This window comes from Pelorhabdus sp. sgz311001 (assembly GCF_055901755.1).
Map to the genome: position 1 here is coordinate 1 of NZ_JBVXUT010000007.1, position 57,671 is coordinate 57,671.

At 43.4% G+C, this 57,671-nt stretch carries 53 protein-coding genes and 1 other annotated feature (1 of these 54 running past the window's edge); of the genes, 14 read left to right on the forward strand and 39 right to left on the reverse strand.

The genetic code is table 11. The features are described 5' to 3' along the window. The first annotated feature begins 510 nt into the window (after positions 1–510). The 4 genes from AC0MXB_RS16000 to AC0MXB_RS16015 all read left to right on the forward strand — a co-directional run bounded on the left by AC0MXB_RS16000 (position 511) and on the right by AC0MXB_RS16015 (position 4,191). A complete protein-coding gene (locus tag AC0MXB_RS16000) occupies positions 511–1,272 on the forward strand; it encodes a DeoR/GlpR family DNA-binding transcription regulator (protein WP_474040726.1) in 762 nt (253 codons plus the stop codon). 65 nt (positions 1,273–1,337) lie between these two features. Beyond that, positions 1,338–2,291 carry a 1-phosphofructokinase gene (gene pfkB, locus AC0MXB_RS16005; protein ID WP_474040727.1) on the forward strand — a complete coding sequence of 318 codons (954 nt, stop codon included), beginning with the start codon at positions 1,338–1,340 and terminating at the stop codon, positions 2,289–2,291. Beyond that, positions 2,292–2,747 (forward strand): PTS sugar transporter subunit IIA, encoded by a 456-nt coding sequence (locus AC0MXB_RS16010; RefSeq protein WP_474040728.1) that lies wholly within the window; start codon positions 2,292–2,294, stop codon positions 2,745–2,747. A 46-nt stretch (positions 2,748–2,793) separates the two neighbouring features. After that, entirely contained in the window at positions 2,794–4,191 is a 1,398-nt protein-coding gene (locus AC0MXB_RS16015; protein ID WP_474040729.1) for a PTS fructose transporter subunit IIC, read from the forward strand. Positions 4,192–4,300: 109 nt separating this feature from the next. Here AC0MXB_RS16015 and gyrA read toward each other — a convergent pair whose 3' ends face one another. The 3 genes from gyrA to AC0MXB_RS16030 all read right to left on the reverse strand — a co-directional run bounded on the left by gyrA (position 4,301) and on the right by AC0MXB_RS16030 (position 8,354). Continuing rightward, positions 4,301–6,739: a DNA gyrase subunit A gene (gene gyrA / locus AC0MXB_RS16020; protein ID WP_474040730.1), complete on the reverse strand. Its 2,439-nt coding sequence runs from the start codon at positions 6,737–6,739 to the stop codon at positions 4,301–4,303. Positions 6,740–6,828: 89 nt separating this feature from the next. Continuing rightward, on the reverse strand, positions 6,829–7,626 hold the full coding sequence (locus tag AC0MXB_RS16025; RefSeq protein ID WP_474040731.1) for a nuclease-related domain-containing protein: 798 nt from the start codon (positions 7,624–7,626) through the stop codon (positions 6,829–6,831). An 11-nt stretch (positions 7,627–7,637) separates the two neighbouring features. Then, positions 7,638–8,354, reverse strand: a complete 717-nt coding sequence (locus AC0MXB_RS16030) for a uracil-DNA glycosylase (protein ID WP_474040941.1) — start codon at positions 8,352–8,354, stop codon at positions 7,638–7,640. 394 nt (positions 8,355–8,748) lie between these two features. Between AC0MXB_RS16030 and AC0MXB_RS16035 the strand changes: the two genes are divergently transcribed. Together AC0MXB_RS16035 and AC0MXB_RS16040 are read left to right on the forward strand one after the other, a co-directional pair. Continuing rightward, entirely contained in the window at positions 8,749–9,324 is a 576-nt protein-coding gene (locus tag AC0MXB_RS16035) for a hypothetical protein (protein WP_474040732.1), read from the forward strand. A gap of 13 nt (positions 9,325–9,337) precedes the next feature. Next, positions 9,338–10,171 carry a hypothetical protein gene (locus AC0MXB_RS16040; RefSeq protein ID WP_474040733.1) on the forward strand — a complete coding sequence of 278 codons (834 nt, stop codon included), beginning with the start codon at positions 9,338–9,340 and terminating at the stop codon, positions 10,169–10,171. Between the two features lie 88 nt (positions 10,172–10,259). Here the strand turns inward: AC0MXB_RS16040 and AC0MXB_RS16045 are convergent, their stop codons facing one another. Further along, positions 10,260–10,616, reverse strand: a complete 357-nt coding sequence (locus tag AC0MXB_RS16045; protein WP_474040734.1) for a hypothetical protein — start codon at positions 10,614–10,616, stop codon at positions 10,260–10,262. 67 nt (positions 10,617–10,683) lie between these two features. After that, positions 10,684–12,387, reverse strand: coding sequence for a carboxylesterase family protein (locus AC0MXB_RS16050; protein ID WP_474040735.1), 1,704 nt, complete (start codon positions 12,385–12,387; stop codon positions 10,684–10,686). A 174-nt stretch (positions 12,388–12,561) separates the two neighbouring features. On the opposite strand from AC0MXB_RS16050, the gene dapA reads away from it, so the two are divergent. The 4 genes from dapA to AC0MXB_RS16070 all read left to right on the forward strand — a co-directional run bounded on the left by dapA (position 12,562) and on the right by AC0MXB_RS16070 (position 15,569). After that, positions 12,562–13,455, forward strand: a complete 894-nt coding sequence (gene dapA / locus AC0MXB_RS16055) for a 4-hydroxy-tetrahydrodipicolinate synthase (protein WP_474040736.1) — start codon at positions 12,562–12,564, stop codon at positions 13,453–13,455. 18 nt (positions 13,456–13,473) lie between these two features. Next, positions 13,474–13,788, forward strand: a complete 315-nt coding sequence (locus tag AC0MXB_RS16060; RefSeq protein WP_474040737.1) for a UxaA family hydrolase — start codon at positions 13,474–13,476, stop codon at positions 13,786–13,788. After that, entirely contained in the window at positions 13,785–14,942 is a 1,158-nt protein-coding gene (locus AC0MXB_RS16065; RefSeq protein ID WP_474040738.1) for a UxaA family hydrolase, read from the forward strand. The genes AC0MXB_RS16060 and AC0MXB_RS16065 overlap by 4 nt, the downstream gene beginning before the upstream one ends. 147 nt (positions 14,943–15,089) lie before the next feature. Next, complete coding sequence (locus AC0MXB_RS16070; protein WP_474040739.1) at positions 15,090–15,569, forward strand: hypothetical protein; 480 nt, start codon at positions 15,090–15,092, stop codon at positions 15,567–15,569. A 64-nt stretch (positions 15,570–15,633) separates the two neighbouring features. Here AC0MXB_RS16070 and AC0MXB_RS16075 read toward each other — a convergent pair whose 3' ends face one another. Beyond that, the gene (locus AC0MXB_RS16075) at positions 15,634–16,854 is read right to left on the reverse strand and encodes an MFS transporter (protein WP_474040740.1); all 1,221 of its coding nucleotides are present in this window, start codon (positions 16,852–16,854) and stop codon (positions 15,634–15,636) included. Between the two features lie 298 nt (positions 16,855–17,152). Between AC0MXB_RS16075 and AC0MXB_RS16080 the strand changes: the two genes are divergently transcribed. Beyond that, entirely contained in the window at positions 17,153–17,866 is a 714-nt protein-coding gene (locus AC0MXB_RS16080) for an SDR family oxidoreductase (protein WP_474040741.1), read from the forward strand. Between the two features lie 159 nt (positions 17,867–18,025). Here AC0MXB_RS16080 and AC0MXB_RS16085 read toward each other — a convergent pair whose 3' ends face one another. The 21 genes from AC0MXB_RS16085 to iadA all read right to left on the reverse strand — a co-directional run bounded on the left by AC0MXB_RS16085 (position 18,026) and on the right by iadA (position 43,266). Beyond that, positions 18,026–21,079: an autotransporter outer membrane beta-barrel domain-containing protein gene (locus AC0MXB_RS16085; protein WP_474040742.1), complete on the reverse strand. Its 3,054-nt coding sequence runs from the start codon at positions 21,077–21,079 to the stop codon at positions 18,026–18,028. 409 nt (positions 21,080–21,488) lie between these two features. After that, positions 21,489–21,863, reverse strand: coding sequence for a response regulator (locus AC0MXB_RS16090; protein ID WP_474040743.1), 375 nt, complete (start codon positions 21,861–21,863; stop codon positions 21,489–21,491). 103 nt (positions 21,864–21,966) lie between these two features. Then, on the reverse strand, positions 21,967–22,428 hold the full coding sequence (locus AC0MXB_RS16095) for a hypothetical protein (RefSeq protein ID WP_474040744.1): 462 nt from the start codon (positions 22,426–22,428) through the stop codon (positions 21,967–21,969). Positions 22,429–22,489: 61 nt separating this feature from the next. Continuing rightward, positions 22,490–23,668 carry an autotransporter strand-loop-strand O-heptosyltransferase gene (locus AC0MXB_RS16100; protein ID WP_474040745.1) on the reverse strand — a complete coding sequence of 393 codons (1,179 nt, stop codon included), beginning with the start codon at positions 23,666–23,668 and terminating at the stop codon, positions 22,490–22,492. Further along, positions 23,665–24,957 (reverse strand): autotransporter strand-loop-strand O-heptosyltransferase, encoded by a 1,293-nt coding sequence (locus AC0MXB_RS16105; RefSeq protein ID WP_474040746.1) that lies wholly within the window; start codon positions 24,955–24,957, stop codon positions 23,665–23,667. Before AC0MXB_RS16105 ends, AC0MXB_RS16100 begins: the two co-directional genes overlap by 4 nt. A gap of 51 nt (positions 24,958–25,008) precedes the next feature. Further along, the gene (locus AC0MXB_RS16110) at positions 25,009–25,350 is read right to left on the reverse strand and encodes a hypothetical protein (RefSeq protein WP_474040747.1); all 342 of its coding nucleotides are present in this window, start codon (positions 25,348–25,350) and stop codon (positions 25,009–25,011) included. Between the two features lie 178 nt (positions 25,351–25,528). After that, positions 25,529–27,199, reverse strand: coding sequence for a histidine kinase N-terminal 7TM domain-containing protein (locus AC0MXB_RS16115; RefSeq protein WP_474040748.1), 1,671 nt, complete (start codon positions 27,197–27,199; stop codon positions 25,529–25,531). Between the two features lie 89 nt (positions 27,200–27,288). After that, positions 27,289–28,398 carry a YibE/F family protein gene (locus tag AC0MXB_RS16120; protein ID WP_474040749.1) on the reverse strand — a complete coding sequence of 370 codons (1,110 nt, stop codon included), beginning with the start codon at positions 28,396–28,398 and terminating at the stop codon, positions 27,289–27,291. A 31-nt stretch (positions 28,399–28,429) separates the two neighbouring features. Continuing rightward, positions 28,430–28,912 carry a hypothetical protein gene (locus tag AC0MXB_RS16125; protein ID WP_474040750.1) on the reverse strand — a complete coding sequence of 161 codons (483 nt, stop codon included), beginning with the start codon at positions 28,910–28,912 and terminating at the stop codon, positions 28,430–28,432. Between the two features lie 180 nt (positions 28,913–29,092). Then, positions 29,093–30,247, reverse strand: coding sequence for an acyltransferase family protein (locus AC0MXB_RS16130; RefSeq protein ID WP_474040751.1), 1,155 nt, complete (start codon positions 30,245–30,247; stop codon positions 29,093–29,095). A gap of 215 nt (positions 30,248–30,462) precedes the next feature. After that, positions 30,463–30,798: a hypothetical protein gene (locus AC0MXB_RS16135; RefSeq protein ID WP_474040752.1), complete on the reverse strand. Its 336-nt coding sequence runs from the start codon at positions 30,796–30,798 to the stop codon at positions 30,463–30,465. A 118-nt stretch (positions 30,799–30,916) separates the two neighbouring features. Continuing rightward, a complete protein-coding gene (locus AC0MXB_RS16140) occupies positions 30,917–31,831 on the reverse strand; it encodes a hypothetical protein (protein WP_474040753.1) in 915 nt (304 codons plus the stop codon). Next, on the reverse strand, positions 31,824–33,818 hold the full coding sequence (locus AC0MXB_RS16145) for a hypothetical protein (protein WP_474040754.1): 1,995 nt from the start codon (positions 33,816–33,818) through the stop codon (positions 31,824–31,826). Before AC0MXB_RS16145 ends, AC0MXB_RS16140 begins: the two co-directional genes overlap by 8 nt. A gap of 193 nt (positions 33,819–34,011) precedes the next feature. After that, a complete protein-coding gene (locus AC0MXB_RS16150) occupies positions 34,012–35,262 on the reverse strand; it encodes an SEFIR domain-containing protein (RefSeq protein WP_474040755.1) in 1,251 nt (416 codons plus the stop codon). A gap of 1,098 nt (positions 35,263–36,360) precedes the next feature. After that, entirely contained in the window at positions 36,361–37,485 is a 1,125-nt protein-coding gene (locus AC0MXB_RS16155; RefSeq protein WP_474040756.1) for a DUF362 domain-containing protein, read from the reverse strand. Between the two features lie 90 nt (positions 37,486–37,575). Beyond that, positions 37,576–37,995: a MerR family transcriptional regulator gene (locus AC0MXB_RS16160; protein ID WP_474040757.1), complete on the reverse strand. Its 420-nt coding sequence runs from the start codon at positions 37,993–37,995 to the stop codon at positions 37,576–37,578. 96 nt (positions 37,996–38,091) lie between these two features. Further along, a complete protein-coding gene (locus tag AC0MXB_RS16165; RefSeq protein WP_474040758.1) occupies positions 38,092–38,790 on the reverse strand; it encodes a DUF3298 and DUF4163 domain-containing protein in 699 nt (232 codons plus the stop codon). A 95-nt stretch (positions 38,791–38,885) separates the two neighbouring features. Beyond that, on the reverse strand, positions 38,886–40,433 hold the full coding sequence (locus AC0MXB_RS16170) for a DHA2 family efflux MFS transporter permease subunit (RefSeq protein WP_474040759.1): 1,548 nt from the start codon (positions 40,431–40,433) through the stop codon (positions 38,886–38,888). Between the two features lie 27 nt (positions 40,434–40,460). Then, positions 40,461–41,480 carry an HlyD family secretion protein gene (locus AC0MXB_RS16175; RefSeq protein WP_474040760.1) on the reverse strand — a complete coding sequence of 340 codons (1,020 nt, stop codon included), beginning with the start codon at positions 41,478–41,480 and terminating at the stop codon, positions 40,461–40,463. 56 nt (positions 41,481–41,536) lie between these two features. Continuing rightward, positions 41,537–41,902, reverse strand: coding sequence for a PadR family transcriptional regulator (locus AC0MXB_RS16180; RefSeq protein ID WP_474040761.1), 366 nt, complete (start codon positions 41,900–41,902; stop codon positions 41,537–41,539). A gap of 161 nt (positions 41,903–42,063) precedes the next feature. Then, a complete protein-coding gene (iadA, locus tag AC0MXB_RS16185) occupies positions 42,064–43,266 on the reverse strand; it encodes a beta-aspartyl-peptidase (protein ID WP_474040762.1) in 1,203 nt (400 codons plus the stop codon). A gap of 200 nt (positions 43,267–43,466) precedes the next feature. Between iadA and AC0MXB_RS16190 the strand changes: the two genes are divergently transcribed. Then, positions 43,467–43,910 (forward strand): hypothetical protein, encoded by a 444-nt coding sequence (locus AC0MXB_RS16190; protein ID WP_474040763.1) that lies wholly within the window; start codon positions 43,467–43,469, stop codon positions 43,908–43,910. 102 nt (positions 43,911–44,012) lie between these two features. Here the strand turns inward: AC0MXB_RS16190 and murI are convergent, their stop codons facing one another. From murI to AC0MXB_RS16210, 4 genes are all read right to left on the reverse strand, one after another. Beyond that, positions 44,013–44,798, reverse strand: a complete 786-nt coding sequence (gene murI / locus AC0MXB_RS16195) for a glutamate racemase (protein WP_474040764.1) — start codon at positions 44,796–44,798, stop codon at positions 44,013–44,015. A 139-nt stretch (positions 44,799–44,937) separates the two neighbouring features. Continuing rightward, positions 44,938–45,210 (reverse strand): hypothetical protein, encoded by a 273-nt coding sequence (locus tag AC0MXB_RS16200; protein WP_474040765.1) that lies wholly within the window; start codon positions 45,208–45,210, stop codon positions 44,938–44,940. 125 nt (positions 45,211–45,335) lie between these two features. Next, entirely contained in the window at positions 45,336–47,072 is a 1,737-nt protein-coding gene (locus AC0MXB_RS16205) for an ATP-binding protein (protein WP_474040766.1), read from the reverse strand. Further along, entirely contained in the window at positions 47,069–49,120 is a 2,052-nt protein-coding gene (locus AC0MXB_RS16210; RefSeq protein ID WP_474040767.1) for a PAS domain-containing protein, read from the reverse strand. Before AC0MXB_RS16210 ends, AC0MXB_RS16205 begins: the two co-directional genes overlap by 4 nt. A gap of 313 nt (positions 49,121–49,433) precedes the next feature. On the opposite strand from AC0MXB_RS16210, the gene gap reads away from it, so the two are divergent. Continuing rightward, on the forward strand, positions 49,434–50,486 hold the full coding sequence (gap, locus tag AC0MXB_RS16215; protein WP_474040768.1) for a type I glyceraldehyde-3-phosphate dehydrogenase: 1,053 nt from the start codon (positions 49,434–49,436) through the stop codon (positions 50,484–50,486). A gap of 110 nt (positions 50,487–50,596) precedes the next feature. Here the strand turns inward: gap and AC0MXB_RS16220 are convergent, their stop codons facing one another. The 4 genes from AC0MXB_RS16220 to AC0MXB_RS16235 all read right to left on the reverse strand — a co-directional run bounded on the left by AC0MXB_RS16220 (position 50,597) and on the right by AC0MXB_RS16235 (position 53,033). Continuing rightward, the gene (locus AC0MXB_RS16220; protein ID WP_474040769.1) at positions 50,597–51,007 is read right to left on the reverse strand and encodes a DUF2000 domain-containing protein; all 411 of its coding nucleotides are present in this window, start codon (positions 51,005–51,007) and stop codon (positions 50,597–50,599) included. A 96-nt stretch (positions 51,008–51,103) separates the two neighbouring features. Then, a complete protein-coding gene (locus AC0MXB_RS16225; RefSeq protein ID WP_474040770.1) occupies positions 51,104–51,925 on the reverse strand; it encodes an AraC family transcriptional regulator in 822 nt (273 codons plus the stop codon). Then, positions 51,922–52,428 (reverse strand): chromate transporter, encoded by a 507-nt coding sequence (locus AC0MXB_RS16230; protein WP_474040771.1) that lies wholly within the window; start codon positions 52,426–52,428, stop codon positions 51,922–51,924. The genes AC0MXB_RS16225 and AC0MXB_RS16230 overlap by 4 nt, the downstream gene beginning before the upstream one ends. A gap of 2 nt (positions 52,429–52,430) precedes the next feature. Further along, entirely contained in the window at positions 52,431–53,033 is a 603-nt protein-coding gene (locus AC0MXB_RS16235) for a chromate transporter (protein ID WP_474040772.1), read from the reverse strand. Between the two features lie 249 nt (positions 53,034–53,282). Beyond that, positions 53,283–53,474 (forward strand) — a binding site (T-box leader). Positions 53,475–53,518: 44 nt separating this feature from the next. Between AC0MXB_RS16235 and AC0MXB_RS16240 the strand changes: the two genes are divergently transcribed. Then, positions 53,519–54,667 carry a YkvI family membrane protein gene (locus tag AC0MXB_RS16240; protein WP_474040773.1) on the forward strand — a complete coding sequence of 383 codons (1,149 nt, stop codon included), beginning with the start codon at positions 53,519–53,521 and terminating at the stop codon, positions 54,665–54,667. A 111-nt stretch (positions 54,668–54,778) separates the two neighbouring features. Here AC0MXB_RS16240 and AC0MXB_RS16245 read toward each other — a convergent pair whose 3' ends face one another. From AC0MXB_RS16245 to AC0MXB_RS16260, 4 genes are all read right to left on the reverse strand, one after another. Beyond that, entirely contained in the window at positions 54,779–55,384 is a 606-nt protein-coding gene (locus AC0MXB_RS16245) for a YitT family protein (protein ID WP_474040774.1), read from the reverse strand. Positions 55,385–55,472: 88 nt separating this feature from the next. After that, positions 55,473–56,306, reverse strand: a complete 834-nt coding sequence (locus tag AC0MXB_RS16250; protein WP_474040775.1) for a MerR family transcriptional regulator — start codon at positions 56,304–56,306, stop codon at positions 55,473–55,475. A gap of 81 nt (positions 56,307–56,387) precedes the next feature. Beyond that, positions 56,388–57,146, reverse strand: a complete 759-nt coding sequence (locus tag AC0MXB_RS16255; RefSeq protein ID WP_474040776.1) for an amino acid ABC transporter ATP-binding protein — start codon at positions 57,144–57,146, stop codon at positions 56,388–56,390. Between the two features lie 12 nt (positions 57,147–57,158). Beyond that, positions 57,159–57,671: the 3' portion of an amino acid ABC transporter permease gene (locus AC0MXB_RS16260; protein WP_474040777.1), read on the reverse strand. The gene runs 141 nt beyond the window's last position; only the last 513 of its 654 coding nucleotides appear in the window; its start codon lies off the right edge, out of view; the stop codon is at positions 57,159–57,161.

Genomic DNA, 57,671 nt, shown 5'->3' on the forward strand with positions numbered 1-57,671 from the left:
CTCTAATTACAAAATAAAGAAATTATTTAAGTTGGTTTCTTACGAAACCCGCACATCTGGCTTGTTGTTACTTATCCATCGTTTAGTTTTCAGAGAGCCGCTACCGAAGCAGCTTAGATAGTTTATCATCTTTCGAACCAGTTTGTCAAGCACTTTTTTCAAAGTTTCTTTTTTAACCGTTTCGCCTTCTTTTCAGAAGCGATGATTCTTTTCTGTTTTCGTGCCGCCCATCGGCGACTTGTTTATAATAACATAGGGGTAAACTTATGTCAACACTTTTTGTGAAACTTTTTATCTTTATTGACTTTGGAGACTCTTGGCGTATTTACAATAATCGTTCTTATAAAAAAAACATGCTCTACTCTTAGAAAATCAATTGACACTTTTTCTATTTCGCATCTATAATAATCATAAACAATCATATTCAATCATATTCAATCAATTAAACTCATTATTTTGAAATAAATCGACCAAAAACACGCAACTATTCCATTTTTAAGGAGGTATCTTATGTTTGCCGAAGAGCGCAAAGCGGAAATCTTACAACTTATGAAAATTGGACAGACAGTAAAAGTAATTGAACTGTGCCAACACTTTGATGTATCTGAGTCAACGATTCGCCGCGACCTACAGGAGATGGAAGATGAAGGGTTATTGCAAAGAACCCACGGCGGCGCCATATTGGCGCAATCGGGTTACGAGTTCAGTTTCCACGAAAAAGAAGTACGTCATTTAAATGAAAAACAACAGATTGCAAAATATGCTGCATCGCTCGTCAAAGATGGAGAAACAATTTTGCTTGATGCCGGAACAACGACTTTAGAAATTGCTCACTTCTTACAAAATAGATCTATTACGGTTGGTACAAATAGTATGGATATTGCCCAAAAGTTTGCCGATGACGCTACCGTCGAAGTTCTGCTAATCGGCGGAACCTTTCGTAAGTCCCCTAGATCGCTTGTCGGCTATCTCGCCAATGAATCACTGAAACGTCTACACTTCGATAAGGTTTTCTTAGCTGCTAACGGAGTGGACTTACTAAAAGGCGTAACAACTCCTAACGCAACGGAGGCTGAAACAAAACGCTATATGATGCTAGCCGCAGAAGAGCGGATTTTAGCGGTTGACCATAGTAAGCTGAATCAAAAGAGCTTATGCAAGATTTGCGACTTAGCTGAACTCAGCTTTATGATTACAGATCAAACGGTAAAAGCAGAAGTACTAAAACAATATGAAGGAAAAGTCAAAATTCATCTAGCTAAAGAGGCCTAACAGTAAACCCTGCGCAATAAAGGCTCCTCACCCTTATTACTTTCTATAGAAAGGAGGCTTCTCTAATGGTAGAAACAGCGAATATCATCACGGTCACCTTAAACCCAGCCTTAGATCATTCGATTTATCTCCCTTGTTTTCAAATAGGTAAAGTAAACCGTGTTCAGGAAGAACGCCTGGATCCCGGCGGCAAAGGAATTAATGTTGCGAATGTTATTCGTTCACTCGGCGAAAAGGTAACTGTCACTGGCTTTTTAGGACAAGACAACGTCAAAAAGTTTCAAGATTTCTTCTTAATGAAAGATATTGAAGATCATTTTATTACTTTACAAGGCGCCACGCGTAGCAATATGAAGCTCATTGATCAAACAAGCTGCACTGTCACAGAAGTAAATTTTCCTGGCCTAGCTTTTCAAGCAACTGATTATAAGCGCTTAGAAGAAAAAATCGCCTTTCTGGCCTCACCGAATTCGACATTTATCTTATCAGGCAGCCTGCCGCCGAATGCCCCCTCAAATATTTACGCTCAATTGATTGCTCAAATTAAAACAGCTGGGGGTCGCGCTTTCCTTGATACAAGCGGCGAAGCTTTACAACAAGCCCTGACAGCCAAACCGTATGCCATCAAACCGAACGTAGAAGAACTTAGTCAACTCTACGATCTAGACTTAACAAATCCTAGCAACTTACGAAAGATTATTGATGAACTCCTCCATAGTGGAATCGAACTTGTTGTAGTATCGCTCGGCGCTGATGGCGCAATCTTTGCTAAAGGGAAAGAAAAGCTTTTAGTCAAATCACCTACCATTTCGGTAAATTCTACAGTCGGCGCAGGCGATGCCATGGTAGGCGGAATTGCAGTCGCAACGTTACGAAACTTCTCCTTACAAAATCTAGCACGCTTGGCGACAGCCTCTGCGGCTGCCGCAGTTGCCACAGAAGGAACACAGTCTGGTTCCTTGACGGAAGTCCAAAACTTAGAGCCCCTTGTTCAAATCACAAACTGGGAGGAATCATAAATGAAAATCACAGAATTATTGAACGAAAGCTCCATTCTACTGGATATAAACGCTGTCACAAAAGAAGCTGTTTGGGAACAACTAGCCGATACTTTTCATGCAGCAAATGTCATAACAGATAAAACAGCTTACTTACAAGCTGTAGCCAAACGAGAAGAACTTGGTACAACCGGCGTTGGCTTCGGGGTTGCTATCCCTCACGCTAAATCAGACGCTGTCGCCAAACCGGCGATCGGCTTTGCCCGCATAAACGAGGGAATTGACGTAGCTTCCCTTGACGAAACAAAGGCGGATCTGTTCTTTCTCATCGCCGCACCACAGGCTGGTGACGATATTCACTTGCAAGCTCTATCCCGCTTAGCCAGGATGCTAATGCACGAATCCTTCCTTGCCGAACTCCGCTCCGCTCAAAACAAAGCAGACATCTTTGCTGCAATTCGTTCCCGCGAGGCCTGATCATTTTACCGAAATAAAAATTGAACGATAAGAAGGAGGAATTACCATGAGCAAACTGATTGCTGTTACATCCTGCCCGACCGGAATCGCCCATACCTATATGGCTGCTGAATCGCTTAGCAAGGCAGCTGGAGAAATGGGCCACACGATCAAAGTGGAAACACGCGGTTCCGTAGGAATCGAAAATGCGTTAACGCCGGAAGATATTGCCCAGGCTGACGCTGTCATTATTGCTGCTGATACAGCCATTGACACCACGCCTTTCGCTGGCAAACGTCTATATAAAATAGGCGTAGGCGCCGCCATAAAAAGTGGCAAAGATGTTATCAATGCCGCTTTAGCCTTAGAGACTCCTACAGTGGCTGCTACAAAAGATCAAGATTTTCTCAGCAAAGTGGCTGATGGCAAACAAGAAAAGTCTGCTGCTCGCACCGGCCCTTACAAGCATCTCATGACCGGCGTATCTTATATGATTCCGATGGTAGTCGCTGGCGGTCTTCTCATTGCTCTTTCTTTCGTATTCGGTATTGAAGCGTTCAAAGAAAAAGGAACTCTAGCTGCAGCCCTTATGGATATTGGCGGCGGTGCAGCCTTCGCCCTTATGGTGCCCGTCTTAGCTGGCTTCATCGCTTTTTCCATTGCCGACCGTCCCGGCCTGACACCGGGTCTCATTGGCGGTATGCTTGCTGCCAAAATTGGCGCCGGATTTCTCGGCGGAATCATTGCCGGATTTTTGGCAGGCTATACAGCTCATTGGCTCAAAGAATCGATCCGCCTCCCCAAAGCCTTAGAAGGCCTAAAACCCGTTCTTATCATTCCGCTTTTCGCTAGTGCAATTGTCGGCCTTCTCATGGTTTATGTAATCGGCACTCCTGTAAAAACCATTATGGACCTTATGACCGAAACGCTAAAAAGCATGTCTTCAGCCAACGCCGGAGTCCTGGGACTTCTACTTGGCGCCATGATGGCCTTTGATATGGGCGGCCCCGTTAACAAAGCCGCTTATGCTTTCAGTGTAGGCCTTTTAAGCAGTAACATTTTTGAACCAATGGCTGCAGTCATGGCTGCTGGTATGACGCCGCCCTTAGGCATTGCCTTAGCCACCTACCTTAGCAAGAATAAATTTACGCCCGACGAACGGGAAGCAGGTAAAGCCGCCGCTGTCCTCGGAATCTCCTTCATTACAGAAGGTGCCATTCCCTTTGCCGCCGCTGACCCCTTCCGTGTCATACCCTCCATCATGGCTGGCTCTGCCGTTACAGGCGCTCTCTCCATGATCTTCGGCTGCACGCTTCGCGCCCCCCACGGCGGCATCTTCGTCCTTCCCATTCCCCATGCGGTTGGCAATCTGGGCATGTATATTGCAGCCATTCTTGCCGGAACAATTATCACCGCTCTCTTGCTTCACATTACCAAACCGGACCTCAGCAAAAAAACGAGCTAAATAGCTGCCTAAATAGTAAAGCCGCTAAGAAAAAAAGCCTGCAATGACTAAGCAGAAATTGCTCAGTCTTGCAGGCTTAAATTTTATCGATTCAATTCACCTATTTACTTTAGCTATCTGATTCGGTTTTCTTCTCGACAGCTGCTAAGGCAATCACTTTATCGTCTTCGCCAGTCTTCATCAGTTTCACGCCTTGCGTGTTGCGACTGATTAAAGAAATGTCTTCAATATCGATTCGAATGACAACGCCATCAATCGTAATGAGCATTAATTCCTGGCCAGGACGAACCACTTTAAGACCCACAACTTCACCAGTCTTATCAGTTACTTTAAAGTTAATGATCCCTTTGCCGCCACGAGTCTGCAAGCGGTAATCTTCAATATCAGTACGCTTGCCATAGCCGTCGGCTGTAACAGTAAGAACTTCACCATTTTTATGCGCCGTATCCATACCGACTACTTCATCATCGGTATTGAGCGAAATGCCTTTTACACCGTGAGCAGTCCGGCCCATCATGCGCACATTGCTTTCAGAAAAATGAATGGCCATGCCGCTACGTGTACCCATAATCATATTTTGCTCACCATTTGTCAGCTTCACGCCGATCAGATCATCGTCTTCATCAAGATTAATGGCGATGAGTCCACCCTTACGGGTTGTATCAAATTCAGTAAGCTCCGTCTTTTTCACGATACCATGCTTCGTTGCCATAAACAAAAAGCGATTTGGCGAGAATTCTCTGAGCGGAATAACTGCCGTAATCTTTTCATTTTGCTCAAGCTGCAGCAAATTAATAATCGCTGTACCTTTCGCCTGACGCGAAGCTTCGGGAATTTCGTAGCCTTTCAGGCGATACACCTTCCCGCGCGAAGTAAAGAACAATAGATTATGATGAGTTGACGTCACGAATAGATGTTCTACGAAATCGGATTCTTTCGTATTCATACCATTCACACCGCGGCCGCCGCGTTTTTGACTGCGGTAGGTGTCAACTGGAAGCCGTTTGATATAGCCGAAATGCGTCAAGGTGATCACAATATCTTCTTCAGCGATCAAGTCGGCAATATCGAGTTTCGACACATCGCTCGTAATCACGGTGCGGCGGTCATCGCCAAAACGACGTTTTACTTCCGTCAGCTCTTCTTTTACGATCTGGTAAACTTTCGCTTCATCAGCCAGTACACTTTCTAAGTAAGCAATCGTTTCCAAAATATCTTTGTATTCCTGTTCGATTTTCTCACGTTCTAAGCCTGTTAAGCGTTGAAGGCGCATTTCCAAGATAGCCTGCGCTTGCTTTTCGCTTAGGGAGAAACCTTCCATCAATGCTTTTTTGGCAATATCGACAGTCTGCGATTGACGAATTGTAGTAATAACAGCATCTAAATGATCTAAGGCTATTTTCAAGCCTTCCAAAATATGAGCCCGCGCCTTCGCTTTCTTCAGTTCAAACTGCGTCCGGCGAATAATGACTTCCTTCTGATGCTCTAAATAATGCCATAAGGCCTGTTGCAAATTAAGCACTCGCGGCCGCCCATTCACAAGAGCCAGCATATTGACACCGAAGGTTTCCTGCATCTGCGTATGTTTATAAAGCTGATTTAAAATAACGTCAGGATTCACGTCACGGCGCAGTTCAATAACAATCCGCATACCGCTGCGATCACTTTCGTCTCGTAAATCGGTAATACCCTCAATGGCTTTATCGCGCACTAAGTTGGCAATGTTTTCAATCAATCGCGCCTTATTTACCTGATAAGGAATTTCCGTAACTAAAATACGTTGTTTGCCGTTGGCCATATTTTCAACACGAGCCTGCGCTCGCATTTTCACACTGCCTCGGCCAGTGAAATAAGCCTGACGAATTCCTTCACGGCCTAAAATTAAGCCCGCCGTAGGAAAATCAGGGCCTTTTATGGCTGTCATGAGTTCTTCAATCGTCACATTCGGATTCTCAATCATCATGACAAGACCGTCAACGACTTCCCGTAAATTATGAGGCGGAATATTCGTTGCCATACCTACAGCAATCCCGGAAGACCCATTAACCAACAGATTAGGAATCTTAGCAGGAAGCACCGTAGGCTCTTGCAAGGACTCATCATAGTTCGGCGTATAGTCGACTGTATCTTTTTCGATATCTGCCAGCATTTCTTCGGCTATGCGCGACATTCTTACTTCTGTATAACGCATAGCTGCCGCCGAATCGCCGTCAACCGATCCGAAGTTACCATGACCGTCTACCAAAAGATAGCGTGTGGAGAAATCCTGCGCCAAACGAACCGTTGCATCATAAACGGAACTATCACCATGCGGATGATACTTACCGAGCACTTCGCCGACGATACGAGCCGATTTCTTGTATGGCTTGTTCGGCGTCATCCCCGCTTCATGCATTGCGTACAAAATCCGCCGATGCACTGGTTTAAGACCATCTCTAACATCTGGCAAGGCGCGCATGACAATAACGCTCATTGCATAGTCAATATAGGAGTTCTTCATTTCCTCTTCGAGACGAACAGGCAATACCTTACCTATACCTAAATCCACATTCTCACCTCAAAAAACATAAAATCTCGAATTATATACTTTCCCGATCCATGCAAAAAATTCCTGCTTGTCTTTCAAAGAAAAGCAATTTATATGCCAAAACGTCCCGTATGATGGAACGTGCAGACATTTTCCTGCCCCTCTTCAATCGGCTCACCATGAATTCCTAATAAAATCCGACTAATATAATCTACCTCTTGCTTACTAAATACAGGTTCCTTGCCGCCAGTAAAATCAAGGGCTGCCAAAGTTTCTAGTTTTTTCACCGGAACCCCATCGACAAAGAGTGGTAGCTTCAGTTCAATGCCTTCATCCGAAAAAAGCACTACCGAACGAATCGGAATGTATTTATCAAGATGAAAAAGACTAATGACTGATTTAATCGCCGCCTCATGCCCTCTAGCCTGCAGCGTTGGACTATAAAACTGTTTTGTATCATAGCGTTTTTCTTGCGCCCAATATTGTTTATTATCGGTTAGGGAAATACGGCCCTTCACATTTTTCGTTTCAATTAACACAATGCCATAAGGTCCCACAAGCAAATGATCAATCTGGGCTGTCTTTTGATTTGATTGAACTTCCAAGTCATTTAAAATAACCCAATCATTCGATAACTCTTTTACTAAAAAGGCGGAAACGCGCCGTTCTCCCTCGGCTCCCGACATACAGGCGCCATAATGCTGCAGAGCCAACCGATTTAAGAGAATACCAATACCAATACCGACTAAGGAGCCATATTTGAGGATAGCAGGAAGATCCCCGTGCATTAGAGTGATGAAATGACAAATTACAAATACTAAGGAAAGCGCAATCCCGCCATTCATTAGGCGCTTTCCTTTCATAGCCTCTTTTTCCAAGAGAGAGTCTGCTTTTAATAAATACGCCATATATTACTCCTTTACTTTACAGCAAGCTTACGTTCTGACCGTTCATTGCGACGCTGTTCATAGAGTTCTAACAATTTTGCTGTATTCTCTGAAGCAAACATGTAAGAGGTATACTCCGGCGCCTCACGGCATTTTTCTATAGCTGCCTTTAAATCATAAAATACGTTCCATTTTGCTGTCACCAAGGGCTTCCCGGACAATCGCAGTAAATAAGCGGGATGAAACGTGGGAATCGCCCAAATTCCTGCTTCTGTTTGAAACCATTTTCCCCGTTCTTTCGTAATCTTTTTATCAGCTCCGTAAAGATATCGCAAAGCCACGCTCCCTAAAGCCACGATCGCCTGCGGCTTTACTAAAGCGATCTCTTTGGCGAGCCACAAGTCCGCACAAAAACAGCCCTCTTCTATCGTCGGCGTTCGATTTCCCTGAGGTCGGCATTTGACTACATTGGTCGTGTATACCCGGTCCCTAGTCACGCCCACACTCCATAAAGCTTTATCAAGCAATTGACCTGACGGCCCCACCAGCGGCACGCCATACTCATCCTCGACGCCGCCTGGCCCCTCGCCGATAATCATTAAGGGGCTTTTAGCCGTACCAGTATAACTTGTCGGTCCACGATTCGTCGTATTGCACAAGTCACAGCTGCGACATGTTAATAAGCCCGCTTCTAATTCTTCTATTGTTGCATAGTTTTCCACTGTAGCCACCTGCCACAACTTAAGCATTCGCACTTAAGCTTTTCCTTTTATTGTGACATAATTTAAAATAAATGTACAGATTCTTTCATAGCGACACGACTTGTGGATAAACCTTGTGTTTTTTGTGGATAATAGCGCTTTTTCGTGGATAAGTTGTGGAAAATTGCAATAGTCTATTTCCTTATATTGCAGTTTTGTGCACAGCTCTGTGTATAAACTGTTGATAACTCTGTTTATAACTGCGTTTTTTTGTGTATAACACTGTAGATAAGAGAAACTTCGGACATCAGAACTTTTGACTTCCTTGGAATAGTTGTGGACTGGCCCATTAATAAATCTACTGCTAGGAGTTGACAGGGCAAAGAGAGTATGGTTTTATGTACAAAAGACACTTTCTAAAATGACTGAAAGGAGCTTTCTTATGCCAAAACGCTTGCTATTGCTCTTTTTCGCAGCCTTCTTACTCCTAGGAACCCATCCGGTCTTTGCCGCCATCTATATAGATAAGGACAATGCGTTTCAAATGACAACACCGCCGAACTGGACTGTCATGGAGCAATATACAGTAACAGGTAAAACGATCGTGCTCACGCCTTCTGGTTTTGGCACAACGGCAATCATTGCCAGTGTTGCTCCCGTTGACCCGTTGGATGATTCCCATAAAAGCTTTGCCGACTATAACGAGGCTGAACTCACGGAGCTTATTGATGGAATCAAGCAAGAAATTTTTCATACGATTCCCTCTGTCACTTTTGAAAAATCGCAAATCCGCCTGTTTGGAAACAACAAAGCTCTACTGCTGAATTACCGCGATAAAGAAAAAAAATATTGTTTAGCCGAATTTTTGCAACAAGATCGACTCTATATGTTCATTTTTTCGGCACCGCCGCAGGAATACCAAGAAACAGTGCCGCCTTTCTTCCAAATGCTTACAAGTATCCAATTTCTTGCCGAAGCTGGGCTTAACCAGCCTTCCCAAGACATTCCGTTAATTTAAAAGAAGCCTCATAATGCGTTGCGTTTTCCTACTGTTTCTTGTTTTCTTTCTTGCCTCGCCCCCCGTCTTTGCCAACTCTTTAACTGGTACAACAAGCTACGAGTATACCAAGCAAGCCGGTCAATCAAAGCAGCTGACCCAGGATATTACAGCAAGTATGACGATCAATGCCACCCCCTCACTTTGGCTTGGCACTACCGTAGAGTCAAATCATACTAATGGACAAAATCCCGTGAATACAGTAAACGATTTTTATCTCCGCTTTCATCCCGCTGACAATGAATATACAATTGGTAAACAAAGCTGTATTTTAGGCAATGGCCTAATCGCCAGCATCAGTGGCGCTACTGGAATTCAAACTTATATTAAAACTGCCGACCACCAAACAATTTCTCTCTTCTATGGTAAAAAAAGTCGACCGTTTACAGCAATTGAAATTTCCCCTGACATAGCGCAATCTTTAACCGTAGAGTTAAGCTACTTTCGTGAACAAAACAGCTATGTGGGGCTTACGGCACAACAACAACTCTCTCCCCGACTATCCCTTACTGTAGATGTAGCCACAAATCTTACGCAAGGCTCCAAAGGCTATCTTATTACTCTTGCCCAAGGCGATTTACAAGTTCCTGGCAGCACCCTCTTGTCTGTGGAGTATCATAACATTGCCGCAGGCGCCGTATCAGCCTACTGTACTGATTCCACTTATGATAATTCTACTGGCCTGCATCTAGAATTAAATCGTAAAATAGGAGCAAACAGCATCCTAACAATATATCGCGATTTTTCTCGCTCCTTTACAGCTAGCCGCAACGCTAAAACCTATCTTGCTTTATCGAATGTCTTCTAGTTATAAAACGCCGTTGAATCACGCTAAGACAAAAATCCTCTAGAGATTTTGCCATTTGGCAGTATCTCTAGAGGATTTTTATTTTAGATTAATTTCCCGAAGAGGCAATGACAGCACCAATCAAAACAGCAGCTATAATCCGCATTTCTCGTTCATGCCGTTCTCTTTCCTGCTCCTGCCGCCTATGCCATTCTCGTTCGCTTTCATGAGGATGACGCCGCATTTCATGCTCATGTCGTTTCTGCTCTTCCCGCATTCTGCGATCATGTTCACGCTGTCTTTCTTCATGCTCGCGCTCTCGTTCCATGTGATGCCGATCGTCTAATTGAATCACTGAGCGATTCTCCTGAGTGAGCGGCGATGCCTCAAGTACTGAAACGCCCCAGCCGATCTGCATCATGCCAACAAGCGAATAAATCATTATTTTTTTCCCCACTCTTTTCATAAAGTAGCCTCCCCTAAAAATTCCTTGCTTATAAGATAACAGGAACGTATGACAAATTAATGACACCTTAATAGTCCCAAAAGAACCGTCCTTTCAGTAATTTTTCGCTTAAAAGATTCCATTCATCAGCAGGCAAAGTGGTTTTCATTTCAGTAAGCAGCGCCTGTTTATCAAAACGATCATGAACCATTGCAATATGAGCCCCAGATGCATCGGCGTCAAGTTCCAAGAAAGCGCCTTGCTGTTTATTTTTCGGCCACATTTCCCATTGTACGAATCCCGAACTATTAGGGTTGCCTGTATAAAGAAAATTCTTCACATACGCAGCCAAGGCTACACTTAGTTCATCTCTCCCTGGTTTATTGGCCTTGGTATAGTAGATACTCGGAAACAGCTTTTGAAAAGGAAACTCTTCATGCCCTGTATAAAAATCAATGTCAGCAGCATGGGCTGCGCCAAGCAGTTGATTCCACGGCGCAGCAATGGCAGCTTCATTTCTTCCCCAAGCAAAACGATAGACATATATAGGCGGTTGTTTAGCATTCCCCCTTAATAGATCGGCTGCTCGTTCCGACACAAACCCAGAGAACATTTTACCGCCAAATTCGACGCTAGCTTGATACAATTTAAACTTAGCTTCGTCCTGCAAAATACTGCGATCTTTTAGCGCTGCCGCAAAATAAGGCTCAACGACAGTATAGTAGGCAAACTCACGAGCCATGCTACCTAGCACTAGCGGAACTTGATTATAGTTGCCGCTTGTAATAACGGCGGCGCCGTCTTTAGGAATGACATAGCCATCGGCAAACAGATGGGGAAAAGGCGCCATGCGAATATTATCAGGCCTTGGTGGCGTTACTGACGCCATATCAAGACTACGCAGGTAGTTCGCAGTTTCCGTCGCCGAATGTGCAACAAGCCACTTTTCAGCCGCAGCTTCGTCAGCGGCTTCGCCTGTTTTCACTAGAATCTTTTTCACATAAGCCTGACTAAATGCCTCTCCCTGCTCCGGTTTAGCAAAGGTAAAGCCGCCGCTCAAGGCCATGGCTTTTTGAAATAACCCCTTCCCTAAAGGAGAAATCAGAGCCGCCATCACATCGCGCGCACCGGCAGACTGACCGGAAAGAGTTACATTATGGGGATTACCGCCGAAACTTTCAATCGATCCTTGTACCCATTCCAAGGACTTCAAGATATCTAGCAAACCGTAATTCCCCGAGTCATCTAGCGGATCTCCCGTCTTTAGGGCGCTGTAATTTAACCAGCCCAAAGCTCCCAACCGATAATTCACGGAAACAATAATACTATTTGTACGCGTCGCTAAAAGATCGCCTTTAAAGGTCTCACCTGATCCATTGAAATTCCCACCACCATGCACAAAAACAAGGACAGGTAGATTTTGCTCGTTCGTAGCTGGACGCCATATATTGAGATACAAACAATCTTCGCTACCAAGCAATTTTGCTCCCGCAAGCTGCGCACTAGCCTTTGAAAATTTCTTAGTCGACAAAACGCCGCTCCAAGCGTCCACAGTCTGCGGCGCCCGCCAGCGAAGCTCGTCAATTGGCGGTTTCGCATAGGGAACCCCCAGCCAGGCAAAGGTTTTCGTTGTTTGATCTTCGACGCCTTCCACGCTGCCATATTTCGTTGCTTGCAAAACTTTTCCCTGATAGGCCAAAGTACTAGGGCTTGTCTGACCCGCGCCGTAGGCAACCGTACCAAATAGAGCAATGGAAACCATGGTCATCAGCAAAGTGCGGATTTTTTTCATAAGGACCTCCTATTATCACCGAATCAGCAATCTTTTTTTCAGTATAAAATAAGGCTAGGAAATAAGCCACTATTTTTACCTTTTCCCGCCCCCATAAAGGAATTGACTAAAAAAAGCGGAAATAGTAGCAAGAAAGCAAATGGAACCCGTAAGGGAAAAGGAGATGGTGAAAGTATGTTTCGTGGAATTATTACACCAGTCATTACCCCATTAAAAGAAAATCGAGAGCTTGACTTTGCCGGCATGGAAGCCGTCATTGAACATCTAATTGGCGGCGGCATGAACGGCTTGTTATTTTTAGGAAGCCTTGGCGAATTCTTTGCTTTGACAAGCGCCGAGAAAAAAGAACTCATTCGCTTTGTTGTAGCGAAGGTGAATAACCGAATTCCCGTTCTTATCGGCACAGGCGGCACTGTTGTATCGGAAGTAATTGAACTCACCCAATTTGCTAAAGAAGCAGGCGCTGACGGCGCCGTGCTGATTTCTCCTTACTATTTCAGCCTCAACGAAGCAACGATTGCCGCTTATTATGAAGAAATTGCGAAAAACACGAGTTTACCTTTACTTATCTATAATTTTCCTGACCGAACCAGCGTGAATCTCAGCCCGCAGTTAATTGCTAATCTGGCCAAAAACTATCCTCAAATTGTGGGAATGAAGGACACGGTAGATAATATCAGCCATACGCGTGAACTAATTCAAACGGTTAAAACAGTTGCACCGGACTTCTCCATCTTGTCAGGCTTCGACGAATATTTACTTCCTAATCTTATGGCAGGCGGCGACGGTGTCATCTGCGGTCTGACTAATATCGTCCCTGAGCTGTTCAGCGCTCTGTTAATTAACTACCAGCAGGGGAACTTCGCCGCCATCGGCCATGGTCAAGAAAAAATCAATATTCTGATGAATCTTTATAAAGTTTCGCAGCCCTTCATCTCAGGAATCAAAGCAGCAACCGCCCTACGCGGAGTTCCCGTGACTTCTCTCTGCAAGGCGCCATCCTTGCCACTTACGACTGAGCAGGAAACAGAGGTCAAATTGTTGCTGAACAAAGCGCAAATTCTCTAAAGTGGAGGAAGTCTGTTTATGGAGACCACTATAAATGCCTTAATTGTCGATCCGAAAGACAGCGTAGCTGTGGCAGTGACACCCCTTATGGTCGGCGATCAAGCCTGTTTTCTCGTAAATAATAGCAAACAAGAGTTGCCGCTAGTAACGGCGGTTCCCATCTATCACAAATTCAGCCTCATATCCATTGCGAAAGGCGAAAAAATCTATAAATACGGCCAAGTCATTGGCCGAGCTACTTGCGATATTGCGCCAGGCACGCACGTCCACAGTCATAATCTGATGAGTATCAGAGAAACGCTTGCCTCTCAAGAAGGAGGGCAAACCAATTGAACTTTTTAGGTTATAAACGGCCCGATGGAAAAGTAGGCATCCGCAATCTCGTTTTACTTTTGCCTACCTCAGCCTGCTCCAGTGAGACTTGCCGCATGGCCGCCAGTCAAGTTCAGGGAGCGATCAGTATTGTCAACCAAAACGGTTGCGCACAGGTAGAAGGCGATCTAGCAATTACCAAAGAAGTCCTGTCAGGCCTTGCCGCCAATCCAAATGTATATGGAACCATCCTCATCGGCCTCGGCTGTGAAAATGCCCAACCTGATGATATGGAAAAACTGATTCAAAGTAAAACGAACAAACCCTTGCACAAACTTGTGATTCAGCAGGAAGGCGGCACAATTGCTACCATAAAAAAAGCAGTAGAACTTGCTCGGCAGCTTGCCACGGAAGCATCCTGCCTGCAGCGGGAGTCTTTCCCTTTATCAGAATTAATTGTCGGCACAAACTGCGGCGGCTCTGATCCAACGTCAGGGCTGGCAGCAAATCCGGTTGTGGGAAATTTAAGTGACCGCCTTGTTGACCTTGGCTCAACTTCGATTCTCTGTGAGACAACCGAGTTTATCGGCGCCGAACACATTTTAGCGAAACAGGCCGCTACGCCGGAAATCGCCGAGCAAATATATACCATTATCAAACGCTATGAACAACATTTAGCCAACGTAGGAGAAAGCTTGCACAATGGCAACCCTTCCCCAGGCAATAAGGCCGGAGGGATTACTACGTTAGAAGAAAAATCACTTGGCTGTATTCATAAGGGCGGACACCGCCCGATCAGAGAAGTTTTCGACTACGCCCAGCGCCCTACTAAAAAGGGCCTTGTCATTATGGACACGCCGGGCTATGACATCGCTTCAGTAACAGGCGTAGCGGCAGGCGGAGCACAAGTTATGGTCTTTACGACAGGCCGCGGCACGCCAACAGGCAATCCGATTATGCCAGTATTAAAACTCACAGGAAACAAGGATACCTATGAATGTATGAAAGACAACATAGACTTTGACGCCAGTCCAGTTTTTCAAGGCGTAGCAATTGAATCCCTGGGTGAAAAACTTTTGCACGAAGTACTAGCCGTCGCCAATGGAAAAATAGTAAAAGCAGAAGCCTTAGGATTTAATGATATTGCCATCAGCCGCCTCTGTAACTACGTGTAAAAAAAGAGCAAGAGCCGATTGGATTCGTTCCAGTTGACTCTTGCTTTTTCACCATTCCCGAGAAAAAACGACTCAGCTATTAAGAAATCCCTGAAAATAGTCGATATTTACTATATAAATATTATTTTAATTGGAGATGACGAATGAATGGACTTATCAGGAATTTCTTCGTTGACCGGATCTCAGTCGCTAGAAAATCAAATACAAAACAACTCATCGCAAGATGACAGCAGCAACGCTTCCGGCTGGAGATATGTAACGATTCAGGAAGGCAATAAGATTTGTACATATATTATGATTGGCAAAAACATGAAGATTCTCGTCGGCGAAACTGCTGCTAAAGACAAAGACGATGATCCACAGAAAGCAGCAAAAGATAAGCAACAGACCGAAAAAACGGCCGATCAGTCAAAATCCACAGAACAAGCAACTGCCACAAACCAGGCCAAAAGCAAAACAAAAAAAGCAGAAGAAGTAGTGCCTTTTCTTGCTGATACGAGAATGCTTGGCTTAACAGCGTTGCATCAACAACGAATGTGGGAAATAATGGCTAACCTGGGAAACCAGACCGACACTGACAAAGTAGCAAAAACAAGTGAGTCTGATACGAACAGTACCCTTAAATAATCAAGAACAGCCAGATAACGGGTGGAATTATCTTTTCCATCAGCCCCTATAAAGGGGCTTTTTTTTATGCTTTACGCGAACAAGGATCCAGTGTCGTTGCATGATCTTTCACTGTAGTTTTTCGGTCAAAAGACCAGCTTACTAAGGTGATCATTAGTCCCGCAAAAGTAACGGATGCTGCCGCCATTGGAATAGCATTTAGACCCAGGCTGCTATTGATAACAAGCCCACCGAGAAATGCCCCGCCGGCATTGCCAAGATTAAAAGAACTAATATTCAATGCTGCCGCAATACTTGGAGCTGTCTTTGCCACTGCTAATACTCGCATTTGCAATGCTGGCACGATAGCAAAGGCTGCAATTCCCCATAAGAATATGGTAAGAAGCGCCGCCCATTTTTCATGACTAGTAAAGGTGAACCCAGCTAATATGGCAGCTAGTAGTAGTAGCATCCCCGCCAGGGACGGCATCAATTTCCAATCCGATAATTTACCGCCAATCAGATTTCCGATTGTCATTCCCAATCCGAATAAAAGCAAAATGGGAGTAATAGCCGCTTCGCTAAAGCCAGTAATGTCGGTCAATAGGGGAGCGATATAGGTGAATGCGGTAAAGACTCCGCCAAAACCTAGCACGGTCATTAATAAAGCCAGGATTACCTGTTTATTATATAGAACCTGTAGTTCCTGACTCAGACTCGCTGGTTTATCCGGCTCTAAGTGGGGAATGAGCAGGGCAATGCCTCCTAACGAAATACCGCCTAACAAGCTCACAAAACCAAAGGTCATCCGCCAGCCCCAGTTGTGGCCAATATAAGTACCCAGTGGAACGCCTAAAATATTGGCTAACGTGAGGCCAGCAAACATCATTGCTACTGCCCGGGATTGCTGTTCTTGTTTGACTAACCGTGTGGCGACAACAGAACCTACACCGAAAAAGGTGCCGTGAGTAAAAGAAGCGACAATTCGAGCCGCCATAAGTACAGTATAGTTAGGAGCGACTACAGCTAATAAGTTTCCTGCAACAAAGACTAGCATCAATCGGAAAAGCAATTTTTTGCGTGGTAATTGCCTTGTTAAGGACGTAATCACCGGCCCGCCCAGCGCTACTCCAATGGCATAACCGCTAATTAAAAGACCCGCAGCACTAATAGATACTTGTAAATCGGTTGCAACATCTAACAATATCCCCATAATGACGAATTCAGTGGTTCCAATGGAAAAAGCACTGATAAGCAGAGCAACAATTGCCAACGGGATTTTGGGTCCACTTTTATTTTCAATCATAAGAATCTCTCCTTTATTGATGTATTGTTCGTTTGCCGCTATTATAAATCGATTTATTCTTTTTAGGAAGAAGTGATATTTTTTTCATATAATTTCCCGAAGGAAAGTTTAGCAATATTGTTAATAGAGAAACAACAATTTGATGAATTGAAAGGACCGCAGCAAAATAAATAAGCAAGGTCCTTATAACTATCTTTTCGGAAATCATGTGAATTTAAATACACTACTTCACAAAATGAAGTTAAACCATTACAATAACCTCAACAACCCTCAAGGGTATTTAAAGGAGGTTTTTCTAATGTTACAAAGTAAACGAGTTGTTATAATTGGCGGAAGTTCAGGAATTGGTTTAGCAGCAACAAAACTGACTCTAGAACAAGGCGCGGAAGTGGTTATAGCAAGCCGCTCTGCGGAAAAACTGGAAAAGGCAAAAGCAGAACTTGGCGGACAAATCAAAACTTATCGTCTAGATATTAGCAATGAAGATCAGGTGAAATCATTTTTTGAAATTGTCGGTACTATAGATCATCTAGTAGTTACGGCTGCCGAAACATCCGGTGGACCCTTTCTTTCTGCAGACACAACAAAGGATCATACGATGTTTGAAAACAAATTTTGGGGACAGTATTATGCAGCAAAGTATGGGGCCTCAGCAATTTCTCCCGGTGGGTCGATTACTTTGTTTTCAGGTATTGTAGCCTATAAAGCCATGGTTGGCTCAGCTACTCTTAGTGCAATTAATGCAGCGGTGACTGCGTTAGGAAAAACTCTTGCGTTGGAACTGGCCCCCATTCGCGTCAATGTGATTTCACCGGGCATTATTGATACTCCGTCTCGAAGCAAAATGCCGGAAGCAGCACGTAACCAGTTCTATACAGACCTAGCCGGTAAGCTGCCGCTAAAAAGAGTCGGATCAGCAGAAGATGTTGCAAAAGCAATTGTTTATTTGCTGAATAACGACTTTGTTACTGGCACGGTATTGCATGTAGATGGTGGCCATAGACTGATTTAAGATAGTGATCGGTCTACTATCTCAAGTGGTATTCACTGAAATATTGGCTATAAAAAAACGTTGGCGTGCTGCCAACGTTTTTTACTATTCCTCTAGTTATCTCGTTATTAAAGTTTGCACAAAATTTGAGATAGTTCCTGCACGTTCTTTGTTTTCAGCTTAAAAGCTATGACGAATTCCCATATTAATAAGCCATGGCGTTTTCGTTTTGTCGCCGGTAGCCTTCTCTATTTGGATATAGCTACTTGTTTCGCGATTGAATCGATTAGTAAATCCTATAATAAATTCTAACCAAGTTCCCTTAAGATTTTGTTCCAAAGTGACAGGCCTCAGTATCCCATTAGACATCGTAATTCTACTTCCCGCCTGAAACTCTCGCAACACCGATACCTTCCCATAAAAGCTGCTTTGCGCTGTTTGCCGCCCCAGGGCTAGCCCCAACCGACCTACTAAAGAATGCAGAACGCCATTTTGCACATTTGTCTGATCACTTGTCACATAACTCGCTCGGCCAATCCGTCCCAAAGTCCACTCTGTCTGCGGCTCTATATACCATTGATTCGGCAGTTTTTTGCGATAACCATATTCTACAGACAGACTGCTCGTCCAAGCTGCGCTACTGCCGCTTACCTTCGTATTTGCAAGGTTCTGTAAATAGCTATCATAGTTATTCCGCTCTTTCCCGCCCTTGACTATAATGTCGAGATAATGCCCTTTCCGTCCCAGCCAACTGCCATAAAGACTAAGGCTGCTATTGCTAGCCTTGCCGTTTCCTCGCGCCAGCGTTATATCGGAAGAAAGATATCCGACGGCATAACCGCTATACCAAGCGCCAGCTTTGACCGTACGCTTTGCATCATATCCCCCTTGAATGGCTGTGTAAGTTTGCGTCAAGGACCGTGCTTCATTATCTTTAAGTTCTTGCGCCCCGCGATAGATTCGAGTCCAAATCCCCTGCTTGCCCTGGCTACCGCGTAGTTCTCCCAGGCGTTTTTCCAAGCTGTTCGTTGCTGCTCGCCACAAAACCAGCGAACCAATTCCCATATCGCTAGCTGTATAGAGGGTTTCACTTGGCTTCACTGGTGTAGGCGTTGATGGTTGCCCTGAGCTATCTTGATTACTAACCAAGGCATTAATGCTCCAGGTTGTCCCAGCATTACTAACCGAGAGGCTTGGCGTATAGCGGTAAGCCCCTACATCGGTCGCCACTGCTGTAAATTTCGTTTGGCTGCTTGGCACATCGGCAAAGATAGCGCTCCCAGTAACCGTTTTTCCACTGGCAAAACCAGGATCATAGGCTACCTGGACTGTATTTACATTCGTCCCATTTGCGCTTTGAATCGTAATTCGATCAGACTGCCCCTTCGCTAGATTGGTATTAATAGTAAAAGCCGCATTCCCAGTCAGCTTGCCGATAGTCAGATGATTTCCCACCGTCTGGCCATGGGCTAACTGAATCAGACTGCCTTGATCTACCATAAGATCGTTTACAGTATATGTTCCCGCGCTTCCTGTTAACGCCAATTCTGCTTGCGTTAATGTCGTTGTGCCGCCAAGCACTGTCCCATCCGCTAAATAGATAACTCCACCGGAACTCACCCTAGTGCCGCTGGCTATGCCGCCGCTCGCCAAAGTCATCGTACCGCCTTCTAGCTTAGTGTTGATAGCCGATCCGCCCTGATTCACATTTTGATCGCCGCCACTCTGGACCTGCGTATTACTGGCTGTCCCGCCACTCGTAATAGTTTGTGTCCCCCCACTGACCACTGTCGCCGAATCAGCTTGGCCTGATATGATCTGCGTTCCCGAAATGATCGTGCCAGTAGCTTTGCCGCCAGATGACGCTGTCTGTGTGGCCCCGGAATTGATCGTGCTGCTTGTATCACTACCGCCAGGATCTACAGTCTGCGAACCAGCATTTTGAATTCCAGTAGTGCTACCACCGCTATCGACAGTTTGAACGCCGCAGGGATAAATCGTAATGCCCTCTGCACTGCCGCCGGAGTAAACATGCTGCGTTCCGCCAGCAGAAATCGTAGTGCTTACTGCCCTACCGCCGGAAGACACATTTTGCAAACCACTGCGGTTGATCGTCGTACTCGTTGCCGTGCCGCCCGATGAAATCGTTTGCGTACCGCCACTGTTAATGATCGTAGAAGTCACCTTGCCATCACTACCCACTTCTTGGTAGCCGCCCGCAAAAATCGCTGTACTCACCGCCTCCCCGCTAATATATACCTTTTGCCGCCCGCCAGCAGAAATCAGCGTATTTGTCGCAACGCCACAGCTATAGACAATCTGCTGACCACCACTTAGCAGGGTATTCAGCGCACTGCCACTCGTATAAACATACTGCTGACTACCGCTATGAATCGTGGTCCCCATTGCAATGCCATCGCCATATACAGACTGTTGCCCACCGCTCAACAGCGTCGTGTTGATGGCCTGACCACTACTATAAACCACCTGATTGCCATAAGAGATGGTCGTATTTTCGACTGCCCCACCCCTTACCTGCTGCTTACCATTACTGACTATCGTACTCTTTGCATTGCCACCACTACACACGATCTGAGTTCCGCCAAGATCCACTTCTGTACTTGTGGCTATCCCGCCACCAGAAATAACCTGTGTCCCGCCAGCAATAGTTGTACTTCTGGCACTACCGCAGTCATATATGGTCTGACTGCCACCATTATAAACCATCGTATCTATTGCCTGCCCGCCACTCTCTATCGCTTGATCCCCCCCTGCCGATACAGTATGACCGCTAAAGCTATAAACATTACCAATTACTGTGCCGCTGGCTTGACCGCCATTTGAAACAAGCTGCGTACCACCACGCAGCAGCGTGTCCTTTGTTGTGCCATGATCGACACTCTGCGTACCGCCACTTTGAACTGTCGTACTTGTCGCACTGCCGCCATCGTGAATCTTTTGCGTTCCACCATTCACCGTTTCTCCCGAAACCTGCGCCCCTAAACCGCTTACCTCTGCCGTAAAAGCAGCATGTACAGTGCTAAAAAACAAGCTATCGACCACCTCGCCGCCGCGTTCAACCAGATTCGCCATGATATAAGGCTCTTTCTCTGGCACGGCTCCTGCCAAGGGCAACAGAGTTGCTGCATTCACTTGCACACCGTTCACCATAGCTAAAACTATAGATAGGGCTTTTTGCTGCTGCAATGCGCTCTTTCTCTGCTGTTTACGCATTATCTTCGCCTCGATTTTTTGATTTCTTCCAATCTCCTTCTAGTTCATACCAGCAAATTTCTCAATCATATCGTCTGACTACGTTCTGCCCGCTTACCGTTTTGTATCAAGGCTTAGTAAAATAGCCGATCCAAGCATGCTGTCTCAGATTGGCTGGAGCCCCCCGCTAAATCAAACTGTAAGCCTGCGTCTAATAATTGGTCCAACATCGCTGGCGATATCGCCGTAAACGCCTCTACCATCACCTCCTCATTAGCAAACCTACGCATATTCTCCGATGCATCGACGTCGACTACAGAATGTTCCAATGCGACTAAAGGTTTCGCCATTCGCCCCAGTAAGCACTTCCTATCTTCTTATAGTGCAGACTTATTTCAAGCCTCAAATAAATTGTTAACATTTGCGACGATTATTCATCATGGAGAAGTAGGGCCTTCTGGACACTTTCTAGTAAAGAACCGTCTTCAAAGGGCTTAATAAGAAAATTGATTGCACCAGCTTTCAAGGCATCAAAAAAAAAGGCTTTCTGTCCCATAGCGCTAACTACAACTATTTTCGCCAAAGGGTCGCGCTCAATAATTTTTTTCGTAGCCGCAAGTCCGTTCATGGTAGGCATCGTAAAATCCATAAGAACTAGATCCGGTCGATATTGAAAATAAAGCCGAATCGCCGCTTCGCCATCGCCAGCTTCGCCAACAATTTGATACCTGCCGCTTTTCTCAAGAATATTCTTTTCATGCGTACGCACAAACAAAGAATCATCACAAAGTAAAATATGCTTCATGTATAACTCCTCTGCATCATCTTTTTAGCCCTTTACAGAAACTGCCCGTTAAAAACTGCGACGATTGCTTACTAGCGAATTGATACTCCAACTTGGCCCATCGCTACTGTACGATCATCAGCGATCTGCGTACCTCCATGATAGATCGTTGTACTCGTTGCACTGCCTCCATCAAAACGAGTTGCGTGCCGCCATTAACTGTCGTACTATTCGCTCTGCCGCCACCATATACAGACTGCCATCCGCCGCTATTGATCGTCGTACTCGTCGTACTGCCACTATCATGTACACCCTGCACCCCGCTAACTGTCTCTCCCGATACAATAGTCCCTGAACCGCCTACATCTCCCGTATAAGCAGCATGCACAGTGCTGAAAAACAAACTATCGGCCACTTCGCCGCCGGGTTCGACCAGAGTCGCCATGATATAGGGTTCTTTCTCTGGTACGGCTGCTGCCAAGGGGGCTAAAATCGGTGCATTGACCTGCACGCCATTTATCACCGCCAAGGCAATAGATAAAGCTTTTTGCTGCTTCAACGGCTTTTCCTTATGTTTCTTTTTCATAGTATTCATCTCTTTTCTTCTGACATTTTGCTACTTTTTCTATTTGCTTTTTCCCCATTATTCATTCATAATCCAAGCCATAATCACGTCGCAACTTTTCGATCGCACGAATCACCTGCTGAGACGTAATCAGGCGGGTACATTCAAATTGCTGTGATGTCTCTTGCCAACGGGGACACCAATCAAACTCCTGATTGCTAAACTCAATCTTGCTGTCATTGAAACAACTGTTGCAGACATGATAATTGATCACCCGATAGGGTGTATAAAATTCATTAATTGGCAAGGTAAACCCACTGATCATAACCACAGGCTTGCCGACTGACCAGGCCAACCAAGAGAGCCCGCTTGACAGGCCGACAAAAAAATCCGCATAGTACAAAAGATTAACTCTCTCGATCAAGGGACGATCTCCCGTAAAGTCTTCGGCGCCATAGGGGATCGTGTTCCAGCGGTTTCCTATGCCATGGCTGTTTTCTTTATCGATGCAAAGCACCCGATAGCCCTTAGATTTGAGATAGGCGACAGTTTCCAGCCACCCGGTCGGATTGTTCCAGTATTTCGCCTGACTTGTCGCCTGCGCGGCAATACAGACGTAGGGCTCTGCAATCAATCGTTTTATCGCCGTCGGCGCAATCTCAGTTCGTACTGGCGCGACGTTGAGACCAAGAATAGCGGCAATCGCCTGCTGCAATCCCACGACCCGCCAATCCACTGGATGATAAATACGCTCATTGCAGGGAAAAAAGTAGCCGATGTAATAAGTGGCATAAATTCCATTAGGTCGCTCATCCACGTCGATAAAGTGAATATCCGGATAGGTTGGCTGAAGCAGCGCCGCCAGCTTTCGATCCATAGCGCAGTAAACCTGACAATGATGTAGATATTGAAAAACCTGACCGTAAGCAAAGGCGGCCAAGGTATCGCCGATAATACTTCGCTTCGGATATTGCAGTAGGATTTTCCGTTTCATCGGATTAAAATTATGTTCTAACACGAGTCGGTCATCACGATATATTTCGAGCCGAAAGTTGACATAGTATTTTTTCGTACTTGTTACCATACTGTTATCTACTTTGTCATCATACAGTGTCAATTCGTCATCACGGTCAATGATTTTAACCCGCCAGCTTCCTGGCGGCACCTTAATTCTTGCCCCATGGTTAAAGTCAAATTTCAGACCGTCAATGTCGGTTTTACAAGTGAGCGGTCCATTGTAAAAGGTCATATAAGAATTCATTTCGCTTGCGTCACCGCCGCTTCGGCCAAGGCTTTAGCCTGTTCTGGCTGCAACTGATAGTCCGCCATGAGTTGATCAATGGCTTTTTGCACCTGCACCTCCGTAATAAAGCGCGTACATTCAAATTGCTGATCTGTATTCTTATGACGCGGACACCAGGCAAAATCATGATGTTCAAATTCAATGCTGCTATCGTTCCAACAGCCATTGCAAATATGATAATTAATCACGCGATAGGGCGTATAAAACTCGTTAAGTGGCAGCGTAAAACCGCTAATCATCACAACTGGTTTGCCTACCGCCCAAGCCAGCCAGGAAAGGCCGCTTGATAGCCCTACAAAAAAGTCAGCATGATAAAGAAGGTTGACTCGCTCGGCTAGCGGTCGATCTCCTGTAAAATCTTCGGCACCATAGGGAATGGTGTTCCAACGGCTACCAGAGCCATGGCTGATTTCCTTGTCAATACAAAGCACCCGATAACCTTTCTCTCTCAGATAAGCAATCGTTTTCAGCCACCCCATGGGATTATTCCAGTATTTCGCTTGACTTGTTGCCTGCGCGGCAATACAGACATAAGGCTCGGCGATCCTGCGACTCTGATCGGTTGGCCTAATTTCAGTCGGCACTTCCACTGGATCAAGACCCAAAATATAGGGAATATTCTTTTGCAAACCTACAATCCGAAAATCAACTGGCTGATGATGTCTATCATTACAAGGATAGAAAATCCCCATATAATAGCTGGCATAAAGGCCCTCGGGGCGCTCATCAGGACCGACAAAATGAATTTCAGGATAGCTAGCTTTAAATAGCTCTGCTAATTCTACCGCCATGGAGCAGTAGAGCTCACAGTCATGACGCGCTTGAAACAGCCGCGCATAGGGAAACCATGCGATAATATCGCCAAGCGTCCCCACTGGATATTTTATAAGTACTTTCTTCCCGCGAAGATCTAAATTATGTTCTAAAAAAAGCTTGTCATCTTTATATACTTCAATGCGAAAATTGACGTAGTACTTTTTCGTACTTGTGACAACGACGCCTGACGCTGGAGCTTCATATAAAATAATGTCCGCATCGCGATCCATGATTTTTACCCGCCAATTTCCTACCGGCACCTTAATTCTCGCTCCATAGTTAAAGTCAAATTCCAACTCAGCAACACCGGTTTTTCCCGTAATCGGCCCGGCATCAAACACCACAGGCGCTGCTTTCTTCCCACTAGCTTCTTGTGCCTTGCTTGGATGCACTTCGCCATTCGTTAGTTCCGTATTCGCTGCGTCATTCATTGGTTTCGCCCCATTCTATTTATTGTTTGCTAGCCCGTCCAGGCGATCCATTCACGATTTCATCGATTCTAATAGAATTTGGAGCAGTTGTTCCCCCGAAGTAATCGTTTGTTCCTGACAAGAAATCACTGTCGCTCGATCCCGCTCCGCTTCCAAACCAATCAACTTAATGGCGGGAAATTGCTGCATAATATTTGTAATCACCGTTTGGCTGGCCGATCTATTTTCAAATAAGATGATATGCGGCGATAACATTACAATCTCCCATAGTACTTCCTCTAAGGTATTGCCCAGCCAGCACACTCTGATTCCTTCCTGCTTCTTGAGTACGGCTTCAATTCCCAGTAAAAATACACTGCGGCCATAAACTCCGACCTCTAAATACGGCTTCAACACCCTCGCCTCGCTTTTATCCGACACTTTCGGTTGTATCTCTCTTCTAGACTACCAAAATTTTCTTGTCCTGACCCCTACCTTTGGGATAGTCAAAAAAATAAAAAATATAGCTGAGACTATACTTTCGGATAGTCTCAGCTATACTTTTGCTAAACTCATATTGTTTTATATTTTGTTAGAAACAGACGATGACTTTCGTTCCTTCACCCGGTTTCGTAGCAACAGTCAGTTCGCCGCCCACTTCTTGGGCGCGTTCCGCCATAATCTGCAGACCAAAACTTTTATCTTTTCGCTGAAGCACTGCTTGATCAAAACCGCAGCCGTCATCAGCAATGGTCACCGTAATTTGGCTGCCAGCTTTCTCAATGGCTACCTTGGCCTTGTGCGCTCTGGCATGCTTGCGAATATTCGTAAGGGCTTCTTGAATGATTCGCAAAAGCTGCAGTTTCACTAAATCACTAAACAAACTATCAAGCGATTCTTCCGGTAAAATCAGTTCTACGGCAATCCCGCGATGCTGTTCATACCAGCTTACATATTCACGAAGTTGCGTCATGAACTGACAACTCGCAGTATTCGTCTTTTTCAGCCCCACGATGGACTCGCGAATATCCGTATTGAGACCTTTGATGATGTCTCGCAGCCGATCCACCTTTGCCAGTGCCGCTTCGTCCTGACTTGTTGTCAGGAGGTGTCGCAGATTCTGTAGCTCCAGCCCCAGGAAATTACTAACCTGGGCCTTATCATCATGCAATTCTCGCCCGATCCGATCGCGCTCATTCAGAATTGATAAGGTCTTTTCTTGTTCTAACAGTTTTTTCTGCTGTTCCCTTTGTTCCGTAACATCTTTAAGTACAAGTACGCGCCCAAGCCACCGCTTACGACTTTGTAGCGGCGTCATTGTCAAACGATAATAGCGAAGTCCTTGCGGCTCATGGCGAAACAACTCCAAGGTTTTGACGGCGTTACCGGTGCAGACAGTAGCCAATTCCGGCCAGAGTGAGGTTAATCGCTCAAATTTACCGCCTATTTTTACCGGAACATCTCCGAGAAGGCCTTTCATGGCTGGATTCATATCGGCAATATAACCATACTCATCCACAACGACAAGCCCGTCGATCATATCCCGAACAACCACTTCCTGCCCTAAAGCTAGGACGGTGTAGGTATGCCACCGATAAAAGCCCCACGTAATAAGCAGCGCACTAATCAAAAAGCTTACGGGAAGTGGCGAAAAGGGCGCGCCCTTTGGGAATAACGCGACGATAGAACCGATTGCTGAAAATCCCCCCGCGATAGTAAACCAAAGCGCTTGCCGCCGCCGTAGCCCGCCGGTAATCACTACCCACCGGATACTAAAACCAAAAGCGAGCGTACATAACACATAGCTATTCAACCGCGACAACCAAACACCGGGTCCCAACAAAACCTGGAATCGTTCCCCCTGCAAAATCGCTTGCTGCCAAAATAGTCCATGCCATGAATTAGACACAATCGCCGCAACAATACAGCCCGTTAGGGCAATCAGACTATACTGCAGCGTCTGCGGTACCTTATCTTGCTGACGGCTAATTCTTATCACAAAACGAAACCAGAAATACGGCGCAATTGTACTGGCAACTTGTACTACCTGTGCCCAAAAAAGCTTATAAGATGCCCCAGTGCTCACAGTGATCATCACAAGCCCTGACAACCAAATGCCTTTGAAAATTTCGATGTAGACTTGTTCCTTCACGCCTGGAGCTTTGCGAAACTGCCAAGTGTACGTCGCCATAGCAATAAGAGAGCCTACAACTAATAAGTAGAACCAACTATTGGTAATTAGACGATATTCATGAACTGACACTACGAATCATCCCTCGAAAAATACTATAATTGCAGCACAAAACAATGTGAAATTATTAAAAAGATTCGCTGCAAAGAAAAAAGAAACCTTTATTTTCTGAGGGAAGTTCTACGTTGAAACAGCCAGGCTGCCAGCAAAGCGGTCAGCGGAATAGAACAAACCAGACCAATGCTGCCGGTTAAAGCCCGCACTATCTCTGTGGCGATCATATTAAAATTCATCAATTTTTCCATGCTCATATTTTTTTGTATAGAAATAAGTAAGAGCAGCGGTAAAGACGAACCGACATAGGCTAAAATCAATGTGTTGGCCATTGTGCCCATAATATCACGTCCCACATTCATTCCCGCGCGAAATAGCTGCCGAAATGAAGAATCAGGCAGACAGCTTTTAATTTCAGCAACAGCCGATGCGATCGAAATAGTCACATCCATAACCGCGCCTAAAGCTCCGAGCATCATGCCCGCGAAAAGGACGCCCTGAAAATCAACATTCGGCAAAGCTGTCGCTTTCAGCATCATCGCTTCTTCACTTTCAAGGCCCGTCAAATGCATCAAACTGATAGCTATGTGCGCCAAAATTCCGGCAATTGCTACGCCGCCAATAGCCCCTAAGATGGCCGACCGTGCTTTCACATTCCAGCCGCTAATAACGGTCTGCGTAAACAAGACAATGACACTGCACAGCAGAAAAACCAGTAAAATAAGGTGATCTTGCCAACTAACAAGCAAGCTTATAAAGACCTTTAAAATCAAGCCACAGGACAAAGCAATGACTAAAAGCGCCTTTAAGCCAATTTTCCCGCCAAACAAAATAAGGGAAAGAGCAAACAATGCCAACAGTCCATATAAATAGGGTTCTCGTTCGAAATCACTGATATGATAGACTGTCTCACCCGAATCCTGAGAAACAATAACAACCACCCTGTCGCCCACAGCCACATCAACCGCAGAAAAAACGGAATGCAATGGCAAATGATGCACCGTCGTAACGGTTTCGCCTTGGTGCGGACCTGTTTTCAACTCCAAAGTAACAAGTTCCAACTTTTCTGGGAAAGCTGCCTTTTTTTCCGTTTGCGGCAAAATCATCACTTGTTGTACCACCGCTTTTTCGTACTGCTCAGGTGCGGCTTCCACAGTTTGATAGCTCATTGTAAATAAAACCGCCAACAGCAGCAATATAGCAATTCCTAGTCGCATAAATAGCCCCGCCTTTTTATCATTTGCTAAGTTATGATTTACTAAAAAGCTTCACTGTTCTTTGATTTTGACGATCCACTTTTTCAGGATAAATATAGGCAATCGTCATCCCCGCTGGCATAGTATCTAATTGAAGCTGTTTTTTCTCCAGGTGATCCGCTTCACTCCAAAAACGATATTTCACCTGCTTAGCGTCAGCATTACAAACAACTCCCACTTCCATCACCTGCCCTTGTTGCTTCACTAAAATAATCGCACCCTGTTTTCCTTCGCGCGCCTGAGTTTTTTCAACCCAGCCTTGTCGTGCCGCCTCTAAAAACCACTCCTCCTTATCACCAGACCAATCCACGCCTGGTGCAGGCGCTGTCTTATCAAACTCCTGTGCTGCATAGGCCAGCGCTTTCGTCGCAAAGTGTTTATAATACGTGGCTCCTGCTTCATCACAATCACAAGCAAAACAAGTGAGCGGTGTCAAACAAAACAACCCTATCCATAAACAAACTAACCATTTCAATACTTTCTCCTCCTTACATACCTTCAAATTAACTTAAATCCAAGATTAATAATACAATTTGTAAATAGTAATATTATTATTTACGTGATGAGACAGGAAAACCCTGCTAAAAAGTTGAGTAAAAATAAAAGAAAAAGCTCTGCGGTAAAATCCCGCAAAGCTTTACCTATGAAAGCGTTATTAAGAATGAAATAAAGTATTCTCATTCTGTTGTCCCCATGCTAAAATCGGACGAATTACGTATTGCGCTATTAGAAAACATAAGATCAGCGAGCTAATTGACACGCTGCTATATTTTATCCAGATATTAATATCTAATTTTTGTACCATACAGCTGATTGGAATATAGATACAGGGATGAATGAAATAGATGATATAAGAGTTAGCAGCGAGTCTGCGCCACAAGGAATGATTCTTGTTAAAGTAACGTTGAAATATAGCAATGAGCGCAAAGGTTACAGTTAAGCAGAACGCAGCATGAGTCAGCGCATGACCAGCTTTGAAGAGTGTCGGCACATCTGGCACAAGTGTAAAGGCCACACGATAACTTAGAAAAACAAATAACATAACCATAGCAGCCGTAGCCCAGGGAATCAGACGAGGGTTATAGCCACCAGAGGTAAACCAAGCATGCTTCCAAGCATATACGCCTAGCCCAAAATAACAAAAGTGTAGAATCAACCGTACTGGTTGAACCATGAAGAGAAACTTCACATTAAGCCAAGTATCATTCCAAAAAAATAAATTACTACAAAAAAACGAGACTGCCGTAACTAAAACAAAGGCAACGAAAAAAGACGTCGACGGTGTAGTTTTTACCGTTGCTTTTGCAAGATATCCAGGATTGTTACGATGGAATATTGTGAGTATTAAGAAAAATAAAGCCAAAATTCCCAAGAACCAATAGGGACCTTGCTGGTAGTAAGGACCCCAAAAACCTTCCCGCCAAAATACAAAATAGTTAGGCGGGATCTCCATGCGACTAAAAAAAGTGCTATAGGCAATAAGCGGTGCAAGAAATAGCGTACCACCCAGCCAAGGAATCACGATGCGTCTTACTTTGGCCCGCCAAAAAACGGAGATTCCGTTCTTAATTAATACATGAGGCGCGAAATAGCCCGCAATCATGAACATAATTGGCATAATATATACGTCTGTTTCCAATACAAAATAATCAAAGAACGTACTTTTCTTAATGTCGTTTACGCACCACCATGCTAAGTCCCATGTGGTATAGCACATTCCAATATGAAACACAACTACAAGTAGAATAATAAAAGCCCGTAGATTATCAAAGAAATAGAATCGTTGCTTACCTAGGGGTTGCCCTTCCATGTATTCCACCTCCACTACCATTTTATGTCTTTCTTCACCATCGGTTGAAAAACACCTGCAATAGCTTGGTAAAATATGTATTGCTATTTTACGCAATAAAATTTTGCATTCCGGCATAGGGATGAAGTCTACGTTCAATTTACGAGACTCATTTTAATATCCCGCTTCCTGTACCACCTCAAACAAGCGCTGATTAAGATAAATGCGTTCTGTGCCTATTTTTTGCGATATAAGACAAACTGCTTTATATCTTCCCAAAACTTATTAAATAACAAGTCAATTTGATTATGTTTAAGCCATTCAACTTTTTCTCCTACCGTGAAATCTACTTTACCTAATTCACTACAATCTAATTCCAAGCGATTATGTGATAGATATATTGCAGCTTCAATAAATAGTTGATTCAACTTGCTAAATAATTGATAAGGCAATATCCTATTAAACTGATAATCATCAATCAATCCATCTGTTTTTAAGCGAGGCGTTCTTACTATAAGTTCATATTTACTTTCAAATTGCTGACTTATACACTCTTGAAAGTTTGATAACATTCATAGTTTCTCGCATTTCAATGTCATTTATTTCACGATAGCTCTGCTGCTATTTTTTGGTGCATCCTCCATTGCACGTTAAGTTTCCTAATTATGATCGACTATACACATTATGGTTTTATTTTGCGCAATCCTTGTTTCCAGGGAAAAATTTATCCTTGATAGCCTTATTCCGAGACTTAAACAATTCTTTATCTAATATATCCTTACCGATAATATGAACATGAAATGGAATATAATATGGTGTTTCAAATAAGGGACTTTTAATCCAATTAGCAAAACTAACTGATTGTTTTCTATTCGTCATAATTAATAGATGATCCGGTCTATGTTGCAATACCTTAACCATTTCTTTATAAATCTCATCTTTATTTAAATTAGAATAGTGCTCACTATATTTGCATTGAAGAATCCATTTTGTACTAAAAGATATTCCCGGCATTTTTGTTTCTCTAAGTTCAAACTCTGCATCCTTACCACTGTCAGGCCCTTTGCTCGTTCTTTTAAAGTTTTCAACTTCACACTGTTGTATTAGTGCGCAACATAAATCTTCAAAGGCATCTTCCTTTTCTTTTCCCGTAGCTCCCGGATACATTGCATTAATATTGCTCCAATTAATTGTAGGAACTGTATCTCCAAATCGCTGATAATCCACTTCATCGATAACAGCTATATCAATCTCGTATAAATTTACTGTTCCAATTAAACTTCTTGATCCATTTGAACCTGAATGTTCCCATTGCGCACTAAACTCAATTCGAAGATATTCTTCTTCCTTTGGATGTTGAACTGCTTGAATTTTAAATTCCGTCACTGCTGTCAATAGGTTTCCTGTAATGTTTTTTATTGTGACCTGAATTTCAGGCGTCATTTGCGATATCAAAAATCCTGCAGTTTTACTGCATGATTTATTTTTTAAATCGAAATCGAAAATAAAAATTCCTTTTCCTTGCAAGGTATCCTCGTTATCGTAAATATTACAATGTTCTCCCATAAAGGGTTTAATCTGGTCGATTGATATGACATTACTCATTTTCCGTGCCCCCATTAACTACTTCAGTATCAGGGTGCAGCGATACAATCCAGTCTACCACATCAGCTACCTCATCCTGCCCATCTTTACTCTCATCAAGAGCAAACCATATCGTTCGCAGTATCATCTTTGTAAACACTTGAAATCGTTCAAGGATACGTTCTTTTAATGCCAAATATTTATTTTTATGTGTCGCAATATCCATTAATTCTTGATAGTCTTCATAAAGCCAATGTCTAAGGTTCCCATACGTAGCAGAACCTTTATCAATATTGTTACCCGCTATAATGATCGAGCTCATAACAGAAGCATCTGCATGAAACAATATGTCTAATACTTCTTTTATTAAGGTAATCTTTATCTGAATGTCTTCACATCGAAAAAGTTTGATATATAAGGTTACTGCCTCACTAATTACTTCGTTCCATCTATTTTTCGATGTTAATTGTTTTTTTAGAAATTGAACCAATCCGTCTTGAATAATGACAATATCCTTTGGTCTGTTCCATCGATTAGAAGATAAATACTTAAGCGTCCCACTTTGCCGAGTATGATTATATATTACGCACTGCGAACGAATACTGTAATTTATTTCATCCTCTCTAGAAATAAAATGATAAAGCATACTTAAGAAGTTTTCTATCCTCTTTAGTCCTAAATCAACCGCCATTTCGACATCATCAATGCCAGCAACAACATCTACTGCTACCCATACTGCTTTCGCATTTTCCCCCCTGACAACAATATTTTGTTGAGAATCTTCGTACCACTTGGCCTGTTCGTTTTGAAAAGCTTGATCAGATAGAATAACAATGTTTCCAAATTCTATTTCTTTAACTTCCTCCAGAGATTTTAAATCATCTACACCAAAATATACAGTGTAGTGCGTTTGAACAAAAAAATCATTACAAATGCTATTTACTAATGAATTTTTCATAATAGAATTCATACTCTGATAGGTTGTTGAAAAAAATTCCGTCTCCCCTGCCGACGACAATAGCGTTCCTACTAAACGTATGCGAAGATGTTCTATAAACCATCTCGTTGCATAAATTGGCACTTTTTTTTCTAAACTTACATCAGTTTGACTTACGCAATCATTAAATAGTTGAATATATGTCCGAAACCATTCTTTTATCTTTGTTTCGTCATAATCTAAAAACAAATCCATATACGCTGATATTGTTTTTTCCTTCACTTTTTCTTGCACGCAACTATGGTCTAATTTTTCTCTAACTTGCTGAGCCGATTGATTTCCTTCTTCTTCTGTATGTCCAAGTCGATATTGCATCAAGTACTCGTCTAGTACCTCTTTTTCAATTATTGAGAAAATGTCCTGTAAATCATCATTTGAGATCTTAGTTGAATTATTAATTATGACCTGTTTATACAACAATATCTCAAATTCGTTTCGAAGTTTAGCCAATAAACTTTCCATTGCCTTAATAGAATACCTACGTTCATTAACCTCTCTCAACACGTTATTTCTCAGTCGATAAAGTAGAAAATATAAAGGCCGATGTGCATAAAAGGTATCTCGTTTATTAGTATGCTCATTTTGGAAATCTTTCTGGTATGATTCCAATATTCTATAGTTCCGCTTTTGTATATAATCAGCAAATGACACTTCAATTTTTTCAGGTTCCTTTTTCTCATGAGTGTCCTGCAACTCAAAAAGAGTTTTTTCATCTACCATTAAAAGTTCCATCTTTTCCGTAAGTAGTGCATCCAGAAGTTCAACTGTTTGGAAATGAGAAAAAGCAAAATTCCATTCTATTTCGGTGCTATGAAAAATAACTTTCATATAAGCATTCCGTATTTCCTTATCTTCCTTACTTTCCTGTCTTAATCCGGTAATTAAATAATGTTGAAATAATGCAAATTCAAATTCAAGTAAATACCTATCAACCAATGAATTAATAATATTCTGTATCTGAGGTTGAAAACTTAACGATTTACTAGTAAATCGACTTATTTTTTTATACACTTTTAACCCTCCAGAAAGTCAACCATTTATTTGATAAGGCAAGAAATTGAGTCGATGTATATATACTGCTCTGCCAGCAACACCAATAGATGAAAGCAGCGAGCATGACTCTTCAAAAAATTCAATTTCATAGACATCGCCTCCACGGCTCTATCAAATCGCCACTTTAAACAGTATTTAATTCCGTTAATAGTTATCTATTTTTATGTCTAGGTAATTTCTCAACAAAATTAACAATCTCCTCTACATTGCCTTTTGCATTCAACATACCATTTAAGTATTTTTGAAAAAACTCATCTGCTTCATGTGAATTTATCGGATTGAACATAGCACATATTATAAAGTTATATCTACTCAAGTATCTTTCTCTTAACTCAACATCGCCATCAAAGTTTACTATTGAATCATTAATATATGCCGCTCCATCATCGTACTCTTCTCTTGTTATAATTTTATCATCTTTATATATGGCGTACTCTTCTTTAGCATAACCACAGCTTTCTATCATTCTTTTAACGTAGTTTTTATCATGCTCATAAACGCCTATTGCGGACTCGGATTTTAACTCAATATATACGAAACTTCTGTCGTATCTTTGACTCCTGTAGACACACAGCTTATCAACTAAACATTCCATTTCGTTTATTAAAAATTTACTTTCACTAATAATTTTAAACTTTTCAATACACAGACAATAATAGCCCCTAAACCACCAAATAGGACTATTTATCGCCTTTAAAGGTTGTCGCAATAAGATTCCCAATCTATTACTTATTTCTTTGGGATTTGTAAACCAGCGTATCCCCCTAATACCAGGAAATGCTTGCGATATTCTATAGTCGAAAAACTTCGTAGGTGTATCCAAAAAATATTCATCAAGATTATCAACGGATTCTACGTTTAGTTCATTAGCCTCTTTATTATCGGCATTTAAACGAAATGGCTTTATTTGCTTTTCTGGTATGATTGGTTTAGCCTCAGATACTGGTGGCAACTTAATAATAGGTATATTACTAAGTTTAGAAAAAAGCTTTTCAAATCCGTTTTTTTCATCCATAGCTAAGTCAATAATTTCTCTGTCCATGAGGCCAAACGGGGTAATCTTTACCCTCTCCTCAGAATCTACTCCAGTAAAACTTACTAAGATATATTTATCTTGCTTCTCATTTATTTCTCCAAGAATATATCCATATTCAGCCGCGACACCGCCAATGTCGTTGTCAGCTTTATTCTTATACCCCTGACTTAAAACAATTATTACTTTATCCGCAGAACGGAAATTATGCGCCATCATCTTTCCAAAATGAGTAGAAGTTTTTTCTTGCATTATAACTCTGTCAATATTAGCATCGAAACCTTGTTCTCTTAGAAAAGCCACTAAAGATAATACTTGATCTTTATGCTCTTCACTGTCCCATGAATAACTAGCAAATACCTTTACCATAATACAATCTCCCTCAATTCAATTCAGTATAAGTCCAGATCTTAGCGAAGCGGAGTAAGTCTTTAAACAGACTTAACTCTAGGAATCAATCCGTTTAAATCTTCGATGTGCCCAACTTGGTTATTTTATTAAAAGGCTTGACTATCTATAAAGATCGCTCACGAAAATTTTCCCTTTATCTTCTAACTAACTTAATTCACTATGTCTATCACAATTTACTATTGGCTATTGTCCCTTGTTTACCTTCATCCTTGAATTATTGGATTTTAAACCGCATAACCCAACTGTAGTATTATTGTAGCCGAGACGAAAAAGGAGGCTGTCGCACCAAGAATTTTTCTACTATATGCTGTGGGTTTCGACGAAAACAACTTACAATATATAGTGAAATTTTTGCTTAGTGCAATAGCTCGCTTATAAATTCTAGTAGGGCATACTAGTTTCGAACCAGTGACCTCTTGAATATGAATCAAGCGGTCTCCCTCTGAGCTAATGCCCCTTAAGAAACTTACATGCCTTATTATATAACTATCAATTTGCGATTCCTTCTTAAATAGAGGATATGTGGAGTCCTAAAGGTTTACAGCTTCAGTGTAAATAGGGTATACTTTAATGTAAATAGTAATTTATTTCAATATACTAGCAATTCCAGTTTAATTGACACACATTTGTCATATATTTGCTGTATACTGAGAAAAAGCTACTAAAATCCCATTCAAGGAGGCGGTCTTATTGATTTTACTGTGTTTCCTCGTTGCAATTCTGTTACTAGATTTTCGCTTTGTCTATAAATAAACTAAACTTCCCAGTATACTGCTAGGATTGCTTCTATAGATTTACTTATGGGTTCAACCAGTTATAAATTGTTGAAAATATAAGTTCGTCTATATGCCCTAAACAATACGGCAAGAGTACGGACAAAGTCATGACAGCAAAAAAGGGCTGTCGCACTAACAGCAGATTTCCTTCTCTATTGTGCTTGCGTAATACGCAAACTTCACAGTAAAGAACCGAAAAATGCCTAAGTGCGACAGCCCTTTTTGCTATATATTATTTTACGAGAGAGAGAGAATCATTGCCATTCTCTTACTAATACTCTCAGATCTCAATCAATTCGTACTGCTGTGTACCAAGCCCCAGCTTTTCTGCATGTTCCAGGCAGCCTTGCCAGTTGGTCGTCGGATGCGCATGCGTGAAATGATCGCCAGATTGCAGCTTTTTCAAATCGTCAGCAAGCTTTTCGCCTAAGAAGCTTTCCGCGATGACCGGAGCGGCCATGGCTTTATCGGCGCAGGCCATATCCAGCGCTACGGGGTCAAACGAAGCAAACATGCCTACATCAGGAATAATCGCCACATCATTTTCAGCGTGACAGTCACAGAAAGGCGCCACATCAATCACCAAGCTAATATGGAAATGCGGCCGTCCATTTAAAACAGCCCAAGCGTATTCCGCCATTTTCTTGTTCAAAATATCATTGGAAGCATCCCAAGCAGCGCCAATCGCATTGAAATGGCAAGTGCCAATGCAGCGACCGCAACCCACGCATTTGCTATGGTCAATCGAAGCTTTTTTATCGGTTAGCGTAATAGCGCCATGAGCGCAAATCTTCGCACAGCTGCCGCAACCAACACAATCTTTTGCTCTTACACGCGGCTTGCCATCACTGTGCATTTCCATCTTGCCAGCGCGAGAGCCACAGCCCATACCCACATTTTTCAAAGCGCCGCCAAAGCCAGTAAGCTCATGTCCTTTAAAATGAGTTAAACTGATAACAATATCGGCGTCCATAATAGCTCGGCCAATCTTAGCTTCTTTCACATGCTCGCCAGCCGGAACGGGAACATAAGCTTCATCAGTTCCCTTCAGCCCGTCGCCAATAATAACCTGACAGCCTGTCGTAAAGGGATTATAACCGTTTTCATAAGCAGCCTCCATATGTTCGATCGCGTCTTTGCGACGTCCCACATAGAGGGTATTACAGTCTGTCAAAAATACTTTGCCGCCAAGACTTTTTACTACATCAGCAACGACTTTGGAATAGTTTGGCCGAAGATACGCTAGATTACCAGGTTCACCAAAGTGAATTTTAATCGCCGTAATCTTCTTATTAAAATCAATGTTTTCAATGCCCGCCTTGCGAATCAACTTTTCGAGTTTCTGCAACAGATTCATATTCTGCGTTGCCCGCAAGTTCGTAAAATAGACTTTCGACTTTTCCATGTAGAACCTCCTCAATAATATGTGTTGTCATAAAAACAAGAGTGCTTTCCTCAAAATAGCATTCTTCCCTAAGACAGTGTTAACAAGCAATTAATGCTGATTTGTCCATCCATTCTTTGCACCAAGCTTACAGCAAATACCGTTAGAGCTTCCCGCAACCACTTCATCATAATAAGCTAATTTTTGTTTAATGCGGATCAAGCAAGTATTCATGTGAGAAATTTTTTCTTCTACAGCTTCTTTATGATCCACAATAATTTGACGCCGTACTTCTGTTGTTGCGTCCCCTTGGCGATACAGCTCGACATACCGCTTAATTTCCTGCACAGGCATTCCCGTGCTGCGTAAACAGCGAATCAGCGTAAGCCATTCCAGATCTTTTTCGGTAAAAACACGATTGCCCTGGGCGTTTCGATGGAGATCAGGCAAGAGCCCTGCTTTTTCATAATACCGGAGCGTGTAGGCTGTAAGCTCCAATTTTTCTGCAGCCTCTTTAATTGTATAAGGCACTTTTTCATCACCTGCTCACTTTGTAACACTTTGCTCCATCATACACCCTAGAGTAAACTCTAAGGCAAGTCTTTCATCAAATTCTTCAAAAATCACTTATGGTTTTATGGTAAAACAAGATTGTCCTGTTTCTCTACTATAGGGAAATTCAAAAGTTAGAATTCCGAGCGCCCCAGCGCCAAGGCTGTATTTTTGAAAAATAATCCCCACCTTGTTATCGCCAGTAAGATAAAAATCAGGTTGATCGGCTACGCCTTTATAGGGAGTAAAAATATAAAGTTTGCGCGCTTGCACCTGCTCTAGTACTTTTTGGCTAAGCGCTTGTTTCGCCGCATCATTCCAACAAAAAAGATCACCAAAAGCAAGCTTCTGCCCTGTTGTTAAATCAAAGGTATAGCCAGAGGAATAAGGCGAACCATGAGCCCCACCGGCAAACACGTAAGTATTCAAGGTAAGGCTAAGCAGATTTCCTTCATTACGATACACCTGGTACTGCATCGTTGCTGAAAATGAAAGGCCGCGCGCCAAAGCCTCTTGATTTTGATCAAAGGTATTTTGGGTTTCCGCAATAAACTCGTCTACTTTTGCTTCAATTTGCTGATTGATTTTCGCTTGAACTGCTTGATTTTCCAGCCCGTCAATATGGGGATACTTTAAAGAAAACCAGCCGTCCTTATAATCGTATTGATCCACGATGACGGCTGGCGCCGCCTCAACTTGAGACAAACTCGGCGAAAAACTCCAAAGCGCGCCTAATAGCAAGAAAAACCAGACCATAACCATTTTTCTAAGCAAGAAACTCCCTCCCCTTCTATCCGCAAAATGATCTTGTCTATCTTTACTATATACGGAGTTTTTTCGAAAGAAAAGAGTTTTCGCCTATTCTTTAGCTAATTTTTCGGTCGAATTAATAGCGTAAAAAATCCGCCGACAAAACAAAGCAAAGCCATCGTAAAAAACACATCTTGAAAGGAAAGAATCGATGACTGTCGTGTTACCATCTGACTTAGCATTGCTTTAAGCAAGGTGTACTGCTGCGGTAAAAGTCCGCTGCCTGTCATCCAGCCATGAGTTGCTTTCGCAATCTCGCCGCTTGTCATGCCCTGATCTCCCCATAAAACCTGTAAGATGCGAAAAATATCCTGCGGGGCGCTCACTGCCGCATTTAAATATTCTTTCAGAACAGCCGTATGGTAAATTTCCCGCCGGGTAAGTAAGGTTTCGGCAAAAACAACGCCCATACTGCCGCCGATAATTTTAGACAAATTAAAAATCCCGGCGCCAACGCCAATCTTGTCACGCGGCAACGATGAAACGGCACAGTTACTCAACGGCGACATGGTAAGACCCAGCCCAACGCCGAAAACCATGAGTCGCACAAAAAAATCATTTGTCGCAAAGTTTTCGTTAATCGAGTCAAGCCAGTATAAGGAAAAAGCTACAAGCATAACGCCAATAAAGGCGGGAATCTTTGAGCCAAGTCGATCAGCCAACCGTCCGCCGAGCGGCGAAAAGACCACCATCGTCGCTGTCAACGGAAGCAATACAATCCCTGCTGTAATGGAATTATAATTCAAGATCGATTTAAGAAAAAAGGGCAGCAGAAACATGCCGCCATAAAGCGTCACAAAAGTAACAAACCCTACGATATTGGCTGCAACAAAATTGATATCGCGAAACAATTCTACTTGAATCATGGGCTTTTCAACACGAAGTTCCACCACAATAAATAGTACTAACATGGCGAATGCTGCATAGAAGAGCGTAGAGATATAGAGAGAATCCCACCCTTCTTTCTGGCCCTGATTTAGGGCGACAAGCAGACAGCTAATACTGGCAATCATAAAACCAGCGCCAATATAATCGACGCTAGCCCCTTTTCTTTGCTGTGAAGCCGGAATGACAACAAGTCCTAAAATAAGGCTTACAATACAGGCAGGCTCCACTGAAAAAAAGACAGATCGCCAATCAAACTTTTCCAGTAAAAGTCCGCCAAGTGTCGGCCCCATAGCACTGCCGGCTGCAGCCATGGCGCTCCAAATTCCCAAAGCCGCACCACGTTCCGCTACAGGAAAGGTTTCAGCTACTATAGTCATGGCATTCGGCAGTACCATCCCCGCACCGATGCCTTGCAAAATGCGAAAACAAATCATCATGGATTTACTTGCCGCTATCCCGCAAAGCAACGACGCTGCCGTAAATAAAACGATTCCGAAAAGATAGATTCTTTTCGCGCCAAACCGATCACCTAGTTTACCGGTCAATGGTAGTGTCGAACCATAAGGCAACATATAAGACAGAGATACCCACACAATGGAATCCATATTAAAGTTCAGCGCCGCCATAATATTAGGCAATGCAATATTGACGCAACTGCTTACGTAGGCAGTCAACACAGTTCCCAGGCAAACTGTGCATAATACAGCGTATTTATTCATAAAAGCCCCTTCTGACTACATTCATTCTTAGCGTACCTTGATCGTGATCAGCGCCGACATGCCTGGTTTCAACACGCTATCACTGGCATCTGCTTTGATTTTAATGGGCAAACGCTGCGTCACTTTCGTGAAATTAGCTGAACTGTTTTCCGTTGGCAGTAAAGCAAACTGCGAACCCGCAGCTGGTCCTACTTCGCTTACATGACCGGTAAATTCCTTACCAGGATACGCATCGATGGTAAAATCAACAGCTTGACCGACTTGAACTTTTCCGATATAGGTTTCTTCGATATTGGCCCCAATCCAGACATCAGCAAGATCACTGATGCTAAAAAGCTGCTGACCATAAACGATAATTTCACCGTCTTCCACAGATTTCAGCCCAACGACACCGTCAACAGGAGCTTTAATCTGCGTATCTGCTAACTGAATCTGAGCATTTTTGAGCGCTGCCTGGGCTTGCTTTACTTGTGCTTGCGCCAGCATAATATCTTCTTTTCGCGCGCCTTCGGCGCTTAAGCTATATTGCTCGTTGGCTGCACTATGCTGCGCCTTAGCGACTTCATAAGCGGTTTTGCTAGCGTCGCGCTGTTGCACTGAAATGGCCCCTTGCGCATATAGCGCTTCATCACGCTCACTATTCTTGCGATAATTTTCCAGACTAGCCAGTGTCTGAAGGACATTAGCATTGGCCTGAGCTACCTCTTGCGGCCGATTTCCGGCTTGCATCGCTGCAAGTTTCGCCTGTGCCATAGCTAGATTGGCTTCGGCCTGCTCGACTTGCATTTCGAATTCCGCTGTTTCTAAGGAAGCAATTGTTTGCCCAGCTTTCACCGGATCGCCTTCTTTCACAAGCACTTTCGCAATCCGACCATTTACTTTTGCACTGACTGCCACAATCGTTCCTTTCACGCGAGCATCGTCAGTTGCTACAATGCGACTGGACCGCACCCACCACCAAGCGCCGCCAATCAATGCAATGACAATAAGCAGACTGGCAACAAAGGCCATCTGCCGATTATTTAGTTTCGTTTTTCCCTCACCCATAAAAATACCTCGTCCTCTACGTAATCATTATTTTGGTTGATTCTCATAGCTACTTTTTATAATTCATCCTTAAGCCCAAGTAAATCTTCCCGTAACAAAGCGATTTTTACCTCAATTTGCTTTAACCGTTCAGCCAGCATCGCTTCAAGCTCTGGGAGTCGTTTTATCCCATCGGCAGTAATCTCATAAATCCGCTTGCTTCTCGTATTGGGATTTTGCCAGTGTCCTGTAACATAGCCCTTCTCTTCCATACTTCGCAGCAACGGGTAAAGAGCATTCGTATTCGGACGATAGGCCCCGCCAGTGCGAATCACAATTTGTTCAGCTAACTGGTTGCCATGCATTTTTTCCTGCTCCAATATTTTCAAAATATACAATCCTAAGACTAGTTTCATATAACTGACATACGCTTGATCTGGCATCAATGATTCCTCGCTTTCCACTTTATAAATGAACGTTCCTAACCATATATTTATCATAAGTATATGTACTACGCTTTTTATATTATAGTTATTATTATTAATAATATCAACTTTTACTTTTGTTTTTTATTCTTTGAATTGCCTGCTTTGAAAAAGCAGGCCTACTTACCCTCTGTTTTTTCAAAGGTTCCCCTTTGTAAAATTTCTCCCTGCGCAATCATTTGCTGACCGCGCGCCCATACTTGTTCAATGGTTAAGTCAGGCGTAACGACTAAAAAATCAGCGTCAGAACCCACTTGAATTTCCCCTTTTTGCGGCCACAGTTTTAAAACTTTTGCTATATTGCTTGTCGCCACCGCTAAGGCCATTGCTAACGGAAGTCCTTCGTTCTGCCATAAATCACGGATCTCTTCCCACAGAGTTTGCGGTGTTGCCACTGCCAAGCTGATGGGAGCGCCTGCTTCATCAAAAACGGGCAAACTGCCATTTCCGTCAGAACTCATGGTAATTCTGTCTAAGGGGACTTTTGCAGCAAGCGCTCGCATGATCGCCTGGCTCGCCCGTAGTGCTTCCCAACAGCCTTCCGACGGATATACGCCTGAAGTCATGTCAATTACCCCGCCAAGTCGGCCCCAACGAAAAGCTTCCTGCAATAAGTAGGGATTACGATTCACATGAGTGGGCACCAGTTGCGTAATTGGAATTTCGCCGCCTTTAATGATCGCAAAAAGTGGCTTGAGCGCTTCATGGCCATCGCCAATATGGCAATGAACAATTCCTGCCTTGCCGCTAAGCAGGCCGCCATTTCTTGCTTCTGCCGCTAATTTCAAAAGCTCCGTTACGGTTGGCTGTGAAGACCGATGATCGGAAATAGCTACTTCGCCAGCACCAAGAACCTTATCGATAAAGAGTAAGTCAGAGCGCACCGAGCCAGTAAGCGTCGGTCCCGGCACTTCATAGGCGCCAGTATACAGATATGCCGATAAGCCCTCTATTTCTAAGGCTCGAACCTTAGCTAACAGCGAACTCATATGACGCATCGTTCCATCTGTGCCAAGACAACCTACGACCGTCGTAATGCCAGCTCGTGTAAGATCAGAGAGAACAACTTCCGGCGTCCGCGTGTGATATCCGCCTTCGCCGCCACCGCCAATCAAATGAATATGACCATCAATTAATCCGGGAACCAGCCACTTGCCTGTTGCATCAATTCGCCGACAATACTTTTCTGGTAAAAAGTTAAGATTTTGTCCAATTGCCGCCACTTTTTCCCCAGCGAGCAACAAATCTTGCCTGCCTAGCTCTTGGGGTGAAAAAATCCGAGCGCCTTGCAGTAACGTGAAAAAGAAAGTTTCCTCTGGCAAAGTGATGCACTCCCTTACCGTTTTTTCTTAGCATGCGCCAAATTGAGTTTTTTATCGATCACATTAAATCTTGTAATGCAGAGTAAACCTGGCTCGCACGCCAGAACGAACGGGGAGACAAATTGCCACCTATCCTGGGAAACAGTATAATAGAGTTAAGTATAATAGAGTTAAATCTACAAGAAAGCAGAGGTGCTAATATGAACTACTTGCCCAAAAGAATTTTTCTCTCTGTGTTGCTCTGTCTATCACTTATCCTTTTCGCGATTCCAGCTCTTGCCCATGAAGGACGAGAAGGCCACGGCGAGGGCTTAAGTTGGGAAACTACGAACGTCCATTTTCGCGGTGATCGCTTAGTTGTCGAAGGCTATTTTCAAAATAATACGGACAGAGAAATTATCGATAATATCAATGAATTCTATGTCAAAGTAAAACTGAAACATCGTGGCGAATGGCGTCAGCATATGTCTGTCCGCTATGACAATATTAACGTCTTTATCCGTCCTGGTGAAAGTCATCCCTTCCGCTTTGTTATTGAAGGTGTAGAACCTCACCGCATTGACGACTATCGCGTCTGGACCACAGGCAGCTATCACTATCATAACCATCATGGTTGGGAATATCACCGCCACGAAATCGATTAAACCCTTCTATAAATGAAACAGCGGCTGCAGGGAAATCCTGTAGCCGCTGTTTCATTTATAAGTTACTCTATGTAATTTTTTCCTGATCGAAAATAGCCCTCTTTATTCGGCTTCCATCGCCTTTAATCGTTTCAAAAGTTGATCATATCGTGTTAAAACGTCAGCCTCTTCTACCTTTACTTTAGAATGATAATATTCAATCTTGCCGCTGCCGTCGCCAACTTTTCCCGTGGCCTGAAGTGTGCGAGCCAAATTTTCCGCAGTCCCGATCCCCCCATCTAAAATGGCCACGTCAGGCGGCAGAACGCTTGCAATGATATCACGAAACAAGGGAAAATGGGTACAGCCAAGCACCAGCGCGCCATACTGACTTAGATCATAGGGAGCTAGCTGCTCTCTCACATAGGGCGCCACCACTTCCGGGCGAAACTCAAAGCGTTCGGCAAACTCAACTAACCCAGGCATTGGCAGTCCGTCTACCATGTGACATTCATCAAGATTTTCTACTAAATGATGATATTTTTCTTCGCGTAGCGTCAAAGCCGTCGCAAAAACCATAACTCGCTTGCTGCAAGGTACACTCTGCAAAATAGCTGGCTTTACCGCCGGTTCAATCCCGATAATAGGAAAATCATACCGTTCACGCAGTTCTTTCGCCGCAGCGCTTGTCGCTGAATTGCAGGCAAGTACAATGGCCTTAACGCCCCGCTTGGCAATAAAATCTATGGCGGAAAAAACAAGCTCACGCACTTCCTCTGTTGACTTTTCGCCATAGGGTACGTGAAGCGTATCAGCAAAATACACATAATCTTCCTTAGGCAGCAAGTTTAATGCCCGATATAATACGGTCAATCCGCCAATACCAGAATCAAATACACCGATTTTCATATTCTGTCCCTACCTTTTCTCGATGGTCAATCATGATTTTTATCATACACCTATCTTTTCCCCCTGCCAAGACAAAAAAATTCCCCTTAGACGTTACGTCAAGGGAAATTTACTTTCTTTTATAAGATGAAATAATTTCTCAAATCAGCATTAATTCCTTCAATGTATCAACGCCTCGTTCAGTAACATGAGCTAGGCTAATATTGGCCCACACAGGTCCTAGACCGTAAGGACCATCCTGTACTAAAGCCCCTTTGATGAGGCACTCGCGTTTTAAATGATCTACTTCCAAAGCGTAGCTTTTTGCATCGCGGCTAAAATCAAAGGCGTCGACATCAGCTAATAACTGCTCGGGATTTTGATCAGCTTTGTACACCTCTAGTAAGATAGCCGTGCTTAATTCGTTTAGCAAGATCCCCATCTCCCTTTTGCCATTTTTAAAATTTTTTCGGCAAAGTGAACAGTTTTCCTGCTAAAAAAGCCCCTTCCTAGCGCAAGTATACAATATATTCAAAATTATCGTTAAAACGATCCTCGTTAAAGAGCTGTAGCAACTGTCGACTGATCCGCATCGCCGCTAGGAAAACGTACGGTAAAGATCGTTCCCTTCCGATTTGTCTGTACTTCAATTTTAGCCTGATGATGTTCTGCAATCCGATAGCAGACCACAAGGCCAAGACCCGTACCAGTCTCTTTTGTTGTTACAAAAGGTGTCCCAAGCTTTTTCAGTACAGCCGGATCAATCCCCTTGCCTTGGTCAGCAACGATAAGGAGTACCTCATCTGCTGCTTGCTTCAACCGAATCGTTACAATTCCGCCAGACTCCATGGCTTCGAGACTATTGCGGACAAAATTTAAAATGAGTTGGCGAATTTCATTTTTATCAAGTAACAGCGGTGTCGCTTCGTCTAATTCAAGCGAGATCACTTTTCCCTGACGAAGAGCATCAGCTTGCAGGAGCGGCAAAAGGGTCCTAATGATCTCCTGTAGGGGCATTCGTACAAAATCAAGGCGCTTATTTTTAGCAAGTGACAGAAATTCCGTAATAATCCCATTGGCTCGATCAAGTTCTTCAATCATCAAGCCAAGCTGTTCTCTTTGCTTCGTATATTCAGACTTATGCTGAAATAATTGCAAATACCCTCGCACCGTTGTTAAGGGATTGCGTACTTCATGACCAATACTTGCCGCCATTTCCCCGATCAAACTTAATCGATCCAAGCGGGCCATTTCCATTTCTACTTTTTGCTGTTCCATTTGGGATAAACAATGTCGCACTTTTTCATGTTCGATCGATAAAGCGTGCTCGGCTTTGTTCTGACGATAACGCAATAGTTCTACTAAAAGTCCAGCAACGATCAGTAACGAAAAAAAGGACCCCGCCCAAGTACGGTATAAGTTTTGTTTTTCTTTTATACCGTTTAAAATCATGGATTCCTCAATTGATACAAGGAGAAATGCCGGGTAATCGGCTAAGGCGGAAAAAGCTCCGACTCGATTCACCCCTTGAAAATCCACGGCTTTATAATTGCCGCTTTTTTCACCGTCTTTTATCGCTGCAAGCACTGGATGATGCTTAAAAAAATTCGCATGATCGAAATTCTGGATTTCTGGAACACGCGTAAGATAAGTGCCATCACTACGCAATAAGACAATAGAATTATTGGGGCCAAGGTCCATTTTGTAAAAAATCTGCCGAAAATAATTCTGATCAATTCCAATACTCACAATGCCATTAAACTTTCCTGTCGCATCATTGAGGCGTCGGCTAAGGAAAATGACTGAGTTTTGACTCACTTCCGTCAAACGCGGTGATGCTAGAAAAACCCCGCCGCTCTGTCCCTGTTTATGGACAAGAAAGTGCTCTCGGTTGGCAATATTAATAGGCCGCTGCAAGGGCACCGCGCTAAAAATCAAGTTTCCATCCCGGTCAGCTATGGCAATCTGATCGAAAACCCCTTTTTGCCGCATCATTTTCAAAAGATCTTCCTGCGACGGCGTAAGCCTGCCAGATTCTTCAATCGCTGCCTTCATAAAGAGTAAGGTACTGTCCGCTTCATCAAAGGTCCTGTTCACCGTAGTAGCCAGAGAATGAGCAATATTCTTATTTTGTGAGTACACCATTTCGTACCGCGCTTTTAAATCACGGTCAAAGAGAAAATCAGCACTGGCAAAAGCGCCATAAGAAAGACCAATTACAAGCACCCATAACCAAATTCGAGTCTTGTGACTCCAGTGGAAAAAATTCTGTCTATATTTGAATCTGTATTTCAACAAGGAACGCACCTGCCTTCTGGCTTTTCCCAAGGAAATTTAACCAGCACAGCAGTCCCCCACTCCCCTGTATCAACAATAAACTTCGCTCCGTGCCGTTCAGCAATACGAAAACAAACCGGAAGGCCGAGCCCAACACCATGCGCTTTGGTCGTCACAAAGGGCATCCCCAGTTTATCAATAATCGACTGGGCCATTCCCTTACCTGTATCAAGCACAGCTAAAATAACTTGCTCTTCCTCCTGATACGTTTTTACAGTGACAGTCCCGCCGCCTTCGGCGACGGCTTCAAAGCTATTACTCAATAAGTTGAACAAAAGTTGACGAATATCTTTCTGATCAAGCAGCAGTTCGGGCACAGGCTCCAGCTCAATCTGCAGCTTAGTTCCCTTTTCCAAGGTAGCGGCCTGCATTAAGGGCTGCAGACTTTCAATAATTTGATTTAACGAACATTTGGTCAGTTCTACCGACCGATTTTGCGCCAAAAACAGAAAATCACTAATAATATTATTTGCTCGATCCAACTCCTGAATCATCACCGAAAACTGTTCCTTCATCATAGCACAATCGTGTTTGCGGCTAAAATGCTGTAAATAACCGCGTACGGTTGTTAAGGGATTACGTACCTCGTGGCCGATGGCCACAGCCATTTCACCGACAAGGTTCATGAGACTGATCCGACTCATTTCCTGTTCATAATTTTTCTGCGTCGTAATATCACGACCTTCAGAAATAAGAAACAGCACGCGTCCCGCTTCATCAAAAACAGGTTTTAAGGAAAAATCCATATAGGAAATTCCCCCTTGCTGATTCTTTACCTTGGTCTCAAAACGAACAAAAACACCTTGCCCTGCTTTCATAATCGATTCGTGAAGCTGCTCCTTTACCCCCGCAACACCCTGCCAACAAGGAATTTCCCAAAACTTGCGCTTTAATGCCTGTTCGTAATCACAAGCCATATAGTCAAGGGCTGTTTTATTGCAGTCAACCAAGACTCCCTCGGGAGTCAATACACCGGTAAGCTGAAACATGGAGTCAAAGACGGAACGAAATTGCCGCTCTTTCGCAATCTCCTGTGACCGCTGCAACTGACGCAATTCCGTCACATCATGATTAATTTCAATAATTGTTGCTGGTCTGCCTAGCTCATCATAATTCAGTGTCCAATAACTCTCAACAATCATTTTCGCCCCATCGCGCTTTTGATGCACTAAATCCCCATGCCAATAGCCATGTTCATAAAGAAACGCCTGAATTTCGCAATAATTTTCCGTCGATTTTGTCAAAAGCACCTCATGAAGCTTCTTATGACGAACTTCTTCAAAGGTCCAGCCGTAGCCGCGCTCCGCGCCACCGTTCCAAAACAAAATACGACTGTCAATATCCTTAACAATAATAAATTCCCGTACTGAATGGAGCAAATTCTCGCGCTGCACCACTTCGCTGGCAATAAAAGCCATATCTTCTTCGGCATGTTTAAGTTCCTGCTCGACTTGCACTCGTTCCATAATATCGGCAACTTGGCTTACAAGTAAGTCAAAAAAGTAAAATGTAACCTCATCAGGATGATAAATCTCCTGATGAAAAGTAGATAAAATACCAATAATCCGTCCCGACCGACTTACTAAGGGCGTGGCTTGTCCAGCTTGTATTCCTTCTGCCAAAACAAGCTGTAGCAATCCCGGCGTATCGTTTACAAATCGGCTTTTTCTAAAATCACTAATAATCAGTCGTTTCCCTTGCTTAATGGCTGAACCTGATAAAATTTTACCAATTTCCACATCATAGAATGTTTTTGTAAATTCTTTCGAAAAGCCATATTGCGCCAAAATTTCAAGTCGCTGCGTCTGTGGATTAAGCAGCCGCAAAACCGCCTTATCGCCTCCGGTTATGACCATAGCTGCATCTAGAATGCATTCATAAATCTCGTTGATATTCTCTTTGTTAATAAACCTCACGCTAATATCATGGAGACAACGAATGGCAAGCATATCAACCGATACACTTTTTTGAGGTCCTTTCTTTCGCCCGCTTTTACTCTTTAGCATGTGTTTCGCTCCTTCATCGCCAAAAGCCAGCCAGCCATTTTTATAAAATCTCTTTACCGTAACCATAAAACCTATCTTAGTTAACATTCCCATAAAAGCTAAAAAATCCTGCCCTTTTTCCAATAAGATTGAAATTTTTACTTTTTTTGAAAACTACGCTAAAAGTGCCTCCTCCTAAAAAAAGCCAGCAAAATATCTTGTATACTATATTCCAGAGAACGAATAAATATGGTATACTAATTAGGCTTAAATGTATTCTATTAAAAATGCTAGCGTGAATAGCATATATTATTTGTTAAAGAGGGGATCATCGATGGTAACAAAAATAGGTATTAACGGATTTGGCCGTATTGGCAGAATGTGTTTAAGAGCCGCCTTAGAAAATGAAAATATAGAAGTCGTGGCAATCAATAGTACATCAACCCCCGATGCGTCAGCGCACTTACTCGAGTATGATTCTGTGCACGGACGGTTAAATAAAAAAATCGAAGCGACGGAAGATGGCTTGATCGTGAACGGACATTTCATCAAAATTATTTCCGACCGCAATCCAGCCAATCTCCCATGGGGTAAACTGGGCGTCGACGTCGTTCTGGAAGCGACAGGCAAATTCAACTCTGGCAAAGACTGCGAAGTTCACCTTAAAAATGGCGCTAAAAAAGTCATTATTACAGCTCCCGCCAAAGACAACATTCCGACAATCGTATTAGGCGTAAATGAAAATATCTATAATCCAGCGAAGCATCATGTCGTATCGAATGCATCCTGCACGACGAATTGTCTTGCTCCGGTTGTAAAAGTTCTCCAGGAAAAATTCGGCATTGTCAGTGGTTTAATGTCTACAGTCCATGCCTTCACTACGGATCAAAGAAGTCTCGACAACAGCCATAAAGATCCGCGTCGTTCGAGAGGTTGTACGCAATCTATCGTTCCTACCTCGACTGGCGCCGCCAAAGCAATTGGCCTTGTTATTCCTGAACTTAAGGGAAAACTGAACGGTGTCTCCTTACGCGTGCCTGTTCCCAATGTTTCCCTCGTTGATCTTGTCGTTGAGCTAAACCAAGATGTTACCGTAGAAGCAGTAAACGCAGCGTTGCAAGAAGCCGCCGCCGGTCCTATGGCGCACGTTCTTGCCTACTCGGAAAAGCCGCTTGTTTCCATTGACTATTTAGGCGACAGTCATTCCTCCATTGTAGATGGTTTATCCACGTTAGCAATTAATAACCGTACAGTAAAGGTTTTAGCCTGGTATGACAATGAATGGGGCTATTCCTGCCGTGTCGTCGATCTAGCTGCTTATGTAGGAAATAGCTTAAGCGCGAGTGACGAAGTCATAGCAACAGTAAGAGAAAAAGCCGCCGTATAAGTGGCGGACTAGAAGCTATAGATAGATAAAAAAACAAGACTGTTTCCTCCTAACGTGAAGACGCTCTAAGCGCTTTCGCAAGTGAGGTGACAGTCTTGTTTTTTTATAGTCTAGCGTAATAAACTGAGCGAACCAGTCAATTTATTAATCTTTTTCGTAGGTCCATAGACGCAGACGCCAAGATAATATAAATCAGAACTGGCCTGCGCTGCCAAAAGTTTTGTATAGTGATCATAATCTAAACATTTTTGCGCAACTTCGCTGAAATCAATAACCGTAACATCACTATAAGCGCTATCATAAATCTTATCGCGCAACGCTTTAAGCTGTTCGCGCGCCGCACTTAAAACAGGAATCGCCTGCGACGTAATGCCACGATGAATCTGTCCGCTGCCATCGGTTATATCAGGGCCAATAATCGTCTCCTTACACAATTGACTTAAACTCATTCCCAACACCGCCGCCGTATTGGCGATTAAACCTAACGGAATTTCCCGTGAAATGACCATAGCTACTTTCAACCGAATACCCACCTTCCTAAAACTTTGTTCTGTCTTAGCATAGCAAAGAAGGGATAAGCTGTATTGTAAAAAATTGACCTTGAAAGCTAGTTATACTTAGGAAAGCGAAAAATGCTGATACTGTTCTGGCGTAAGTCCTGTATAGCTTTTAAAAGTTTTAGTAAAATGACTCTGATCATAAAAACCCGCGCGTAGCGCTGTTTCAGGCAAAGATTCCCCTCTCGCCAATTCCTTCTGGGCAAAATTAATTCGCAGCAAGGTTTGATAGGCATGGGGCGGAAGTTTAAACTGCTGTTTAAACAAACGGATTAAGAAAAATTTATTAATGCCCGAAGCAGCGGAAAGTTCGTCTAACGTAACCTTTTCCGAAAAGTACTCTTGTAAGTACTCACGGATAATCCCTACTTTCGCCGATTCATCTGGTGTTTCGACCCGTTTCTCATCTCCAGCCAAAACCAATTCCAACAGGAAAATTAAAGAGCTTTCTTTTTCCAGCGGTGTAGAGACGCTTTGCAAGCTATGTATTTCAGCAAAAATGCGTCCAATCACGGGTAAAGAAAGTACTGCATTCACTCGCGGCTGCTGCAGAGAGCCGCCACCACGGCTGGCTTGAAACGCACGAATCCAAGCGGCAGAAAGAAACAACATTTCATATTCCCAGCCCTCACACTTCAGTGGATTACAGGCGTGAAGCAACTCTGGCGGCAAAAAAACCATGCTGCGAGGCGTCACCGTTTCGGTACGGCCTTCATACCAAAAGCGACTGGTTCCACGGCGAATCAAGCCAAGCGAATAGTCTTCATGGGTATGTTTTCGGTAAGAGAAAGCGCTAGTACTACAATGTTTGAGCGTAAAAAAGGGCACATGTTCATCGCGATATAACGTAACAGGCTGACGTTTTGCCATTTTACCTTTCATCCGGTCATCCCCCCAATTACAGCCGCCACTAGTAAGATAAGATTTGCCGATACTTTTCTGGTAATCGCTAAATACAAGCTGATTAAAGCAACAGAAATCATTAAGGTACCCACTTGATTGTGAAAAAAAAGATCTGTTAAAACAACAATATTAAAACTAACGATCACGAGAACAACCCCATCGAGAAAGCCCTCAGTGGCACTCTTGCCAGCAATCCGAGTATAGCAACGTTGCACAATGAGAATGAGTAGCGGCGGCAGTAGTAAAGCGATCGCAGCAAGTACCGCTCCCGGCACGCCAGCTACTAAGTAGGCAAGACTGACAACCCATAAACCGTTCGGTCCTGGCGTTACCTGCCCAATCGCCAGAGCTTCGGTAAATTGCTTCTCTGTAGCCCAACCATTGGCAATAAAATCAGTATGTAAACTAGGCAGCGGCCCAAAACCGCCCGTAGAAAACAACACAGCTTTTACGATCACAACAAAGAATAGGAGCCAGTCCATAGTTATTTTTCCGCTCCCTTCGTCCCAACATGGGAATATACCAAAGAAGCTGCCAGCGCTCCCGTAAGATATAAAACAAAGACAGGCGGCTGCCAAACATAATAGGCGATAGCACTGCCGCTTAAAATCATGCCAGAAAGAATCAGACGGCTCTGGCTTGTCCGATAATTTTTCCGCAAAATGGGTTTTACATTACGCCAATTTGTCGCTAAGGCAATTCCGAAAATAGCGGCAAAAACGGTTCGTAACATGGCCTGTACGCGCGGATACTCGCTCATTCCCAGGTAGACCGCTGAAAGCAGAACCGTAATAGCTGCACTTGGTAAAATAAGCCCCAATAGAGAAAGCGCGATTCCGAATCTGCCACCTAGTTTCTTGCCAATCAAAATAGTATAAGCAATAATATTCATCCCCGGTGTTATTTGACACATTGCCACAATGATGGCATATTCCTCTTCCGTAACCCAATGATGCTTATAAATAAAGTGCTCTTGAATTAAATACTGCGTAACGGCGCCGCCGCCAAAAGAAGTAAAGCCAATTTGAACCCATACGCAAAAAAGCTGAAGAAGCGTTGGGCTAGCTGGTTTTGCTGGATGCTCCATTTTGAATCTCCTTTTTCTACTCCTAATTCTAAATAAATGACTAAATACACTGATGTAAATCTACATCTACGTCAGCTTATTAGCTCTCCTGTTCCCTTTTTCCTGTTACTACTGCTGTTTTTCCTCTTTCAATTCTACTTTAAATCTTCCTAAAATAAAAAGCTTGACAAAAACTCTTGCGCCTGAGAAAATGTTAACACTGTTACACAATTTTCTGCAGAGATTGTTGAACGATTGAATTTGATATAGAAAAAAATAAGGACTGAGATCAAGCAAAAAAATGCTCGCTTCAGAGAGCCGATGGCAGGTGTAAATCGGTGCAGCTTTTTTGGCGAACTCCCTCAGGAATTCTTTGGCTGAACAATTCAGTAAGCCAAAGCGCCCTCAGCGTTATCGATGTGAGTACAATTTAGGGTGGTACCGCGATTATTCGCCCCTATTGGCATAAGCCAATAGGGGCTTTTTATTTTGAGGAGGAATAGATTATGGGATTTGATAAAAGCTCTTCCTGGGGCGCGTCTTTCGCCATGGCGGCAGTCTGGTTCGCCACGCACTGCGGCGGCGGTTTTGCGACAGGAAATCAAGAAGTAAATTACTTTGTAAAATATGGCTGGTATGCCGTAATTATGCCGATCCTAGCTATGCTGATCCTGGGCTGGGCCCACCGCAACGCACTCGTACTTGCCAAAGACTATAAGACCTACGATTATAAAAGCTATGGGAAAGCCTTATTTCACCCTTACGAAAAATATTTCTACCCCTTCTTTGAAATCGGCTTTGTACTGCTTATTGCCTGCGGCGTCAGCACTTCAATTGCCGGGTCTGGTTCTCTGCTCAAGAGTACCTTAGGAATCCCCTATGAAATCGCCATTGTTGGCGTCGGTATAGTGCTGCTAGCGCTGACAATCTTCGGCAGCAAGCTGATTATCAAAGTCCTCAGCTTCAAAACATACTTTCTGATCATCACGTTAATGCTACTCTGCATCTTAGGGCTGCAAGCAGGCGCCTTTCAATTTCAACATGTTTGGGCAACGCAAGAAACTTTTGGCCAAAACTTTGGTGATGCCCTTTGGTTCGCCCTAATTTATATAGGCTTTCAGTCTTTTACAGTCCTTCCGATCATTTCCGTATCGCAAGGCATTAAAACAACGAAAGACTGCAACCGTTTTATGGTTTTTGGCACTGTTTTAAACGGTGCTTTCCTCGCCGTTGTCTGCATCATGCTGCTTGGCTTTACGCCTGATGTACTCAACCAAACTCTGCCAGTCTACTTCGTTTGCGCCCAACTTGATCTTCCCTGGCTCAAAATTCTCTATAGCGTAATTTTGTTGATTGCCCTTCTAGGTACTGCCGTTTCGCTTGTTTTCTCTACGGTAGCCCGCTTCGAACCGATTTTCCCCAGAACAGGCTTACTGGAAAATTTACGAGTTCGGCGCTTTGCCATCTCCCTGCTTACTGTCATTATCTGTACTGGTATTTCTGTATTTGGCCTTACCAATATCGTAATTAAAGGCTACGGCTCTGTCGGCTATATCGGCCTGATCTTTGTTCTCCTTCCTGCCCTCACGATCGGAACAGTAAAGATTCGAAACAATGCGAAACGGCGCCGCGACCAAGGCACCGAAGAGCAGTAATCATAATAATTTCATAAACTAAGTAAAAGCTGGCGCCCAACTTTCGGCGCCAGCTTTTACTTAGTTTATGAAATTATAGTCTTATGACGTTATGAAGCGGCAAAAACAAAGTTAATGCCCTTCGACAGGCTTCACCGGATGAGCCACCTGATTCTTCTGCGAAATTTTCTCTTTAAAATAGTTTATCACGCCAGAAACAGCCATAATCGATAGCAGCGAATAAAGCCCCTTCTCTGTTCCAATAACCGAGCAGCCAAACAGAACGATCATAAAATCACAAATAAAGGTAAGTTTTCCTGGATTCCAACCAAAGCGCCGATTTAAATATAGGACTAGAATATTGACACCGCCTAAAGAAGCGCCGTTCCAAAACAAATAGGAAAGCCCTAATCCAGCAAAACCGCCGCCCAAAATCGCCCCGACTAGATTGGGCACAACAAAATCAGTAAGACTACGGTCAACTTCGGTCATAACCGAAAGCAGACAAGCCGCCAACAGTGTCGATAACGTAAAATTCCAACCCATACGAAAAACAGACAAAATGTAAAAAGGCAGATTCGCCAAAATAAACGCTACAGAAAAGGGCATTCCCACCAAATATGAAATACTCAGGGCAAAGCCCGGCGCTCCGCCTGTAACAAGATGCGAATGTTTCAATAGTAAAATTCCCACTGTACTAATCATACAACCAATAAAAATATGAATGATTTTTTGCACATCCATCACCTTACCATTCTCAAGTACTTCTTTCCCATGCATCAAGAAAAACGTTATTTTTATGATAAAGTATCTAGTTGCTAGAGAGTCAAGTCTTATCTTGCAAGGGAATTTGAATTTCTGTCAAATAAAGCGATGGATCATGGGTAATTGATTCATCAATGAGCATTCTTTCGATGGCATCCCCGCTAATCTCGTAAGGCAGTGTAGCGATAAATTGCAATAAAAGATCATAGTAAGCTGCTGCATCTTGGCGACGACCGCGAAAAGCAATACAGGCATAAAGCCCAGCTTTCAAATAGTCAGCCTGCTTCGACTGTTCTGCTGCTTGATCATCGGCGTCGGCGATAATAAAGACAGACCGATACTCGCCATAGTGGCCCTTGATAAAATTATCTTTCGCAACAGCAAAGCCGACTTTGCCAATAAATAAAGACGGATGATCGCCAATCGACTGTTCCAGCTTTCTCAGTGAAAATTCCCAATCCTCGGCGGACCGACTTTCTTCTTCCATACGTAAAATCAAGCGTTGCGGCAATTTACGCAAGAAGGGTACAGCGATCTTTTTATAGTGAAGGGCTGTTTCAATCTCGCTAATCCGGCTAGTGAAGAGATTGTGAACCGACTGGAGGTTGGCAATCATTTTTTCGGTTTCTGCTTGCCGCGCCTTTAATAGCGCTAAAAACTTTTCAATATCCCGGCCTGCTAGATGACGGCGAATCTCCTCAAGCGACAAGCCGAGAAACTTGAGATATTTAATCGTGTGAAGCTGTTCAAACTGCGCAATGGAATAATACCGGTAACCGCTGTCTGCTGCAACAAAGGCTGGCTTAAACAAATCAATCGCGTCATAGTAGCGAAGCGTCCGAATTGGCACACCATGAATTTTGGCCATTTCACCAATAGAATACATATGTTTCATCGTTTGATCACCTGTCTGCTTTCACTAGATGAAGCTTAAAAAAGAAGATTTCCCGCGAATCGCTGAGAAATCTTATCGAAATTAAAGCATGCTATTTAAAAAATCTTGAGTACGTTCTTTTTGGGGATTGCTGAAAATCTCTTCGGGTCTGCCCTGTTCCACAATCTGGCCTTGATCCATAAAAATGACATGATGGGCTATTTCCCGGGCAAAGGCCATTTCATGGGTCACAACAAGCATTGTCATATGTTCATCCGCCAATTGACGCATGGCCTTTAGTACCTCGCCAGTAAGTTCCGGATCTAGCGCTGATGTAGGCTCGTCAAACAGCATGATATCAGGCTTCATTGCTAGCGCTCGCGCAATCGCTACTCGCTGCTTTTGCCCGCCGGACAGGCGCGAGGGGTAATTGTGGCGCTTATCAAATAAGCCGACTTTCCGCAAAAGTTCCTCGGCAATGGGAACAATCTCTTCTTTTTTCATTTTTTTCACAGTGATCGGCGCTTCAATCAAATTATCAAGGACGGTCATATGGGGGAATAAGTTAAACTGCTGAAAGACCATTCCCATTTTGTGACAAATGCGGCGCGCCGCTTCTTCCGGCACATATTGACTGCGCCCGCCTGCGTCCTCTGTCGCTAACATATCGCCTTCAATTTCAATAGAACCGCCGTCAATTGTCTCTAACCGATTCAAACAACGTAGTAGCGTACTTTTCCCCGAACCAGACGGACCGATAATCGCGACAACCTCACCTTGGTTCACTTCTAAATCGATGCCTTTCAATACTTCCTGACCGTTAAAGCTCTTGCGAATATTCTTCATGGCAATCATTTTCATAGCAAGACACCTCTATTCATCATAAGCAGCGTAACGCTGTTCTAATTTTTTAAAGATCCACGTAAGAACTAAAGTCATTGCTAAATAGAACACAGCCGCAACAAAAAAGGGCGTCATATCAAAATCGCGTTGGACAATGGCTCGTGCCGTGCGTAGTAAATCATTCATGGCTAAGATGTAAATGAGTGAAGTATCTTTTACCAGCGTAATCGTTTCATTACTTACCGGCGGCAATACCCGCTGAATCATCTGGGGCAGAACAATTCGTTTCATTGTTTGTACATAATTCATACCGAGGGCCTTACTTGCTTCGTATTGCCCACGATCAATTGACTGAATACCAGCGCGGAAAATTTCCGCAAAGTAAGCCGCGTAATTAAAAACAAAGGCAACAAGCGCCGCCGGAAAATCAGGTAGGCGAATCCCTACATAAGGAATCAGCGGCAAAGCATAGTAGACAAAGAGGAGCTGCAGCATGAGCGGCGTACCGCGCATGAGCCAAATATAAATTTCTACAAGAAAGCT

Bases quoted from the DNA above. Each gene is read 5' to 3' on its own strand.
- dapA (WP_474040736.1), top strand. From the start codon at position 12,562: ATGTTTCGTGGAATTATTACACCAGTCATTACCCCATTAAAAGAAAAT.
- AC0MXB_RS16120 (WP_474040749.1), bottom strand. From the start codon at position 28,398: ATGCGACTAGGAATTGCTATATTGCTGCTGTTGGCGGTTTTATTTACA.
- AC0MXB_RS16085 (WP_474040742.1), bottom strand. From the start codon at position 21,079: ATGCGTAAACAGCAGAGAAAGAGCGCATTGCAGCAGCAAAAAGCCCTA.
- pfkB (WP_474040727.1), top strand. From the start codon at position 1,338: ATGGTAGAAACAGCGAATATCATCACGGTCACCTTAAACCCAGCCTTA.
- AC0MXB_RS16255 (WP_474040776.1), bottom strand. From the start codon at position 57,146: ATGAAAATGATTGCCATGAAGAATATTCGCAAGAGCTTTAACGGTCAG.
- AC0MXB_RS16060 (WP_474040737.1), top strand. From the start codon at position 13,474: ATGGAGACCACTATAAATGCCTTAATTGTCGATCCGAAAGACAGCGTA.
- AC0MXB_RS16080 (WP_474040741.1), top strand. From the start codon at position 17,153: ATGTTACAAAGTAAACGAGTTGTTATAATTGGCGGAAGTTCAGGAATT.
- AC0MXB_RS16000 (WP_474040726.1), top strand. From the start codon at position 511: ATGTTTGCCGAAGAGCGCAAAGCGGAAATCTTACAACTTATGAAAATT.
- AC0MXB_RS16235 (WP_474040772.1), bottom strand. From the start codon at position 53,033: ATGGAGCATCCAGCAAAACCAGCTAGCCCAACGCTTCTTCAGCTTTTT.
- AC0MXB_RS16180 (WP_474040761.1), bottom strand. From the start codon at position 41,902: ATGCCAGATCAAGCGTATGTCAGTTATATGAAACTAGTCTTAGGATTG.
- AC0MXB_RS16150 (WP_474040755.1), bottom strand. From the start codon at position 35,262: ATGGTAAAGGTATTTGCTAGTTATTCATGGGACAGTGAAGAGCATAAA.
- AC0MXB_RS16095 (WP_474040744.1), bottom strand. From the start codon at position 22,428: ATGAAAAAGAAACATAAGGAAAAGCCGTTGAAGCAGCAAAAAGCTTTA.
- AC0MXB_RS16210 (WP_474040767.1), bottom strand. From the start codon at position 49,120: ATGCTAAAGAGTAAAAGCGGGCGAAAGAAAGGACCTCAAAAAAGTGTA.
- AC0MXB_RS16040 (WP_474040733.1), top strand. From the start codon at position 9,338: ATGCGTTGCGTTTTCCTACTGTTTCTTGTTTTCTTTCTTGCCTCGCCC.
- AC0MXB_RS16130 (WP_474040751.1), bottom strand. From the start codon at position 30,247: ATGGAAGGGCAACCCCTAGGTAAGCAACGATTCTATTTCTTTGATAAT.
- AC0MXB_RS16240 (WP_474040773.1), top strand. From the start codon at position 53,519: ATGGGATTTGATAAAAGCTCTTCCTGGGGCGCGTCTTTCGCCATGGCG.
- AC0MXB_RS16230 (WP_474040771.1), bottom strand. From the start codon at position 52,428: ATGGACTGGCTCCTATTCTTTGTTGTGATCGTAAAAGCTGTGTTGTTT.
- AC0MXB_RS16015 (WP_474040729.1), top strand. From the start codon at position 2,794: ATGAGCAAACTGATTGCTGTTACATCCTGCCCGACCGGAATCGCCCAT.
- AC0MXB_RS16075 (WP_474040740.1), bottom strand. From the start codon at position 16,854: ATGATTGAAAATAAAAGTGGACCCAAAATCCCGTTGGCAATTGTTGCT.
- AC0MXB_RS16140 (WP_474040753.1), bottom strand. From the start codon at position 31,831: ATGAGTAATGTCATATCAATCGACCAGATTAAACCCTTTATGGGAGAA.
- murI (WP_474040764.1), bottom strand. From the start codon at position 44,798: ATGAAAATCGGTGTATTTGATTCTGGTATTGGCGGATTGACCGTATTA.
- AC0MXB_RS16090 (WP_474040743.1), bottom strand. From the start codon at position 21,863: ATGAAGCATATTTTACTTTGTGATGATTCTTTGTTTGTGCGTACGCAT.
- AC0MXB_RS16105 (WP_474040746.1), bottom strand. From the start codon at position 24,957: ATGAATGACGCAGCGAATACGGAACTAACGAATGGCGAAGTGCATCCA.
- AC0MXB_RS16070 (WP_474040739.1), top strand. From the start codon at position 15,090: ATGGACTTATCAGGAATTTCTTCGTTGACCGGATCTCAGTCGCTAGAA.
- AC0MXB_RS16250 (WP_474040775.1), bottom strand. From the start codon at position 56,306: ATGAAACATATGTATTCTATTGGTGAAATGGCCAAAATTCATGGTGTG.
- AC0MXB_RS16135 (WP_474040752.1), bottom strand. From the start codon at position 30,798: ATGTTATCAAACTTTCAAGAGTGTATAAGTCAGCAATTTGAAAGTAAA.
- AC0MXB_RS16175 (WP_474040760.1), bottom strand. From the start codon at position 41,480: ATGGGTGAGGGAAAAACGAAACTAAATAATCGGCAGATGGCCTTTGTT.
- AC0MXB_RS16225 (WP_474040770.1), bottom strand. From the start codon at position 51,925: ATGAAAGGTAAAATGGCAAAACGTCAGCCTGTTACGTTATATCGCGAT.
- AC0MXB_RS16010 (WP_474040728.1), top strand. From the start codon at position 2,292: ATGAAAATCACAGAATTATTGAACGAAAGCTCCATTCTACTGGATATA.
- AC0MXB_RS16035 (WP_474040732.1), top strand. From the start codon at position 8,749: ATGCCAAAACGCTTGCTATTGCTCTTTTTCGCAGCCTTCTTACTCCTA.
- AC0MXB_RS16045 (WP_474040734.1), bottom strand. From the start codon at position 10,616: ATGAAAAGAGTGGGGAAAAAAATAATGATTTATTCGCTTGTTGGCATG.
- AC0MXB_RS16100 (WP_474040745.1), bottom strand. From the start codon at position 23,668: ATGAATTCTTATATGACCTTTTACAATGGACCGCTCACTTGTAAAACC.
- AC0MXB_RS16025 (WP_474040731.1), bottom strand. From the start codon at position 7,626: ATGGCGTATTTATTAAAAGCAGACTCTCTCTTGGAAAAAGAGGCTATG.
- AC0MXB_RS16155 (WP_474040756.1), bottom strand. From the start codon at position 37,485: ATGGAAAAGTCGAAAGTCTATTTTACGAACTTGCGGGCAACGCAGAAT.
- AC0MXB_RS16030 (WP_474040941.1), bottom strand. From the start codon at position 8,354: ATGCTTAAGTTGTGGCAGGTGGCTACAGTGGAAAACTATGCAACAATA.
- AC0MXB_RS16190 (WP_474040763.1), top strand. From the start codon at position 43,467: ATGAACTACTTGCCCAAAAGAATTTTTCTCTCTGTGTTGCTCTGTCTA.
- AC0MXB_RS16170 (WP_474040759.1), bottom strand. From the start codon at position 40,433: ATGAATAAATACGCTGTATTATGCACAGTTTGCCTGGGAACTGTGTTG.
- AC0MXB_RS16050 (WP_474040735.1), bottom strand. From the start codon at position 12,387: ATGAAAAAAATCCGCACTTTGCTGATGACCATGGTTTCCATTGCTCTA.
- gap (WP_474040768.1), top strand. From the start codon at position 49,434: ATGGTAACAAAAATAGGTATTAACGGATTTGGCCGTATTGGCAGAATG.